The following is a 57,671-nucleotide window of genomic DNA, read 5'->3' as shown; positions in this document are numbered from 1 at the left end:
TAACAAAAACCCCCAGGAAATTGAAGACAGCCGCCATCACAATTGCTTTTCTAGGCTCCAATGATCGGGTGGACACGCAGGTGGCGATAGCATTTGGCGCATCAGTCCAACCATTTACCAAAATTACCCCAAGGGTTAAAACTACAATGATGAGCAAAGCTGGATTGCCGGCAATGCTGCTGATAAAATCCGATAAAGTGATTGTCATATTTTTAAGAATACCCCGTTTCTCTCTACACATTCAAAAGTCTTTTTTGAATGTCATACTCGACTGTTTTTTTGCCGTACTCATTCTACACCATAAGTTCCCAAAATAGAACGCTTTTAACATAAATTTAACAAATTTTTAATCTGACACTCCTTTACAGACGTTTTTTGTCCATATTTTAATGTCTGATCGTGAAATACAATCGAACTTTATGTGACAGTTTTATGATTCTTGCATTTTTTGAGTTTTTTTTATTGTAATTTATAGTAAATCATTGCAAAATTTATAATTAGGGTGTAAAATTTAAGTAACGAATTGTAACCGAATTAATTGGAATTATTGTAAATTAAGCCGATTATTTCTAAAACATACATTATCGATGCGAAATTTATATTAATACAGAGATATGGGAGGATACTGGAAATGAAGTTTTATCGTGGCGTCTTTATTTGTTTTGTTCTAATGATAGTTCTGGGTATTTACCCGGTTGCTGTGTTGGCAGAAGAAAGCAATAATAGCGGAACAGTGGTTACGACCATCGATGCCCAACCATTTGTTGAAACCCGGGAAATGCTCCCCGGTGATGTGGCTGCCGATCCCGGTTGGCCGGATGAAGCCTACCTGAATGATGGCATAAATAGTTCGTCGGTATTCTCACCTCGACTCAGTGCACCTGCTTCAGATAATGATTATTACTTTTCCAAAAATATATTTTATCTGGCTGGCTATGGGATGCCAAACTGTACCGCATACGCCTGGGGCCGGGCCTACGAAATTTTGGGCAGCAAACCGAATTTAAGCAATGGTAACGCCAATGAGTTTTGGGATTACAACCTCAGAAGCGGTGCCTACCCTTATGGCTCCACCCCTAAAGTCGGCGCCATTCTTTGCTGGGACGGCAGTTCCTGCGGTCATGTTGCGGTTGTCGAAAAAATTGAAGGAAATAAGGTGACTGTTTCAGAGTCGTCTTGGAGTGGTTCTTACTTTTATACTACCACTTTTACTGCTGGTACAGAAAATGCAGTTTCTGTTGGCGGCTTCCAGGGATATATTTATCTTGGTGACTTTGAACCTGAACCGGACCGTGATACCACCCCCCCGACAATTGCCAATGCCCAGATAACCGATCTCAACGATGAAGGCTTCACTATAACCTGTCAGGTTTCTGATGCGGATTCTGGTATTGCATCAGTCCTTTTCCCCACCTGGACTGATGCCAACGGACAGGATGACCTGGTCTGGCACCGGGCCAGCATTAGCGGCAACACCGCATCTTATCGGGTTTCATACAACCAGCACAATAACGAGCTGGGAACCTATTCCGTACACATTTATGCTTATGATGGTGCGGGAAACACTTCTGCCACAGCCTTAAGTGTTTCTGCACAAAAAAGTATTACCTGTTCCTACCAAACCCATGTCCAGGATTATGGCTGGCAACGCTGGAAAATGAATGGGCAAACCAGTGGTACTTCCGGAGAATCCAAACGCCTGGAAGCCATTGAAATTCAAGTAGATAACAAAGGCTATGATCTGGGCATTGAGTATCGCACCCACATCCAAAATATCGGCTGGCAGGATTGGAAACATGATGGTGAAATCAGTGGTACCTCTAATCAGGGCCTACGCCTGGAAGCCATTGAAGTCCGTTTAACTGGTTCTGATGCTTCCCGCTACGATGTTTATTACCGGGTTCATGCTGAAAATATCGGTTGGTTGGACTGGGCCAAAAATGGTGGTAGCTCCGGTACCGAAGGCTATGGCTATCGTCTGGAAGCAATCGAAGTGATGGTTGTTCCAGCTGGCTCCGCAGCCCCCGGATCAACTATCCGGGCATTTCAAAGTAATCGCTAATTAACTTAAAAGCACCTCAATACCGAGGTGCTTTTTCTTTTTATCCTAAACCTTATGCGACGTTTATTTTTTGAATTTTTCTTTTAAATCCTCAATGGCTTTTTCGGCAGCTTCCCTGGTCATTCCGTATTTTTCCTGAAGTTTATCAACCAACACTTTAGCATTGCCTTTTACCGCTTCCAGATCTTCAGTTGTCAGTTTCTCCCATTTTTCCTGTACATCCTCTTTGATCTGTTCCCATTTTTCTTCAAACGTGTCTTTATTCATTTTTTTCCTCCCAAGATAAAGTGTAATTATTTATTTGCTTATTTACCCGGATAAAAGCAATCTAAACAGCTAACTGGCCCAGTCGTTTTAAATCTTACTACTGAAAAAAACTTAAAAATCACCCTTGACTCTCCCCGTGGAGGAGCATTTATACTTCAACTTGTAGCAAGAAATGATTGGAGGAAGCAATGAAAAACTGTATTGAAGTGAAAAATTTAAACAAATCCTATGGCAATCGGGTTGTGGTAAAAAATTTAAACCTCACTGTCAAAAAAGGTGAGGTGTTTGGTCTTTTAGGGCCCAACGGCGCCGGAAAGTCGACCACCATCGACTGTATCCTGGGACTGAAGTTATTTGAAAACGGCTCGGTTCAGGTTCTGGGGATGGACCCGACAAAAGAACGCAAGCAACTTTTTGAGCGGGTCGGGGTGCAGCTGCAGTCCTCCAGCTATCAGGGCAATATCCGAGTGGGTGAAGTCTGTGAAGAAATCGCCGCCCTTTACCAGTCACCCGCTGATTACTATGACTTATTGGCGCAGTTTAAGCTCGATCACTACCTCAAGCAACCGGTGGCCAAACTCTCCGGCGGCGAAAAACAAAAACTGTCGATACTACTGGCCCTGATCCCCCAACCTGAGGTACTCTTTCTGGATGAGCTCACAACCGGGCTCGACACCGAGGCCCGGCGGGAGGTCTGGCAGGTTTTAACGGCGCTTAAAGAAAAAGGACTGACGTTGTTTCTCACCTCTCATTACATGGACGAGGTGGAGGTGCTCTGTGACCGGGTCTGCATCATTAACCGGGGCGAAACTCTGGTAACTGACACCGTACCCGAGCTGATTCGAAAAAGCCCCTATAAACGGCTGGAAGAAGCCTATCTCTGGTTCATGAAGGAGGAAATCGCCATATGAAAAAATTTTTTACCTTGCTAAAAGTCGAAGGCAAACTGTCGCTGCGCTGTATTGACAGCATCTTTTTCGGAGTCTGTATGCCGGTTGGCATAATGATCCTCATCGGTCTGATTGTCGGACAAAACCCCGCTCCCACTGATGCCGGATACACCCTGATTCAAAGCTCGTTCGGGGCTCTGATCACCGTAGGAATCTGTGCCACGGCTTTTATGGGCATACCCTTGACCATCGCCGATTATCGGGACAAGAAAATTCTCAAACATTTTTTTGTGACACCGGTGAGTCCAACTATGTTATTATGGGTTCATGCCGTTATCAACATGCTGCTATCACTTGTTTCGGCACTGCTGATTTACGCCGTCGCCCGAACCTTCTTCGGATATGAAATCATTGGCGGAAAGCTCGCATTTTTCGGGTCTTACCTGCTGGTGATGGTGTCGATGTACAGTCTTGGGCTGCTGATTGCCAGCCTGTGTCGCACCGTTAAAACCGCCAACGTAGTCTGCAGTATTGTCTACTTCCCGATGCTGTTTTTATCCGGAGCTACCATTCCCTTTGAGATTTTTCCCCAACCGCTCCAGAACGTGGCCAGTTTTCTGCCTCTGACTCAGGGTATTGCCCTGCTGAAATCAACCAGTCTGGGACTGGAAACCAACCTGTTTCTTCCCCTGATGGTGTTAGTTGGATCGCTGGTCATGGGCATTATTTTATCCATCCGATTCTTCCGTTGGGAATAAGAAAGGAAAACAAATGAACGAAACCTATCAATGTCAACGCGTTGAAACCGTCTATTATAAGATCGGACTGTTTTCTAAAATCAACCGGGTCACCATCAAAGCGCTGCGCTACTATGACGAAATCGGCCTACTGCCGCCAGCGTTTATCGAAGAAACGACAGGCTACCGCTATTATACCTCATCCCAACTCCCCCTGCTCCACCAGATTCTGGCCCTGCGGGATATGGGCTTTACCCTGGACGAAATCAAACAAGTCCAGGGCGGGATCCCGGAAAAAGAACTGCTTCAAAAAAAGCGGCTGGAGCTCATCAAAAAAATCGCCGCCGATACCCTGCGCCTGGCCCAGGTGGAATCCTATCTGGCAAAAAAAGATGCGGACACTTGCGACTACCACATCATCTTAAAAGACTTACCCGAGGTGATTGTGGCCTCGATGCGGACGGTGATCTCCAGCTACGATGCCCTGTTTGATGTGGTGCCGCCGATGGGGGCCGAAATGGAACGGCTGGGCTGTGTCTGTGCGGTTCCGGAATACTGTTTTAATATCTATCATGATGGCGAATACCGGGAAACCGATGTGGATGTGGAAATCTGCGAAGCCGTTACAGAAAAGAAGATTGATTCGGAAATGCTGACCTTCAAAGTCATCGACCGGGTCGAGCATGCTGCCTGCGTCCTTCACAAAGGTCCCTATGAAGGCTTCCCCAAAGCCTACAATGCGGTGCTGAAATGGGTTGAGAATAATGGCTATGAGATTATTGACAATCCCCGGGAGTCCTATATTGATGGACTCTGGAACAAGGATTCCGCCGAAGACTGGCTAACCGAAATCCAGTTTCCGGTCAGAAAAATCAGCTAACCTTTTTATTATATTAAGTGCTTGTTTAAGTTCTGATTAAAGAAAATTGATAGAATGATAGGATAAGATAGCGTTTATTAAATCAACTGATTGGAGTTTCAAAAATGAAAAAAGACCTGATCCTATCAAAACAACTGACCATGCTGGAAAAACACGAACAGAAGTTTTTGAATCAGACTGACAGTCCGTTTATGAAATCAAACTTTTCCCCGATGGTCAATAAAATTCAGGATAAAATACCAGCCAAGCTGAAGTCAACCCTGGACGCTGCCTTTTACATGGGCTTTCATCTGGTCTTTGAAAAAGGCAGTTCATTAATCGAAAAAATAGTCAATAAAGAAAAAATTGAAATCGAATATGATTTAAATAATTATGCGATTGAAAAATATATGAATCGAAAACATCTGACTAAGTTGGATAAATCGTCAAAGCACTCCAAAACCATCAATGAATCCATTGCTGCCATTGAAGGCGGTGTTCTGGGTTTGTTGGGGATTGGGCTTCCGGATATTCCCCTGTTTCTTGGCGTCATTGTTAAAACCATCAATGAAATCGCCCTGTCCTACGGTTTTCAGTACACCACGGCAGAAGAAAAAGCCTACCTGCTTTATCTGATCTGCGCCGCCATGACCAAAGAAGATCTGCGCAAAGCCTACGATCAGAAAGTCGAGGGCTTAGGTCAGGATATCGATACCCACGCCCACATAAGCATTGATCTGGATGCGGTGATGAAGGAGACCTCGGATCTTTTATCCAATACCCTGCTGACCGCCAAATTTATTCAAGGATTGCCCATTGTCGGCGTCATCGGTGGGGTGGTCAATCCCCTGATAATCAATAAAATCGGCAAATACGCCCGGATCAAGTATAAAAAACGGTATTTACTTGACAAAATAAAGACGACACCCCAAACGCAATACTGACTATTTAATAAAATTTTTTACCATTCGTTATTTTATCTGAACCAGCACATAAAAGTCAGCATTATATGTTGTCTCAGCTTCTGATTTTTCGATGGCTAAAAAAATCGCTATCATCGAAATTTTCGCCTTATCATTTTCCACTGTAAACATAGCTTCGTCGGCATTCATATAATCTTTACTAACCTGGTAACTGCCACCCTGGGATGTATCAAAATGATCAAACACTTCTTGCATATTGATCCGCATCAGTTCTTGACCATCTGTCTCTGTCAGCACCAACTCCCCAATCCTACCTGTTTTTTCACGAACCAACGTATAGCTTTTTCCATTTGACTCAAAACTACATATCGTTGGATCCATTTTATCATCCTGCATGTAGAAATTTGCCACTACAAAGGTCTGATACCCAGAAATATCAATCGGCGACTGTGGATTCAGATTGAGATAAATTGATTCGTATCGATGTGGGCCTTCCTCATAACGATAAAAACCGAAAGTATCATAAAAATCCTGATAAAGATCAAAATCCTTGCCAAGAAAAGAAATTTCGCTGGTGTATTCCATCATCGCCAGATAGTTGACTGAGTCAGAAATAATTTTTTTATCTGCTTCCGATATTGAAGCGTTCGGAAAAACGGTATCGTCTTGGATCATGCTATTTCCAACCAGCGTTTGGGTCAATCGCCCAACTTGATTGGAACGACTAATCGTAAAAGCATCCACCGGCGGAATAATCGAAAATACTGAGAAGCCGATCAATAGCGCAGCGATGATCCCATTTTTACGAACTGGCATAAAACACATCAGAATCCCGGAAATAGCTGCAAAGACACCAAAAATAATCACATAGTACCGACCATGAGTGATTCCGGTATCCTGAATCCGCAACGCCGAGGCGACAATCTGAAAGATAACGATGGGAACCAGGATTTTAGGAAAAATTTTGCGGTACCATTTTGCAATTATATTTTCCAGATTACTAGCTAAAATATAAATCAATATGACTGCAATGGCGAAACCCACCAGCATCGGTTCCAGGCGATTATCAGTCCAGAAGTCTCCGGTAATATTTCTGGCAATATAAATAACCAGTATCACCGTGTAAACCGTCAAAAGCGGGATTATGATATAAGAAATCAGCACCTCCAAAAATCTCGGACACTGACAGGATCGTGCCAGCTTTTCCCGGTTATACTCCAATTGCTCCGGTGACCGGTTTTTGTCCGAAACCCCTGGATAGATGGGGATCAACGACAGAAAATAAATAGGAGCAAACAGTATTCCAACGATGTTTAAGGTATGCAGATAGGCATTTTCCGAAACCCGAAACAACAGTAAATCGATGGCGGTGATAATCAGGGTAATCCCTGCAAACAGCACTCCTGAAAAAAGCAAGGCATTAAAGAAGGCTTTAAAGGTCGCCATAAAGCTTTGGTTAAAGCTGATCTCGCTTTTAATTGCCGGAACCCAGATATATGCCATCAACAAGGCAAAAAGTGCAACCGATGTGCGAATCCAGGTTTCCATACTGGTACTGGTATCCTGTCTGACGATCAGAAAATAACCCAGGGTCAATAGCAGACCTAAACCCATTGCGGCCAGCCGGTAACTTGTTTTATCAAAAAACCGCTCCCATACCGCCTGGAGGGTAAACCCCAGAAAGGCACCAACTAAACAGGTCAGTAAATACCGGGTATAATCGGCATCCTGCTCAATCGCCATGGTGTTAACCAGCGCCGCTGCCACCAAAAAAATAACCGTCACCGGATAGCGGGATAATGCCGCAACCAGACCACCTAATTTTTCGTTGATTTTATCAATCAGTTTCATCTCTGCTCCTAATCTAAACTCACCTGGAAAATCCAAAGGACCATTACGACAATGATATTTTTTATATACCCTTCCCGGACAGATATACTAAATAAATCTGGCACCTTTTCATAAATGCCTTTTAACATTTATTCTTATTGATTTTTTTGCTTAAAAAAAGTCCAATTGTTTGCTTCCAATTGAACTTCTCAGCTTGTTTATTCGTTTGTTTTAAATAATTCCGTCAAAGGCACCGGGCGCTTGAAATAATACCCCTGAAATTCTTTGGGTTCAAAGGTCTTGATAATTTCAAACTGTTCCCGGGTTTCCACCCCTTCCACGGTGACCTCAAAGGACAATTCATGAGCCATTTGGATCATTGTTTTTAGTAACTTCCGACTTTTTATATCTTCCAATCGCTTGGCATAACTTTGGTCGATCTTTAACCGGTCAATCGGCAGATTTTTGATGTAATCAATGGATGCATACCCGGTGCCGAAATCATCCAGGGTGACCAGGAATCCCAGTTCCCGTAGTTCGGACAAAATGGCAGCACCATACTCTTTGTTCGTAATTAATGCAGTCTCGGTTATCTCAATCTCCAGTAAGTGTGGAGGAATATGATAACGGTTGACCGCGTCCAGCAACTTATACAAAATATCCCGGCTGGCAAAATGCTGACCGGAAAAATTGATGGCCACCGGCATTTCTCTGTTGACCAGATTATACTCGACAATCGACTGACATACCCGCTCGATTACATAAAAACCGATGTTGATTATTTGACCAGACTGTTCGGCAATATCAATGAAATAGCCCGGCGATTTAAGTGAGCCATCCTTTTGCTGCCAACGGATCAATGCCTCCAGTCCCAACATCGTCGTACCATCATTGGCATATTTGGGTTGATAATAAAGCACAAATTCTCTGGCTTCCAGTGCCGTTTCAATTTCATTTTTAATGGCATTTTCATGAAGGATTTTATCCATAATTGATTGATCGTAGTGCGAAACATTAATCAGAACATTATTGATCACCGGGGTAATTGCCAGTCGGCTCATTTGTAGCAGTTCTGAGTAGGACTCGGTCTGTAACGGGTAGTAGGCGATGCCGATTTTGTATTTTATAATGACCGTAAACAGGTCTAACACCAGGGGCTTATCAAAGAAATTGATCATCTGGCAAATTAACTGTGATTCTTCTTTGTGAATACCTTCCGTAGCAATTAAAAAGTCATTATTACTGGACAAACCGATCAGATCCCGCTCTTTGGTAATGCCTTCCAGAAATTCAGCAATGCTTCTGAGAATAGCGGCGTAAATTTCCTTGCCGTGACTATATGTCAACTCATTGAGATTGGTAATGGTTAAATTGATAATGGTAATGTCCTGATCTTTTAAAAAATTTGTTTCCAGCAGCGTATTAAACCGGATTTCATTGAGAACACCGGTTAACTGGTTGTAATCCAGCAGATATGAAATTTTTTGATTGGCATTCATCAATAAACTGACATTCCGGGTCAACTCGTCCTGACTGATCTGCAGCTTCTCACTTTTTTGCTCCAGTTCCATTTTTCGGCGATATAATTCTCCATTGGCGTTTGCCAAAGCCAGGTGGGACTTTTTTCGAATAGTCATGATGATCAGCAGTGCAGAAATAATGACAGCCATCAGGATCATGATAAAGCTGATCAGAATCACCTGATTCAAGGTCAAAACGTAATTGCTCTGCGGTTTATTAATAATGATATTATTGGGTGGCAGACGCTCCTCGGGGAGATTAAACGCCTTCATGCCATAATAATTAAAAATTTTCTGTTGCACCGGTTCTTCAATAATCGGTATAGATTCTATGGAACGACCTGCCGATAATGCCAGGATATCTTCACCAATAATACGCCCGTGCTCATAGGGAGATACCACAAATCCACCAATCACCTGGTTGGTGATTGATGTTGAAACGCCACAGAAAGTTGGCAAGTTCGAATTTGCCGACAACATATTGGTGTACTGATCGTGATTCAACACCCCGAATGAACCTGCCGTATATAGGGCTGTGGATGCTTTGTCATAACCGGCTATTTCTTCCAATTGCTGGTCATAATCCTCTATTTTTATGAGATGTAAGTTGAAGCTACGCTGATCATCCGCCAGATTATCGTAAGCCGCCACCATTTGTTCATAGGTGCCCCGGGTCGTTGTGGTATCTGCTCCACAAATCAATAGATCCTTTATTTGCGGCATGGCAGTACCCAACCACACAAAAAACGCTTCATAGTCGACATTCTGAAGGATACCCTTAATGTCATTAAAGGGTAGCTCAAGCGGCAGCCCCCCGTTTACTCCAGCAAATAAAACTGGAACGTCAGGAAAATATTCATCCTTTAATGATAAGATCAATTCAAAGGCCGTATTATCGGTAACTACAATGGCGGCGATGTCTTTGGTTGCGTAATGTTTAATTTTTTCAATGGTGTTTTGATCCAGGGGAGTATCCCGATAGGCATCCAGATACTCCGTGTAGATAGTGTAATTGGTATCTGAAAGGTTCTCGGTAATGCCTTGATGAAGCGCATCAGTCCAGGAAAATCCCTGATTGTATGAATGGATAATCAAAATGTTCTCCCGGGAAGTCACATCATCACCACCTGTGGCGTAAACACCTGAAAGAATCACCCCCGAAAAAAAAACGAGAAGAATCATCATTGCTAACGCTCTTTTACAGACCAGCCAACCCCGCTGCGAATAGTGTCCCTGTTTCATTTATGCCCTCCGTTATTATCCACCACTGATAATAGAATTCTCGTATTAGTTTTTATACCCATTCTAATCTTCAATAAATGCAAACTTACCTGACAACGCATCTGAAACACGATAAATTTTTAGAGTTATTTCGTTTTGCGATCAGTAATACACCTTTTGTAGCAATAATAAAACCCGATTACAGCTTTTCTTCCCTGTAATCGGGTTTGTCTTCTTTCTGAGCCCAGCCTAAGCGGGCTCAAAAATTTTATTCGTCACTTTTCAATATAGGGGTTAACCGTTGAACCGGGTGCCGCACTGCCTTTAGGAACAATCTCAATCCGAATGCCCTCCAGTCGATAGCCAAAACCGGCGGTTCCGGCAGGTTGGCCATTACAGGCCCACCCCATCCATCCAACATTCTGGGCATGTACCTGGTAGTATACATCAAAAAGATCAGCATCATTACCGCTTAATTCGATGGCAATGGCTTCCAACCGCAACGATTGCCCTTCAGTTCCGCTTAAAGCGCCATCAGCCACAAAATTCTGCCAGCCAATGTTCTGGACATGGGTTTTATACTTTACCCCCAGATCATCGTTTTTTGTAATGGTATTGATCTCGATGGCTTCCAGCCGCAGTGACTTCCCTTCGGTTCCGCTGACGGCACCGTCAGCTACTACGCTCTGCCAACCGACATTTTGGACATGGGTGCGGTATTCAATGGTTGGTGCGGCCTTTTCTTTGATTACATAATTGACAATGGATTTTTTAACGGTATTACCCTTTTCGTCCAGCACCTGGACCGACAAGGTGTAGATTCCCGCAGTAGTTGGCGTAAAGACCGCCGTGGCAGTGCTACTATAATCCTGGATGGTAGTGGTTTGACCATTTAATTCATAATAAAATCCATATTGATAATTCCCTTCACCACCGCTGGCAGTCGCAGTTAACGTCAGCTGCGTTCCCAGTGTTTGTCCGGTTGGTTTATCGACCGTAAACGTATCAATCGTTAACGGATTGCTCGGAGTCACCCGAGCCAGGGCCGCATCCAACTGAATCATCCCATAACCATAGTAATCATCTCGACCTTTGGCCCCAAAATCCAGCGCCGTTTCCTTCAGCAGGGTTTCCACCTGTTGACTTGACATGGTGTGATCAGCGGCCATTAAAACCGCACAGGCACCGGCGGTGATGGGGCTGGCAAACGATGTTCCGGAGGATTCTTCATAAGTACCATCATGGGCGGTCGAATAAATCTTCTGGCCAGGGGCACACAAATCAACCAGGCTGTTGTGTTGAGAAAAGTAGGCAATGTTGTTGGTATTATCGGTAGCTCCCACCGAAATAACATTATTGTAGGATGCCGGAACTGCCAGCTCGCCGCTGTAATTGGCGTTACTGCCTTCATTTCCGGCCGCTGCAACCAGCACCTTTCCGGCGTTGGCGGCATTTTCCACGGCTGTCCGCAAAGCTGCTGAAACCATATAGCCGCCGAAGCTCATATTAATCACTTTTACATCCGTTCGGGCCGCCGCTTCATACAAGGCGGCGCAAATATAGCCGACATCCAGATTCTTGTCGCCATCCGACAAGCCGCCGACCCGATAGGGCGCTACTTTGATATTGGCTGTTCCGGTGATTCCGGCCATGCCGATACCATTATTTGCCACTGCCGCCACACAACCCGAAACCAGGGTGCCATGGCCCGATAAATCCACCATCTCAGTGGTTCCTTCGACATAATCATAACCCGTTACCACATTATCAGCAAGATCCGGATGCTGCGTATTTAAACCGGTATCAATAACCGCCACCACCACGGTTTCTGAATTATCGACCTTGTTCCAGGTTTCATCGGCACCAACCCTTTCGAACTGCCAGGCCTTCGACAAATCGGGATCATTCGGTAGTGCTGAAGTTTGGAGATACGAATTTTTTTCGGCTACCAGCACATTGGGGTTTTCTGATAATTGGGCGACCAGAGCATCGACATCCGCCGAGTCGGCCACTTCGATAAGATCCACCTGAGCATTTAAAGACTCACCACCCTTAATATCCTGAGTGGTCAGGCCAAGACTGCCAATGGTGGACTGGTTTTTATAAATAACAATAATTTGATCTGTGATGTCTGAACTGGCATCAAGATTTGCGACCTCATCCAAACTTTGAATAACCATGGTCTGACCTTCAGCAAGAACCCCCAGGGGACAGGAGCCACCGACTAAAACCAGAACCAGCAGCAAGACCAGCGCCTTTTTAAATCTCATCAACGTTACCTCAATTGCTTTCTCCATATTTTTTACCTGACTAACACGATTATAAGCGTTCCTGACAATTTTTTAATGTTTGCCGAAAAACCCTTTTCAGGAATTTTTATTGTTACTGGAATTATAACCGTAACGGGGGCTTTTATCAATCGATAGTTATGTTTATCCTTTATGCATGTTTGATATTTCTTAATAATTTCTGAATTCCAAGTTTCACTAAAGGTTTAAGGGGTATCATTCATTTAAGAGATAAACATCTCCCCTTTTTCTTTTCATTCCTAATATAAAAAAAGCAGCGCATCCATTCGGGATCACTGCTTTTTTTGTTGTGTTTTTCCGATTTATTCATTGATCAACCTGTCATTTGTTCTTTAAAATATGTTAAAATAAATTGATTATGACCAAAACCTCAGCGAGAAAAGGAGCAAAGAAAATGGCAATAGAAAAAGTACGAGACTATTTTAGTCAGTGGAATTTGGACGCTCGAATTCAGGAATTTGAGACGTCTTCGGCAACCGTGGAACTGGCCGCTCAAGCGTTAGGATGCGCTCCAGAGCGGATCGCCAAAACCTTATCCTTTAAATTGGAGGAGAAATGTGTGCTGGTCGTGACCGCAGGCGATGCGAAAATCGATAATGCTAAATTCAAAGCTCATTTTAAAACCAAGGCAAAAATGCTTACTCCGGACGAAGTTGATCGCTACATCGGTCACGGTATCGGCGGTGTTTGCCCCTTCGCCGTCAATGATGATGTGGACGTTTATCTCGATCATTCCCTAAAGCGATTCGAAACCGTCTTTCCCGCCTGTGGCAGTAGTAACAGTGCCATTGAATTGACCATTGATGAGTTGGAGAAATATTCAAATAGTGTAGCCTGGTCAGATGTTTGTAAAAACTGGCAGCTTCAGGCTTAGCCACGTTTAAGCTCAGCGTTTAAAAAGGCCCCCGATGATGTCCATCATCGGGGGCCTATGTTTTATAATCTGCTGTACCGCTTTGTATTAATCTAAGAGAATAAAAACATCACGGCAATACCGGCAATAACACTGCCAACAGCAATTGCCAACGCTACAAATTTTTCATTTTTAACGTCATCCAATAATTCTTCTTCTGATTTATAAGTTACGTGGGATGGTTTTTTTGTGGTCACCGATCGCCCCACATAAAGCCGGCTGCCCCGCTTATGAATTTCACCCAGGATATACATCGGCTGATTTTCTGGCAGTATCTCTTCAAAAAAGCGATAACCCAGAAAACGGGAGCCCCGGGGGTTTGAAAAGCTGAAATTAAAATTATCTCTGACCCAGTTGGAATCTGCCGATTCCATCCGGTTGCAGCCGGGCATTAAATCCACATCAGCGCCAAAACTGGCCATATCGATATAAACTTTTTCATCGGAGCTGCTGTCTGACAGATAAACTTCCACCGGACTCTTTTCGCTGGACAAAGAAGTTTCTACCTTATCGGTAATGGTTCGGGTATTGCCCTTATCATCCCGTTCGGTTCTGGTTTCTTCGTGAACAGAAAATACTTCATTCTCATAATACGCCACTGGCCGCTGGGAAAATGGAGCCTCCACATCACCTGATACACTGTGAAGATGCCCCTTGACCTCACTGTAATGCCGGTAATTCTCATCCAAACTGGATAAGTCCCCGACAATGTCCAAAACATCTTTGATGCAGGTCGTCTGTTGAAACTGGATTTCCTGAGCTTTTGTTTTGCTTTTTTTCAAAACAAAAACAGCATAGCAAATCCCTGCAATCATAATCAGTAATCCAATTATAAAAGCCATGGTTTTATTCGATTCCCAATTCAGCTTTTAGCTTGGCCAATTCGTCATCGACGGCAGCATTTTTTTCCAGGGCTTCGAATTCATCTTCCAGACTGGTGTTTTCGCCTGCCATTTCAGTAAATGCCTGGGCTTCTGCTTCTTTGGCATTAACCTTCTGTTCCATTTTATCGAGCTTGGTGAAGGCACTGGTGCTATCGGTGCTGTTTAAAGACGTGCTGACACTTTTCTGCGCATCGGCCATTTTTGAACGGGCGATCAGCATATTCTGTTTCATCCGGGCTTCTTCGAGCTTAGCTTTTAACTGACGCACCTGATCTTTTAACTGACCAACTTGCATGCTCATCGAGTCATAAGCTGCCTGAAATTGAACCAGATCCGCATCGACACTGGTTTTTTGAGCCAGCGCTTTTTTTGCCAGTTCTTCATTGCCAGCCTTCAATGCTGTTTTTGCTTTGTCGCTCCAGTCCGCTGAAGCTGCCTTAGCGGATTCCAATTGTTTTAAAGCCTGTTTTTCACTGCCCATCGCTGCACCCAAAGCCTGGGTGGCACTGTTAACCTGTGCTTCCATATCAATGATAATCTGCTTTACCATTTTTTCCGGATCTTCAGCCTTATCCAGCATGTCATTTACATTCGCCTTTAACAAGTCACTTAGACGTTCAAAAATTGCCATTTTTTCCTCCTGCTATCTGTTTTTTTGTTTGTGGCATTAAATGCCGTGGTAATTCAATTGCTTCCAGCCTTCGCCTGGCTCCAATTGCACCACCATTTTAGGTATGTTTATCTTAACAAATCGGGGAAAATAAGTCTATTGCTTTTTTGTATTAAGCGCAAATAAATACCACTTAATTTGCGAAAGCTCATTCATGATCGGCCTATCTTCTTTGGCTTGTTGATTCGACTATTAATTTGCGAATGTCCGCATCATTTCTGGGTATACTAACTATTAATCCGGTTGTTGTTTAAAAATTACAGAGCCTGGCCGAATTCACCATTGATCGACCTGATAAAAACGGTTACACTAGTAGTTAATTTCCTGTTTTATTAATCATCGGATTCGTGGTGATTACTGGAGCTAATTGTGATACTACAAAAATCAAACAAAACGTAAAAGCCTATCGCAATTATCTATGATTATTAATCTAAAAGGAGTGGTGTATATGAAAAGCATTCGAACAAAACTCATGGTTTATTTCTCCGGACTGATTCTGGTTGTCTGTGCCATCTTTACCTTTGTTTCGATAAACGCCTTAACGAACGCAGTGGTGTCCGAAGCTGAGAAATCGCTGGAGACCCAGGCGCAAAATTCAGCGGATATCATCAGCAGCCGCAACGAGCAGAATTATATTTATCTTGAAGGGATTGCTTCCCGGGATAAAATTTTTTCCCAAAGCGTCCCAATCAATGAAAAAATGGCGATCCTGAAAAATGATGTCAGTAGCTCCAATCGCTTCCTGCGGATTGGTGTTTCCGATCTCAATGGCAACCTCTACCTGTCTGATAGTTACGGTGATCGGGGGCAAATTGTCGATATCACCAAACGGGATTATTTTCATGCTTCCGCTGCCGGTGAACGGGGTACCATGAATCCGGTTATCAGCGTCAATCCCGATGACAATGGCGCCTTGATCATGGCCTACTCAGTGCCGATTTATGAAAACGGCGCCATCACCGGCGTCCTGGTGGCAGTAGCCAACGCCTGGTTTCTAAATGACATCACAGATACAATGAATTTTGGCGAAACCGGTTATACCTACATTGTGGATTCCACCGGTACGACAATCTCTCATCCCGATCGGGATAATGTGGTCAACCAGATGAATCCCATTACCTTGGCGGAAACCGATGCCAATTTAAAAGAATTAAGCACCGCCATTGGGGCGGCCCTGGAGCAGGATTCAACTGCATCAACTTATACCCTGAATAATCAGGAATATTATATGGCCTCGTCAAAAGTTGATGGTATGGATTGGACTGTTATCCAAACCATCGAGTCCGATGAAGTCCTGTCAGCCTTGCCAGGCGCTATTTTAAATAGTGTCCTGATTTCAATAATGGTTTTGGCAGTCAGTCTGATCTTCTGTTATTTAATTTCTAAACGGATTACCGACCAAATTAAAAAAGTCAACCACATGATTAAAGAAATGGGCCTCGGTCACTTGAGTACCCGCCTTAATATGGAATCCAAAGATGAAATTGGTGAGATGGCACTGGCCATGGATAATTTTGCTGATAATCTTCAGACCGATGTCATTGAGGTGATGAACCAGATCTCTGATGGCAACGTTTCAGCTGACATCGAAGTTCTCGATGCTCAGGATGAAATCAAACCGGCGCTTAAAAAGACCATTGAATCAATTCGGGGTCTGATTAATGAAGCGACTATGCTATCTCAGGCCGGTGTGGCTGGAGAACTGTCAACCCGAGGCGATACCGAAGCTTTCAAAGGCGGTTTTAAAGATATTGTTGTTGGTGTCAATAACACCCTCGATGCCGTTGTCGGCCCCCTTCATGTAGCAGCCGATTATGTGGAACGCATCGGCAAGGGACAGATCCCCGAAAAGATCACCGCCACCTATAATGGCGATTTTAATACCCTGAAAAATAGCATCAATGCCTGCATTGACGGCCTGGGAGCCCTTAAAGAAAGCAATCGGGTTCTTGGTAAAATGAGTCTCAATGATTATTCTGAAACCATGCCGACGAATTATCTGGGTATCTATTCCGAAATCGGTCATTCCATTAATGATGTCCACACCCGACTGACCCGAATCGTTGAAATCTCCACCAATATTGCTAATGGGAACATGTGTGATCTGGAAGTATTATCAAAAATCGGCAAACGTAGTGACAACGATACGCTGATTCCCGCCCTTGTGGCCATGATTCAGAACATTCTTAACCTGGTCAATGAAACTGAAAAAATGGCTGGCATTGCCATTGAAGGCAATTTAAGCAACCGCGGCGATGTCTCCGGCTTCCCGGGTGACTTTGGCAAAATTGTTTCCGGATTTAATCAGACGCTGGATGCTGTGATTGCACCCATTGAAGAAGCCTCAGCGACACTTACCCAATTGTCCCAAGGCAATCTCCATACCCAAATGAGCGGCGACTACCGGGGGGACCATGCCCAGATCAAAGAAGCATTAAACCGTACCATCAACTTCCTAAACCAATACGTTGGCGAAATAACCAGTACCCTGGAAGAAATGGGTCGAGGCAACCTGAGCCAGGAAATCACCAGTGATTATCTGGGCGACTTCCAGGCGATTAAAACGTCGCTTAATGATATTAATACCAACCTCAGCACAACCATGACCGACATCGATGTGGCTGCTGGTCAGGTTGAAGTGGGCGCCCGTCAGATTTCTGACGGTGGTCAGGCGCTGGCCCAGGGTACCACTGAACAAGCCAGCTCAATCCAGGAATTGACCGCCTCCATCGAAGAAGTCGCTGGAGAAACCAAGAAAAACGCCATTCGGGCTAACGAAGCCAACGAGCGGGCCATTGAGGTTCGCACCAATGCCGAAGTCGGCAACACCCAAATGACGAAAATGATTGCTGCCATGAGTGACATCAATATGTCATCCAATGATATTTCCAAGATCATCAAGGTGATCGACGACATCGCCTTCCAAACTAATATTCTGGCACTCAATGCCGCCGTTGAAGCGGCCCGAGCCGGTCAACACGGTAAAGGTTTTGCCGTTGTTGCTGAAGAAGTCCGAAGTCTGGCCGCCCGAAGCGCTGAAGCCGCCAAGGAAACCACCGGCCTGATCGAAGGCTCCATCGAAAAGGTCAATATGGGAACAAAAATTGCCGATGACACAGCCGTCAGTCTCAAGGAAATTCTAGATGAGATCGAAAAAGTAACCGGTCTGGTCGGTGATATCGCCCAGGCCTCCAACGAACAGGCTTCAGAAATCGCTCAAATTACCCAGGGTATTGAACAGGTTTCTCAAGTGGTCCAGACCAACTCAGCTACTGCCGAAGAGAGTGCCGCCGCCAGTGAAGAGCTGACTGGTCAGGCCGAAATGCTCAAAGAAATGGTGGGTGCCTTTAAACTTAAAACTGCCACCCAAACCACCTTTAAAGCTGCTGCGCCTTTAAAAGCAGAGTCCCCGGTCCCCGAACCTGCAGTGCAAATCCTGCTGGATGACATGGAAATGGACAAATACTGATGCCGGTTATCTGATCATCCCAGTAACGTTTTCTCACGCTAAACCGCAATCCAACTTTAATTAGGCGCTGACCCAAGCTAGGCCTCAGGTTGTCCGATCATGACAACCTGAGGTTTTTGTGCGATAAGCCTTTTTTAAACGCTTTTTTTATTCTCCCACGGCCTTTTAATTTAATTAATTATTTTATGCGCTTATGCTGTTACTGTTTAGCTGATTCGGGTAAATAAACCCCGAAAGAGGAATTATTTTATCCGAAATAAAGGGGGAATTAAAAATGCGATGGATTCTTAATCTAAAAATTGGTACAAAACTGATTGTAAGCTTTATGATTGTGGCCCTTATCACTGGGGTTGTTGGTCTCGTCGGTATTATGAATATGCAGACGCTCCAAAATTCCAACAAAATTCACTACGAAAAAATGACCTTGCCAATTGCCGAGGTTGGTCAAATTTCCACCTCCTACCAGCGAATGCGGGTGATCGTCCGGGATATGATCATCGAAAACAGCCCCGAGCTGATTCAGTCCAATGCGGACAAGGTTATCATCCGTAACGGCGAAATTGATGAGGCGGCAGCGGCTTTTGCAGAAACCATCGTCGACCCCGAAATGCAGGCCGTCTTTGACGAATTTGTGGAAGCCCGAAAAGTTTTGGCTCAGGAATTTGAAAAGGTCAAAGAACTGGCCATCCAGAATCGGGATGCTGAAGCCTTTGCCCTGCTTGCCGATACCGGTTCTTATGAAATTGCGGCAGCGGCTCAAATGGATTTAATTAACGAGCTGGTGCCGATGAAACTGGCAGAAGCCCAAAAAGGCGCTGAGTTAGATGCGGCCACTGCTAATGCAGCGATGACCACCATGATTATCGTCACCCTTGTGGCCTTTGCAGTCGCTATTGCTTTTGGTTTAATCCTCCGTTCGATGATCAGCAAGCCCCTGCAACAGGCTAATCAAATGATCAAAGAAATGAGTCTGGGACATTTCACGATGCGCCTTAACATGAAACGAAAAGATGAAATCGGCGAAATGGCCGAATCCATGGATACCTTTTCAGATGATATTCAAACCGTTGTCATTGGCACCATGAACCAGATTTCCAATGGTGATGTCAGTACGGATGTGGAACCAAAAGATGCCCAAGATGAACTTTCACCAGCACTTAAACTGACCATTGAAACCATCCGGAGACTAATCAGTGAAGCCACTATGTTATCAAATGCAGCTATCGCCGGACAATGGGAAACCCGTGGCGACGCCGATGCATTTAAGGGCGGTTTTAAAGAAATAGTGGAAGGTGTTAACGCCACTCTTGATACCGTTGTCGATAAAATGGTCTGGTATGAAGCTATTGTTGATGCCATTCCATTCCCGCTACATGTCACCGATAATGATATGAAATGGACCTTCATGAATAAGCCATTTGAAGAACTGATGATCGCCAATAATGTCATCACGGATCGTACATCTGCCTGTGGCATGGACTGCTACAATGCCAATGCCGATATTTGCCGTACCGAAGGCTGTGGAATCCGGCGACTGGTCGACCAGGGCTTAAATGACAGCTATTTCGAATGGGTCGGACGAAGCAATAAACAGGATACCGCCTATCTCAAAAACAAAAAAGGTGAAAATATTGGCTTCGTCGAAATCGTCACCGATCTAACCCCGATTATCCGGGTTAGCGACTATACCAAAACTGAAGTATCACGACTTGGCAACAATCTGATCCGTTTATCAGCAGGCGATCTGGACTTCGATATGAATGTTGGCGAGCCCGATGAATACACCACTGAAGTCAGTGCGCAGTTCCATGAAATTGGCAACACCCTTGGTGAAGTAAAAAATTCAGTGGATAACCTGATCAGTGATGCCACCATGCTGGCTGAGGCCGGTATTGCTGGCCGCTTGAATACCCGGGCTGATGCCAGCCGTCACCAGGGCGATTTTGCCCGGATCGTCGACGGTGTCAACGCTACCCTGGATGCCGTTGTGGAACCGGTTCAGGAAGCATCGGCGACCTTGAAAGAACTGGCCCAGGGAAACCTGAATACCGGAATGGTTGGCCACTATAATGGCGACTATACCTTAATCAAAGACAACATGAATCAAACTATTGCCTTCCTGAAACGGTATGTGGATGAAATTACGGTTACGCTGGAAGAAATTGGTCGCGGTAATCTGGATCACCAGATTACCACCGAGTATCTGGGTGATTTCCAGGCCATTAAAACAGCCCTGAATGAGATCACCAGTACGCTAAGCAACACCATGACCGAAATCAACGTGGCTGCCGGACAGGTTGACATGGGGGCCAAACAGATATCTGATGGTGGACAGGCCCTATCGCAAGGTACCACCGAACAGGCCAGCGCCATTCAACAACTGACGGCCTCCATTGAAGAGGTTGCCAGCGAAACCAAGCGAAATGCCATGAATGCCAATGAAGCCAACGAACTGGCTGTCAATGTTCGCGCCAATGCCGAAAAAGGCAATAGTCAGATGGCTACGATGATCGGGGCGATGGGTGACATCAATGATTCCTCGAATAATATTTCGAAGATTATCAAGGTAATTGATGACATTGCTTTCCAGACCAATATCCTGGCTTTGAATGCGGCCGTGGAAGCAGCCCGGGCTGGTCAGCATGGTAAAGGGTTTGCTGTTGTCGCTGAAGAAGTTAGAACCCTGGCTGCCCGAAGTGCTGAAGCTGCCAAAGAGACCACGGGCTTAATTGAAGGCTCGATTGATAAGGTTAGTGTCGGAACAAAAATTGCTGATGACACCGCCGAAAGCCTGAAAGAAATTCTCAATCAGATTGACAAAGTTGCTGGCTTGGTTGGCACCATTGCCCGGGCCTCCAATGATCAGGCTTCTGAAATCGCCCAGATTACCCAGGGTATTGAGCAGGTTTCACAGGTTGTTCAGACCAATTCCGCCACTGCCGAAGAAAGTGCCGCTGCCAGTGAAGAGCTCTCTGGTCAAGCTGAGATGCTAAAACATATGGTTGAAGCGTTTAAGCTAAAAACCACGAGTGCTTCCAGCAAAACTGCACGATCAACTTCCGCTTCCCCGGTAAAACCGGTTATCACCCCGGCACCAGAACCAAGCATCATTCTTGATGATCTGGATATGGATAAGTATTAAAAGTTTTGTCCTCACCATTTCGAGGCCTGGTTTTATCCAAACCAGGCCTCATTTTCATCCTTCAAAACTGTTCTTAATTCGATACCGGCGACTCTAATTTTTAGAACGTCCGATAAAAGCATGTGGTTGACAGTGCGTGCTTAGCTTGATTATAATAAAAATGACTCCCCTGATCATAACGCCACGTTTAAGGAGTTTGTATGAAAAAACTGATTGATAACCTTGTTCTGCTTTTTATTTTTACTGGTTTTTGGCTTATTTTAAATGAAAGTCTGGCTTTATCCCAGATTCTGGTGGGTCTGTTTTTTTCGTCAGTCGCCTTATTTTTCACCAACCGTTACTTGCTGGAAAATGACTATCAGAGTGCTTATGTTGTTAAATCAGAAGTGCTTTTTCGTTACGCTATCTATTTATTTTTTCAGATTTACCGCTCCGGCTTTTTCGCAATTTTAAAAATCCTTAAGTGTGAGGATACTGTCAAGATCATCGAGTACGAAACCTGTATCCATAGTGATCTGGGCATCTGTCTTTTGGCCAATGCCATTACCCTGACACCCGGCACTGTGACTCTTGGCAAGAATGGGCGACAGCTTAAAATTCTGGCTTTCGCCGATGAAAAGAGCTTTACTGATATCGCCGAAGGAAAAATCTGTTCTCCCTATGAAATGATATTAAGGAGTTTGGATCGATGACATTTTTAGAAACAACCTTATTGATTATTGCTATCTATATTGTTCTGGTGCTTATCCGGGTTATTCTGGGGCCAACGATTTGGGACCGCCTGCTGGGACTAAATACTATTTCAGCAAAAATTATCATGTCAATCGTTCTCCTGGCACTGATTACGGATCAGTCCTATTTAATGGATGTGGCCCTGGTTTATGCACTGCTGGGGTTTATCGGTACGGTGCTGATTGCCCGATTCATTGAAAAGAAAGGAGACCTGTCATGATCGACTTGCTGGCCTATCTGCTTGTCACCATTGCCCTTATTTTTATGGCACTGGGGGTAATTGGCCTGTTTCGCTTTAAAGATTTTTACTCCCGGATTCTTATTTCTGCCAAAATTGAAACGGTCGGTTTTTTAACCATCATGATCGGTCTCATTATTTTGTCGGGGTTTAGCTATGCTGCTATGAAAATCATGCTGATTACTCTACTGGTGATGATCACCAATCCTCTTTCCACCCATGCCATCGCCCGATCAGCTTTTTTAAGTGGCTATACCATCAATCAGGATACCCGACTATGACGACAAACATCCTTCTGATCACCCTGGTTGTTCTGGCCATCATCGCTCTGAACACCAAAAAATTACGGCGGGCGGTTGTCTATCTGGGAGTTTTCTCGCTGATCAGTTCCTTTCTTTATCTGCTTTACGGTGCCCCGGATGTGGCCATTGCTGAAGCGGTTATCGGTACGACCATCACGACCGTTTTATATCTGGTGGCACTCAAAAAATATCAGATCTTCACTATTTATTTTTGTAGTGATCCAAACGATCCGAATCGTCGCAATCTAACGAATAATTCCCCGTTCTTAAACAGTCTTGAATCGTTTCTGGTCAAACGGGAAATGGAACCTCAGATCATTTATTCTGAAAAACCCATAAAGACCATTCTGACTCAGGATAAATTTGATCTGGCCATCTGTCAAACTGACCAAAAATTCTGGATTTATGGCAGTGTCGATGACTATCAGCTGGATGCCCTTGAAGATCATTTGTTGACAAACCATGGCGACCTGAACATTCATTTGATTCGCTATACCGAAGGAGACGATAATGAAGCGTAGAATTATAACCCTGATTTTTGCCGCTACCCTTGCCGCTCTGGTTCTTTTTGTCAATTTTGATGCCCCACTGGTTGCCGCTCCAGAAATTGCCCGTTTTTATCTTGACCATTTCAACGCCGATACCCATACCCAAAATGCCGTCGCCGCAATTTATTTAAACTACCGGGTATTTGACAGTATCTTTGAAACCCTAATTCTGCTTGTCAGTGTATCCGCAGTTGTCAATTTATCCTGGAGGCGCAGTGATGACTGACAATTCTGAAATTATCACCCGGATGACCGGACTCTTGTATCCCTTTATTTTATTGTTTGGTTTTTACATTATTTTAAACGGTCATGCCAGCCCCGGTGGGGGATTCCAGGGCGGGGCTGTGCTGGCTGCTGTATTTATCACCCGGTATCTGGTCGATCCGAATCGGTGTATCCGGTTAAGAACACTAAAAACCGCTGAAAAAATTCTGTTTGTCTGTATTATCCTTTATCCGACCTTTTTTTTGTTTTCAGCCACCGCCAACCATACCGAACTAATGAATCTGATCTATCTGATCGCAATGAATTTTTTAATTGGTTTAAAAGTCTGCAGCGGTTTTACCATCATCTTTTTCAGATTTGCCTTTTATGAAGGAGGAATTTTATGATTGCACTTAATGGCGAAACCATCAGTATTGTACTTTTTTTTGTGGGCGTTTATGGACTGATCGCCCGCAGAAATATCATCAAATCAATCATGTCTATCAGTATCATGCAAGTGGCGATCATATTATACTTTGTTAGTACCAATGTAGCTCCTGGGAGCGTCCCACCGATTGGCGATGTAAACCAGATGTTACTGGCCGCCGACCCGCTTCCCCAGGCCTTGATGATTACCGATATTGTCATCGGCATCGGAGTGACAGCGGCGGGTTTAACGCTGTTTATTCATCTCTATCATCGCTTTGGATCAACCAACTGGCAAAAAGTCATGAAAAAAAGGAATCGCCATGATTAGTCTGCACTGGCTTATTTTATCCCCGCTCATTATTGGCACCACTGCAAAACTGATGCCCATTAAAGCCGCAAAAAAAATCATGGTTCTCTTTCAAACCGCCTTATTGGCTGCCGTTACCATGATCTTTGTTGAGGTACGTCAAAATGGTCCGCTACTGGAAAACATCGGAAGCTGGCCGGATACCATCGGCATCACTTTAAGGGCAGATTTACTGGCCACTGCCATGGTTTTTTTAAGCTGTTTTTTATTCCTGGCAATGGTCATTTTTGTTCACAACAAAAATTATGCCGACCACCTTTTCTTCTTTCTTTTTCTTGGTCTGGAAAGCCTAATTATTGGAATTTTTCTTTCCAATGACGTATTTAACATATTTGTTCTGATTGAAGCCGCCACCCTGATTATTACCATATTGATTATGTATAAACAGGCAAGTGTTTCTGTATACGATGCGATGATGTATTTTTTGATCAATGTGGTCGCCATGTCATTTTTCTTAATGGGTCTGGGGATGCTTTATAAAAAAATCGGCGTTCTTGATTTTTATGCTCTGGAAGCGGCACTCAGTCAGGTTAACAATCCCGCCAGCCTGATTCTGCCGTATTCCTTTATGATCACCGCTATTAGTTTAAAAGCTGCCTTGATGCCGCTTTTTAGTTGGCTGCCCAAAGCTCACGGGACCCCCAGCGCCCCGTCAGTTGTTTCGGTTATCCTGTCCGGCCTGTATGTTAAAACCGGCATTTACGTTTTCCTCCGGTTGCAGACCACCTTTGCGCCCCTGATTGATACCTCAGAACTGTTTGTGATCCTCGGTTTTATCACCGCTGTCGTCGGTTTTATGCTGGCTCTGGCTCAAACGGATATTAAACTGCTGTTGGCATATTCAACGGTATCACAGATTGGGGTTATTATGATCGGCATCAGTCTGAATAATCCTGCGGCTTACTGGGGTGGCCTTTATCATCTGATGAATCACGCTATTTTTAAATCAACACTATTTCTCACCGCCGGGATGATCATCTCCGAGTATAAAACCCGAAAGATCAGCGAGATCCATGGTGTTTATTCACACATGCCCGCCGTCGGCGTAGCAACGATCTTATCAATTTTAGGGATCATTGGGGCACCGCTGTTTAATGGCAGTATCTCCAAATTTTTGATCGCTACTGGCGCCAGCGGTAGTTGGATCGAATCGGGTCTGATTCTGATTAATCTGGGAACCATAATCGTTTTTATGAAATACGGTCAGCTTCTGTTCGGCCACTCCGACAAAAAAGAAGCAGCCAACTCCGATATTTTGGAGAAGGCCGTCGTATTAACCCTAAGCATGCTGTGTTTTCTCGGCGGAATTTTTGGCAGTGACTTGATCGCCATCCTTTTTAATATTAGTTTGACGATAAACCCGTTATCCTATGGTGAAAAAATGCTGCTTTTTGTGGGCTCAATTTTGCTGGGACTATTGATTTACCGCAGCTTATTCAAAAAAAGAAATCCTTTAGCCTTTATCCGTTCTTTTGAACTCGGTTTTAATGAAATCTGTCTTTCGATCACCTTATTTTTTGCCTTTATGGTCGTCTACTTAAAAATAACCCTTTAACGATATTTTGCAGTTTCAACCTGAATTTTAGCAACAATCTCATAACCCAGCGCCAGCTGACTCCCCAATAGCTCGATGGTCATGGGTCCCTGATGCTCGGTGGAAATGACTTTAAGCACCGCACCCCGAATCAGCCCCATGCTGTAAAGCCTTTTTGACAGTTCTTCATCCAGACTTAACGCTTTCACAATAACCGTACTACCTATTCGACACATGGATAATGGCATATCTCTCTCCTCTTTTTTAATCGCTCGGATGATTCTCTTTCTGTCGGCTTATTTCGTTTAATGAGATCATCTAACAAAAACACAATTCGTCCATCCAGTAGCTGGGGTGATTCGTTAATGATTTCCTGAAATGCCAATTCATAGCTCAACGCCTCCCGGTAATTGCGCTTACTGGTCATGGCATCAAATACATCAGCCACGCCGACAATCCGCTGATAGAGATGGATCTCATCCCCAATCAGATGCCTGGGATAGCCGCTCCCATCCAATCGCTCATGATGATTATGAACAATATCGATGCTCGCCTGGGGCAGCCATTTCTGTCCACTGAGTACCTGATAGCCAATTTCCGAATGGGTTTTAATTACTGCAAATTCCTGATCGCTGAGTTTGCATGGCTTATCCAGTATTTCCCGTGGTAGAAAAAGTTTGCCAATGTCATGAAGCAAAGCGCCCACCCCAATTTCGGTGATTTCCACTTCCCTCAATCCCAGCTCCTGCCCCAGACTCATGGCCAGTAAGGCGGTTCGGATTGAGTGACCCGGCAGACAATTACTGGCACATCGGGGATTTCGGTATTTTTCCAGATCTCTGAAAGATGTCACCTTTAGTTTGGCAATCAGCCGCTTGATATAACTTCTAAAATTTCCATTAAATATCTCCTGATTACCAGCTAAACGATAGCGCTGATCCACTTCAGTTAAATACCTGGAAAAAACATAAATGTCTTGGGATGCTTTTTTTTCAGTCATCTAACTCTCCTCTCCTTGGTTTGGCTCTCATTTGAATTGGGCGCTGGTAACCCGATTCTTGCCGTTTCTTTTTGAACAATATAAAGCTTCGTCGGCCTGATCCACCAGCATCGTCTGTTCTCCCCGGTTTAACGCCACCGTAGAATGACAAACCCCGGCAGAAAGGGTTATCCGCATCGTCTGATGGTCAAATTCGAAAGGGTATTTCGCAACCGTTTCACAAATGCGTTCGGCGATTCGCTGGCCCAAGGGTTGCCCCGTTCCCGGTAACAATATTGCAAACTCTTCCCCGCCATATCGTGCCCCAATATCTGAGCTGCGAAGCTGTTTTTTTATTATCTGAGAAACCTCCCGGATCACATAGTCTCCTGATAGATGGCCATAGACATCATTGACGGTCTTAAAATCATCAATATCCAAAAGAATCAGGGTAATTGGTGCATGTTTTTCGGCAATCACTTCCAATGACTGATAGAAAGCTTGATGATTGGACAAGTCGGTCAAAAAATCGGTCGTCGCCCGGTACTCCAGTAATTGGTTTTTATATTCGATTTCTTCCATTGCATAGTGGTTTCGCTTGTAAACATCACTGATTAACTGGTTCAATTCACCAACAAAAAAACTAAAACCCATCAGCAACACTCCCTGAATAAAAATGACACCTCCAGAAAAATAATTCGTTAAAATTCCCACCAACAGATAGCCAAACGTCGCAAGCAGCCCATGAACGATACTTTTCGTACGATCATTGGCTAGACTGGCCGTCAGGATAAATAGGCAAAGAATCGGCAGAACCAGGAAAAAAAAGCTGTTCAGATAGATACTACAGATGGAAATAAAAAGAACGTCCACAATACTTTGAAAATAACCACCTAACAAATTTTCCAGTTTCAGGATTTTCCCGATGGCAAGGAGGTAAAGCTCAAAACCAATATAGATTCCATAAGCAATCAGCATGATTGTCATCATTTCTGTCATCATCTGAGAAAAAAAATAATAAACCAGTACCACTAACACCAGTATGCAGTGGATCCCCATATATATTTCAGTAAAGATCTGATCCTTTTTTGTATTCACCATTCTTAACTCCCGCATTTTTCTTTATTAGATAAGACTAACTCAAAGCCCAAAACAATAAGTTAGCATTTTCTAACTTATTGTTTTTCAGTATATCACTGTGTTTTAATTTTATCAAGCGCTTTTATTGATTATTGTCCGTCAAACTGTTTAAACAATGATAATGTAGTTTCTATCAATCGCTCAGATTAAACGTATGATCGCCGCAAATCATAATTTTTATTCTCTGGCAAAAGTCTGCTTATCTTTAACCATAAATCCTAAAGTTATTATAAACTATGGCGATATTAATAGTAAGCACGAATCAATACGATTCAAACCATCTCAGATGAAAACCACATCGACCAACACGTCTCCCTTACAAAAAACTATTACCGGAAAACAGGAGGTTCATCAAATGAAGTGGATTCAAGACATTAAAGCAAGCACCCGGCCATGGTTGACATTTTTATCGGGCTTTGTGACCATCACTCCTGATGAACCCGATGAAACAGCAATTATTAATGATTACTTTGTGACCTACCTGCAAAACATTGCAGCGGATCAAATTAAACTGGTTTCCTGTGAAACAGAACAACTAAAACATGAAACCAATGAAGTGCCATCACAACACCCCGAAAAATCATTACGCACTTTGTCGTCAATAAAACAGATCGGATAAAAAATGTCCTTTCAGCCTTGTAATCTGAAAGGGCATTTTTTACCTGTGATATTTAAAATAAATGTTATTTTTGACCGAATTATGTCGATATAGTTTAGAGAAGCTCGTTACTATTATATTAAATAAGGAGGCTGTTATGAATACAAATGCAATTGATGCCAACAAGTCCTTGAATCAAGCGATTCAAACCAAAGGCGTTACTCAAAATGCTGACGTTAAAGTTGAACCCGAAGCTGCAGATAAGGTTCAGCCAGTCGTGCAAAAACTCGACTCCATTGAACTTGGCACAGCAACTTCACAAGACATCGGAACCTACACGGTCGACCGTAAAAAGATCAACGAAATCAAACAGGATTTTGCCCGTAACACGGAGTCGTTCAAAAAAATGGTTGAGACCATGATTGAAAAACAGGGCAAAAAAGTCAGTCAGGTTCTTAAAGATCTGGCAGAAGGAAAAGATGTTCAAATCACGGTCGATTCTGAAACCCAGGCAGCAGCTCAGGAAGCGATTTCTGAAGACGGCTATTTTGGCGTCAACAAAACATCCGAACGAATTATTGATTTTGCTAAAGCCCTCTCCGGCGGTGATAAAAGCAAGATCGAAACCCTGAGAAACGCTTTTAAAGAAGGTTTTGAAAGTGCCAAAAAAGCCTTTGGTGGCGAACTCCCTGAGATCTCCCAGCAAACCTATGATAAGGTTATGCAGGGTTTTGATGATTGGGCCAAAGAAGAATAATATCCTATCTGCCCCAAAAACACTTTTTATCTTGGAGCGATGCTCCTCTATCAATAAAAAGACAAGGAAAAATGCTTCCTTGTCTTTTTTTAGTCTTATCTTTTAAGTTTAAACCGTGATATCATTTCTTTTAGTAACTGGGATTGACCCGATAATTCTTCACTGGCAGCGGCTGACTGCTCGGCTGTAGCTGTATTTCCCTGGACAACCTGGGAGACCTGATCAACCCCCAGATTTATCTGGGTGATGTTGGTGGCTTGATCATTGGAGGCTTCCGCAATTTCCTGAACCAATTGCGCAGCCTTGGTAATTTCTTCGACAATTTCTTCCAATGCAATGGCTGTTTCATCAGCAATTGCAGTACCACCCTCCGTTTTTTTCACCGAACCTTCAATTAAAACCGTGGTTTCCTTGGCTGCTTCAGCACTTCGGGCGGCCAGGCTTCTAACCTCTTCTGCCACCACCGCAAAGCCCTTGCCATGTTGGCCAGCCCGGGCCGCTTCCACGGCCGCATTCAGTGACAGGATATTGGTCTGGAAAGCGATATCGTCAATAACCTTGATGATTTTTGAAATATTTCCCGAGGCCTGGTTGATTTCATCCATAGACGCCTGAAGTTGACGCATGCTATCATTCCCTTTTTGGGCTTTTTCCTGGGCTTTCGTTGAAAGCATGTTGGCTTCGCTGGCCCGTTTGGCGTTATCTTTGGTTTTATCAGCAATTTCATCAATGGAGGAGCTCAATTGCTGGATGGCAGCAGCCTGTTCAGTTGAACCCTGGGCCAGCATCTGACTGCCATCTGATACCTGTGAAGCACCAGCAGATACCTGATCGGCGGCTTCATTCATATCTTTTAAAATCCCATTAAAGGCTTCAATAATATGGTTAAGGGCGGTTTTAATCGGTTCAAAATCGCCTTTATAATCGCCGATGATGCTAACAGCCATATTTGAATTGGCCATCTGATCAAGAATCTCAGACACCTCATCAACAATTCCCTGTAAAAAGTCCAGGGTACTGTTTAACGAATCTTTAATTGCTGAATGCTCACCCTTATAGTCTCCGACCATCCGTAACTTCAAGCTGCCGTTGGCTACTTCTTCCAGTACCAGATTGGCTTCCTGTATTGGTGCCACGGTGGCTTCCAGGGTAGCATTGATGCCGGCAACAATCCGGGCATATTCACCGCTGTGTTTATTGGTGTCAGCCCGGGCATTCAGATCGCCCGCCACTGCCGAATCCACCAGACGATTGGTGTCTCCCACCAGCATTTTAATACTTTCAAAGGTACGGTTTACAGACTCTTTAATCCGGGCATATTCACCTTTATAGTTGCCTTCCATTCCCTGATCAAGATTACCCTGAGCCATCGCTTCAAGTACCACCGATGCCTCGTGAATCGGCTCTGCCATTGCATCCAACGTCGCATTGACCCCAGAAATAATTCTGGCATATTCGCCACGATGTTTGGTTGTATCAGCCCGGGTGTCCAGTTCTCCAGCGACGGCAGCGGCTACTAAATAATTCGTGTCACTTACCAGCATTTTAATGCTCTCAAAGGTCTTATTCACTGAAATTTTAATGACTGCATGCTCACCCCGATAATTCCCCTGCATATCCTGGTCAAGATTACCCTGGGCCATGGCTTCAAGTACCACCGAAGCTTCTTTGATTGGTTCAACAACAGCATCCAGAGTCGCATTGACCCCAGCGATCACCTTTTGGTAATCCCCATCGTATTTGGTTTCATCCGCCCGCTCATCCAATCGACCTTCCACGGCAGCGCTAACTAACATATTGGTATCGGTAATCAGGGTTTTGATGGCTTCCTGCGTGTCCTGCAATGCCGGGCCAACCTGATCATGATCTCCAACCATAATAATTTCATCATCCAGATTTCCCTGTGCGATATGTTCAAGTTTATCAATCAGATTGTCCTGAACATTCTGTTGCATAGTTGTAACGGCCTTTAGCATGGTTCCAATTTCATCCTGGCGATTAATATATTTGCCAGCATTGGAATGTTCGTCATAGCGAAAATCAAAACCTGCCAGCCGATTAAGCTCTTCTGTTGTCGCCACAATCGGTTTTGAAATGGTTCCACTGATGAGAAATACCGCAAATGCAGCGACGATAATTGCCAGTACAATTACTGTGATGATCGTATTGCGAACCTCTGCCACCTGGGCATCCAGTTCAATCTGATCCATCGCTACCGATAAAACCCAGGGCGTCCCTTCAACCGGTGCATAGCCAACTAAAAAGTCCTTTCCTTCCAGACTGTAATCTCCAAATCCCGGTTCCCGGGTTGTCATCTTACTACGCACCAATTCAGCTAATTGCGCATAATCCGGATTTTCTTCGTCTGCTTTGGCAAAATTAAACTGCTGCTTAACCAGCTCCAGATCGGCATTTCCGACTGCAATCCCGTCATTGTTGATCAATGAACCAAAACCCGTTTCACCATAGGTAACTTCGCCAACAATATTGCTGAGCGTCTTCCCTTCTTTTCTTCCATAAAGGACAGCGGCGATCGCTCCGTTTTGATAAACTGGTGTCGCAAAAAGTAATACCGGTTCACCGGTAACCCGACTGATGGTGATGTCCGAGACGGTCGGCACCCCGGCGGCAGCACCTTTAAAATAACTTCGATCAGCCACATTAACGGCATCGCCAGCAGCACTCTGGGTAACCCCATTGCCGCTTAAATCTGCTAGAACAAAGGCATCATAACCGACTCGAGCCGCTTCACCTTCAAAAAAAGCTACCCGTTGTTCTTTTGACACCGCCGGATCCAGAATCAGTGAATTTTGTGCCAAACCTTCCATATAGTTCAGCTGATTGTTTATTCTCGCTTCGATATAGCGGGCCTGAACCTCCGCCGTACTCTGTAATTGTTCATGAGCATCTTCCTCTAAAACGCTGGTGAACTGATTAACCACAATAACCCCCAGAATACCGGTAACCACCAGAATCAGTGCGGTAAACAACGTGATAAGACGTAATCGGATCGATTTCATCGTTTCCCCTTTCTTTTCCCTTTTATACTACTCAGCTGCGCTGAGATTTACCAACCAATGTTGATGGCATCTTTACAGACTGACTGTAATAATATACCACATTTTATCATTTGCAAACGTTTCTTTTCATAATTTTGCCATAATTATTATCGTTTTTTACAACGATTCGCTTATTATACGGTTTTAACCTGCAAAAAACAAGGGCATAAAAATAAAAAGACAGATAATAAATCCGCCTTTTTTGATCGTTTCGATATTCTTGCTGTTTTTCACTTGAAACGGTTATCGAATATTAATTATCACATGAATCGGTGTCATCTGAAAAAACATCACCATAGTCCGGGTTTTCACTGAGCACCTTTTCGGCATAGGAACAATAGGAGCTAATTTTAAGTTTATTTTCCCGGGCGAACGCCACTGCCTTAGCCACCAGCCTAACACCCAGTTCCTGACCTCGGAGTTCTCTGGTGACATAGACATGCTCAATAATCAAGTGTTGGCCTTCAAGGTGATAACTCAATAAACCGACAGGTTCATCTTCATTGACGCCCATATAGAACTTATTTTTCGCTTCATGAATGGTTTCCATTTAGTTCCTCCTTCTATCCTTAACTTTCAGCGACCACACGATTTCGCCCCTGACTCTTAGCCCGGTAGAGGGCCTGATCCGAGCGGATTAAGAGGGCATCAATCGTTTCGTTTTTACGCAATTGGGATACTCCAAAAGAGCAGGTCTTTTTTCCCACCTGCCTAAACACATGCGATTCAATCATTACCCGAAGTTTTTCGGCCAGAACCATGGCCCCAGACAGATCCGTGTCAGTAGAGATAATGATAAACTCTTCGCCGCCCCATCGACCTAAAACATCATTTCTCCGGATTCCTTTGGCCAGAATCTCGGTGATCTCTGTTAACACCTGATCACCAACCTGATGACCAAATTGATCGTTCACTTTTTTGAAGAAATCAATATCCACCATAATCACCGATAAATCCCGCACCATATCATCTGCCGCAGACTTTTGCTGCTTTAGCACCTCATCAATCTTGCGACGATTATAAAGACCGGTAAGTTGATCTTTAATGGCCAACTCTTTTAACTCTTCTTCCAACCGTTTACGCTCCGTTACGTCCCGTTCCATGTAAAGTACACCAATGGGATTGTTGTTATTATCCCGGAGAATATTAGCATTAACCTCGCAATAAAAATGACTGCCGTCTTTTCGTACCATCAAATATTCAGCAGCTCCAGTTAGATTTCCCTTGATCATTTCGGTGACATAGTAAATTGCTTTCTGTTGATGGCTTTCGTGAATAAATTCCAAAATATTTTTCCCAACACATTCTGCCATGGAGTCAAGGCCCCACATTGAATACGATTTTTCGGTTGCAAACTCTACCACCCCATCCATGGATGAAATTGCAATCCCATCCGGAGATGTCTCAATGATAGCCTTGAATTTTTCTTCGCTGGCTCTGAGGGCTTCTTCGATATATCGTCGTTCAATGATTTCATCCTGGAGCCGTCGATTTGTTTCGATTATTCGGGCGTGGGCTTCTTTTTCTTCTGAGATATCCCAATTCGTACCAATCATCCGGACAGCGTTTCCACCTTCGTCGTACTGTACCGTTGCTAAAGCACGAATGGTGTGAATGGAACCATCCTGCCAGACCACCCGGAACTCAAAATTGTATTCTTGTTTTTCCCGGATAGCCTGTTCTAACGCTGCGATTAGCTGTTCTAAATCGTCGGGGTGAATGACCTGTTTCCAGATTTGTTCCGGAACCCAATAGTTTTTTTCTGGTAGATCATAAAGCTCCAGCATTAAGTCATCAAAAAGCATTTGATTGGATAAAATGTCCCAATCCCAAATTCCGACCCGCCCAGCCCGAGTAGCCAGGGTAAGCCGGGTAGATGTTCGTTTTAATTCTTCTTCAGCCTGTTTTTGCTCTGAAATATCTAGAAGGACACCATTCCAAAGACAATCACCATTTTTCAACGGGGTTGGCTCGGATTCAAACCGAATCCAACGGATCGCTCCCCCAATCTGGCTACGCCCTTCCCAGCGAAAGCTCTGACCACGGCTGGCCGCCCCTTTTTTTGCCGCTCTCAGCGATTTCCGATCATCCGGAAAAATGGCCCGATCAACCGCCTCGGTATCGGCCAATACCTCAGCAACCGTTAAGCCCAGCATCTGGCAGAACTTTTCACTGCAGTATTCAAACCGGGTTTCGCCGGTACTTTTTCTGCGCATGGTATAGATCCCCACAGGAATCCGCTGTACCAGCTTATCATAGCGGGCGTTGCTTTGGGCTAAGGCCTGTTCCGCTTTTTTCGTCTCGGTAACCGTCCAGACACTTTCCATTAACAGGGTGATGTTCAATATGTCTCTTTCGACATAATCCGTCGCTTTATTGGCTAACCCCACCACCCCAACAATTTCCTGATTCTTAAAAACAGGAATGGTCAAAAAATTGTAAAGCGGGACATGTCCTTTGGGATAACCTCTTTTGAGCGGATTTTTTTGTTGATAATTGTTTATGACAATTGGCCGTCGTTGACGCACGGATTCCCCCCAGATCCCGGTTTTTTCCAAGTGATAGACGGTCTCCAGCTTTTCGACATGACACGCTTCCATGACCTCTTCAGACCAGGTATTTAAAATAAATTCTTCTCGGTCTTCATGGTAATGGTAGATATAACCGATCTGGCTACCAGTGAGTTCGATAGCCTGGGTGAGTGCATAATCCAGAAATTCCTGAATGGAATATGAAGGATGCTTAAGAATATCGACCAGTCGTCTTAACCGCTCTTCGCTGTCTTTATCTTCGCCGATGACAGTTGTGGCGCTTTGTGTTTTTTTCTTATTCATAGTATCTTCCAGTCCCTTTGCAAAAATTCAACCCGGAAATGACGCTCGTAAAATAAATAATAATCATTCTCTGCCTACGATCATTATAATCAGAACTGGCAGAAATTACCATCATTTTTATTCAACTTGCCCATTTGTTTTAGTCATATTTGTTTGAATAGTTAATTACCCAAATCGATGCCTGCTTATCAACTATTTAAAATTTAACGGTAAATAAATTGAACTGCAAAAAAAAGTCGGTAGTTTATTTATCCGACTTTTTTATGCTTGATTTTTAATAACTATTCCGCTGATTTTTCAAGTTCCATGGCCTTGATCTTTTTTTGGAGAGCCAGTGTCTGTTCAATCGTCTCTTCATCCAGGTCGTTAAAATCAATGTAGTCACCGGTAACGATATAAAAGACTGTTTCAAAAATATTGGTAGCGTGGTCACCAATCCGCTCCAGATAGGAACCGACGAAAATAAATACCGAACCCTGATGGATATTTTTTGAATTGTCCATCATATAGGCCAAACATTCATGATGAATCTGAATATTCAGAGCATCAATCTCGTCTTCCATATCCACCACTTCTCTTAAGCGACTAATGTCTTCATGAACAAAGGCCGCAATAGCCAGCTTTAACAACTTTTCGGCCAATTCACAGGCCCTCGGGATATCAACCAGTCGTTTCATATACACCACTTCCGACAGTTCCAGCACCCGCTTGGAAATATTCACCGCTAAATCAGCAATTCGCTCCAGATTGGTGATAATCTTATAGGTCGATGCCAGCCGCCGCAGATCCGTGGCTACTGGCCCCTGAGTCGCAATCACCTGACTGACTACCAGCTGCAGTTCAATTTCTTTGGCATCCACCAGATCATCCCGGTCGATGACCGATCGGGCCAGTTCGCAATCCTGCGATTTTAGCGCAGCTACCGAATCAGACAGCATTTTTTCAGTCATCGCAGACATCCGTAAGATTTCATCTTTGATCATTCGCAGTTCTTCATTATATTCAATTCGCATTTCATTCTCCTTATCAACCGAAACGTCCGGTGATATAATCCTCAGTCCGTTTATCATGGGGGTTTGTGAAGATGATCGGTGTTTCATTGAATTCGATCACCTCGCCCATCAGAAAGAAAGCAGTTTTATCTGAGATTCTCCCGGCCTGCTGCATCGAATGGGTAACGATAATAATGGTATAATCTTTCTTTAAACTGGACATCAGATCTTCAATCTTGGCCGTGGCAATGGGGTCGAGCGCCGAGGTCGGCTCATCCATTAAAATCACCTCCGGGTTCATGGCAATGGTCCGGGCAATACAAAGCCGTTGCTGTTGACCACCGGATAAACCCAGAGCCGATTTGTTGAGTCGATCCTTGACTTCATCCCAAAGGGCTGCCTTTGTCAGACTTTCTTTTACCAGGGCATCCAGTTGGTTTTTATCCTTCATTCCCTGGCATTTGGGACCATAGGCGATATTTTCATAAATACTCATCGGAAAGGGATTGGGTTTTTGAAACACCATTCCCACCCGGGTTCGCAGATTGATGACATCAATGGGCCCGTTAATATCTTTGCCGTCAAAGAGAATTTCGCCCTTTATTTTAACGCAGTCGATCAGATCATTCATCCGATTGAGACAGCGCAAAAAAGTCGACTTACCACAGCCGGAAGGGCCGATGAAGGCCGTCACTTCCTTTTCGCGGATTTCCATATTGATTGATTTAAGGGCTTGAAAATCGCCATAAAACAAATCCAGGTTTTTAGTATTAAACTTTATATTTGTGTCCATATTACTCCTCATTTTTTATTAAAGACGTCCAACTTGTCAGAAGTGATCCGAGACAAGATGTTCAGTACAATAACAATGACAATTATGACAATCCCAATCGCACAGGCGAGTTCGATGTTCCCTTCTTCTTTGGCCACATAATAGGCCTGTACCGTCAGGGTACTACCCGGTGAAAAGAGGGTTCCGGGTATTTGTGCTACGGTTCCAGCAGTTAATAATAAGGCCGCCGACTCACCAACTACCCGACCGATACTAAGCAGTACTGCAGTAGCAATTCCAGGAACCGCACAGGGCAACACCACCTTAAAGATGGTTTGCAGCTTGGTGGCACCAAGGGCCAGTGAACCTTCCCGAAAGGCCATCGGCACGGTTTTTAAGGCTTCTTCGGTACTCCGGATGATAACCGGCAGCAGGATAATGGCCACGGTCAGACTACCGGAGATCAGTGAGATCTGAAAATTCATTGCGACTACAAAGAAGGCCATCCCAAACAGACCAAAAATAATCGAGGGAATCCCCGCCAGACATTCAGCGGCGAAACGGATGGCATTGACCAGTCGTCCGGGCTTGGCATATTCGGTCAGATAAATCGCCCCGAATATCCCCAACGGTAAGGCCACAATCAGTGACAGCAAGACCATATACAACGTGGTGATGATATTCGACTTGATCCCACCGCCGGGTTGAACAACTTTTATTTTCAATTCGCCCGATTCTGCAGTGATCGTTTCTGCCACTTCTTCCAGCGTCATGTCGCCAAAATCAGTGCCGTTAATGCTCTGGAGAATATAATCGGTGCCAATGGTGATTGCTTTTCCGGTTGAATCAATGGCCCCGTTAAGCGGCGAGTCTTTTTCAATGTAACTAATCACAATCTGTTCCCGCTCGGTACTGTGATTTTTATAAGAAACACTGGCAATGGCAGCGCCGATGTTTTCCACATAGATGGGGCCTTCTTGCAGTGTTTCATAGCGTTGATCATAAGGTTGCTTGCTTTTCAGGCTTTCTTCGTCAATGCTCAGTGGCACCTCACCAGACTCCACAAAAGCGTAGACGACCTTTTCGTTATAATCCCGGGTCAAGAAATCCCAGTTTACCAGACCAATTCCCTTTACAAAAATAAACCCGACAATCGAGAGCAAGACACTTAAGGTGATGCCAGTGGCCAGATAAATAATCCCTTTGACTAAACTATCTTTTGCTGTTCTTCCCATTTAACTACCTACCTTTGCCTTAACCAGTTTATTGACAGCCAGATTGATGATCATAATAAAAATAAATAAGACCACCCCAGTTGAATACAGCAGCTCCTGGTGAACCCCGGAGGCGTAGCCCATTTCCAGGGCAATATTGGTCGTTAGCGGCCGGATCTGATCAAACAGACTGGTGGGAATCCCCGCAATGGGATTTCCACAAACCAGCATCACCGCCATGGTTTCGCCGATGGCCCGGCCAATCCCCAGAATCACCCCGGTCATGATTCCCGATCGGGCAGCTGGCAACACGACCTTAAAAATCGTCTGGATTTTTGATGCCCCCAGGGCATAAGAGCCTTCCCGATATTCTTTCGGGACAGCGCTGATGGACGTTTCTGAGATGCTGACCACGGTCGGTAAAATCATAATTGCCAGCACCAGGATCGTCGCCAGCAGCGATTCCCCCTGAGCCATGGGGGAAATTTTAAGCACATAGGGAACGATAATCCCCAAGCCAAAAACCCCATATAAAACCGATGGGATCCCTGCCAGTAGTTCTACCGCAAAACGGATCATCTTGCCCAGCCGGGAACCAGCCAGTTCCGAAATATAAACGGCGGTAAGAATTGCTACGGGTACACCAATTAGTATCGCTCCGAAGGTTGCATAAATGGATCCCACAATCATGTAAAAGATCCCGTACATATTTGAACCCGGGCGCCATTCAACGCCGGTTAAAAAATCCCATATGGGATAACTATTGGAAATAAATGGTTTAAGTCCGTTAAAAAACACGAAAACTGTAATCGCCAGTACACTGATTACAGCTACGAAAGCACAGATTAAAAAAAAGCCTTCGATGATTGTTTCTTTTCGTTTCTTACGTTTAATTGCCTGCAAAATAAACGCTCCTTTTCATACCCATGCTGGTCACCTGATGTCATGGGATTATTTTAATGAAGAGAGACTCCTTCTCAGGAGTCTCAGTTTTTTGGTATTAAACTGCGATACCACCGTGTTCTTCTACGATCGCCTGTCCTTCGGTACTCATCAGGAAGTCAAGGAATGCCAGGGTTGCATCGTCAACTTTTGACTCGTCATACATGGCCAAAAATGGTCGTGAAATGGGGTAGGTTTTGTTTTTAACATTATCAACGGTTGCTTTTACGCCGTCAACATCAATGGCTTTAACGGTTTTATCAACAAAGGTTAACGAAACATAGCCAATGGCATTGGTATTTCCAGCTACCGTAGTCTGAACATTTCCGTTACCTTCTTTGATGGTGGCATCAGCTTTCAATTTTTCTTTAAAGCCAACCAGTTCTTCGACTGCATCTCGGGTTCCCGATCCATCTTCCCGGGATACGACAACAATAGTTCCATCGGCTCCGCCAACTTCGCTCCAGTTGGTAATTTCGCCCATATAGATTTTAGCTACCTGATCTTTGGTCAGGTTGGTAACCGTATTAGCCGGGTTTAAGACGATGGCAATTCCATCATAAGCAAAGATTAGTTCCGTTAAATTACCCTTTTCTTCGGTTTTCAATTCCCGGGAAGCACAGCCAAAGGAATAGGTACCAGCGGTTGCGCCTTTAATCCCATCAGACGAACCCGTTCCGCTATAGGTGAACTTAGCATCAGGGTTTAAGGCTGTAAATTCTGAACCAGCTGCATCGATAATTTTCTGTACTGAAGTGGAACCGCCACCGTTGATTTCACCGGAAACCGCCTCTTTCGTTGTTGAGGTCGTTGTTGATCCAGATGAACCGCATCCTGCCAGGGTCAGTACGGTCGCACCAACTAACAGTGATACTAAAACTCTTTTTAATTTTTTTGACATTTTTTTCTCCTTCAAATTTCCTTGATTATCGTTGTTTGCATAGCTATCTTATCAAATAAAAAACCATAAAAGGTTTTGAGGAGGTAAAGAGATTGTTAACAGTCTGTTAAATAGATGGCGTTTAAATTTTTGTTTTCGATTACAGGATTAAAAAGCAAAAAAAGACAAAAACAGACTGGTGATTCAGCCTGCTTTTGTCTTTTTTATTACTTCGATTTAAGTGCTTATTCCAGCTGAGAAACCAATAGACCATCCGGCTTTAGATCAAGGTTCTTTATCTCGCCCTCACAATTATTTAGTACCGCTTCCAGATCAATGACCCGATCACAAATCCGTTTAATCAGTTTCTCTTCATGGCTGACAATGATCATCCCCATGTTCCGCTGCTTGACCAGATCCAGCACCACCTCCCAGATTTGGGCCTGGGTGATGGCATCAAGCATGGTTGTCATTTCATCGGCAATGATAAACTGTGTATTCGGGGACAGTGCTCTGGCGACACAAAACCGCTGTAACTCGCCGCCGGATAATTCATTGGGCCAGCGGTTCATCCAGGCTTCTTCAATTCCCAACCGGTGCAGCAATTCCCGATCAACTGGCCAGCCTTCGTTGACGGTATCACGGATGCGCCAGCGTGGATTGACTGATTTTTCAGGATGCTGAAAAATCATCTGAACCGGATTATAACCGGCAAAAGTATTCGCCTTGCCGTTTAATTCGACCCGTCCTTCTCTGGGCTTCTCGTAACCAGCTAAAACCTTGGCCAGCGTCGTTTTGCCGCAGCCGCTATTACCAGTCAAGGCCACAATTTCTCCGGATTCAACAGCTAAACTGATGTGTTTAAAAATCCAGCTGTTTTGATGATAACCAAAACCGATATTTTTTGCTTCAAGTCGCATGGATACACCTCACTTGTCCACCCCGAAGATCCTGCATCTCCGGTTTTTTACATTGACACTCCGCTGTTCTTAAGTGACAGCGGGGTTCAAACAGGCAACCCGGAGGCAAGTCTGTCGGTGTCGGTTGAAAACCGGGAATCGGTTTGAAGTCATTTTCCGGCAAGGCCATCCACAACGCTCTGGTATAGGGATGCCGCAGGGCTTCGCCCCCTTCTTTAAAATCTTCGATGGGGGCTACTTCGACGGTTGTGCCGGCATAAAACACTGCAATCCGGTCCGCAATTTTCATGGCTGCCTCAATATCATGGGTAATCATCATCACCCCACAACCCTGATTGGCCAATTCTTTAAGGTGCGCAAGGGTTTCTGCCACCACTTCCGGATGTAGTCCCGGGGTCGGTTCATCGGCAATAATCAATTTGGCTCCACCACTGACCGCTGTCGCCACCAAAACCCGCCGGGCCATCCCCCCGGATAATTGAAAGGGATAGAGCAGCCCAGCTTCTTTTGACAGATGATAGCGCTCAAATACCTGCTGCTGCAGCTGTTTTGCATCTTTTGTTCTGATGGTATTTTGCACCTGTTCACCAACCTTCATCAGTGGATCCAAGTAATTGACTGACTGGGGAATCAGGCTGATTTCCCGGCCCCGAAAGACTTTCTGGCGTTCTGTTGTCAGAGCTTGACCCTGATAGCGGATTGTCCCGGTAACCTTGGCATTGGTAGGGAGAATGCCTAAAATGGCATGTGCCAACAAACTTTTTCCTGATCCACTGGAACCAACAATAGCGACAATTTCTCCGCTGTTAACACTGACATTAAGGTCACAAATAACTTCCAGATTTAGCTGTTTCAAGCCCTTTGCATACTGAATAAAGGAAACCGACAGATTTTTTACCACCAGCAATTCCTCCGGATTAGCCAGACTTTCTGTGCTTCTATTCATTATACTCGCATTTGAGTGACTAAACTTACTCGTTTGCTTTGTATTCATTTAACCGCATCCCTCCTTCTATTCGTGGGCACTGTGAGGATCCATCAACAGACGCAGATTATCGCCGATGACATCAAAGGCCCGGACAATAACTAACAGCGAAAGACCCGGAAAAAACGCCAGCCACCACATCCCGGCCGCCAGATAACCCATCGATTCCGACAGAATCACACCGATGGCTGGCAGATGCGGTGATAATCCAAAACCCAGAAAGGTAATCGATGCCTCATGTAAAATGGCATGGGGAAAAATAAGAATCAGACCGACAAAAAACTGGGGCAGCAAATGCGGCAGAATATGTTTGCTGGCGATCCACCAGCGACCTTTGCCCATATGCCGTGAAACCAGCACATATTGCGAAGTACGCACCTGCATGACCTCTGCCCGGATCACCCGGGTCAGACTGGGCCAATGGGTTAGCGCCACCCCGATAATGACGCCTTTGGCGCCACCACCGAGAACCACCGCAATCAGAATCAGGGCCACCAGATGGGGAACCCCCATAAACAAATCGACCAGCCAGGAAATGGCGTCGTCAACCTTTTCACCCATGGTGGCAGCGGCCATCCCCAGCACCAGGGCAATAACCACACTAACGCTCGATGCCAGCAGACCAATTTGAATGCTGATGGCCAGCCCCTTAATGGTTCGGGTAAACATATCCCGACCCAGCCAGTCGGTTCCAAATGGATGGGACCAGGATGGCGCCAGGTTTTGTTGGGTAAAATTGGTCGCAATTCCCTCATTGCTCATTAACTGGGCAGCAATCATGACCCCAATCAGCAAAGCCGTACAGAATCCGGTGATAATCAGGATTTTTTGTCGACGGTTCAGTTTATAACTGCGAATCCCATTTCTTTGCGCACCCTCGAGTATGGTATTTTCTGGTTCAGTTAACACATTCATACGGATGCCCTTCCTTCCTTAATTCGGGGATCCACTATCGAGCAGATAATATCACCAATCAGATTCCCGGTGAATACAAATATCGCACTGATTAAGACAATCCCCAGTAATAGTGGAACGTCCCCCCGAAGTCCGGCCTGAACCGTTGCCTGACCTAAACCCGGGTAGGAAAAAACTTGTTCCGCCAGCACAGATCCCCCAAACAATTCACTGAAAGAAGCGAATTGCAACGTTACCGCTGGTAGCATAATATTCCTTACACCGTGCTTCCACACCAGACCCAGACCCGACTCGCCATTGGCTCTGGCAAACAAAATATAATCACTTTCCAATACATCCAGTAGTTTTTGCCGGGTGTGCAGGGCAATGTTGGCAACCCCGACGATACTTAAGGTCAGGGCTGGCAAAATCAGATGATAGATTTTTTCAGAAAGGGTCACGTTTTCAGATAGAACCCCTACCGGTACCCCCAGTCCGATGGGAAACCAACCCAGCCAGACCGAAAATATCATCAGTAGAATTAACCCCAACCAGAAGGTTGGGGTTGCCGCCAGGGTTAAGCAATACCATTTGATCGCCCGATCAATCAGTTTGCCCTTGTTCATTCCGGCAATGACCCCCATCAAAAATCCAAAAATTCCCGATAACAGCCAGGCTACCCCCATCAGCGCCAGTGAGGCCGTAAAGCGATTGCCAATCACCGTAAGAACCGGCACCCGATAGATCATTGAGGTACCAAAATCACCCTGTACAATGGCCCCAGCCCAGCTTATAAATTGCTCAACTGGAGGCTTATCAAGCCCCCAGTTTTCAGCAATCTGTTCCCGCTGTTCTTCCGAAACCCGCATCATATCGGCACCAATATAGGCCTGAACCGGATCGATGGGCGAGTTTTTTACCAGAATAAACGAAACGATACACAGCGCAATCAGCAAAGTAAGCATTCGCAGCGCTTTGCCCGCTACATATTTTGCCGAATTCATCTTTATTTTCGGTGCCATTCGGTAATATTCGCTGTTATTGGCCAACCGTGACCATGGGGCTCGGTGCGATTTTGGCCGATGTCCAGACTGTCATCCACCAGGTAAAGATGATCGATATTTACCAGCCAGGCCCAAGGAGCATCGCCCAAGGTACTGAAGCCCGTTTGGCCATCCCACTGGGCTTTTTTCCAGAGTTCGTTGGCAGCGGCTTCATCGGTCATAGCCAGGGCCTGATTCATATAGGCATCGACCTTATCATTTTTGTAGAAGGTGGGATCATTGGTCTCAATACCAGCGTTGCCGCTATAGTAAATATTGTACATCTCGATCGGGTCGTGACTTCCCCAGCCAAATAGAACTGCATTTGAAAACATCAGCTTGTAAATTTCATCCCAGCTTTTTCCCTCCACATTGACTTTGATACCAACTGGTGCAAGCATATCCACCACAGATACTGCCAATGATTGTCTGACCTTGTCGGATGATGAATAGATCAGGGTGAACTCGGCTTTGACGCCATCTTTTTCAACAATGCCATCACCGTCACTATCAACCCAGCCGCCATCGGCCAGCATCTTTTTAGCCCCTTCACTATCACCATCGGTAATTGCTGTCTCCGTATTGCCCCAGGGTAATCCATCACAGACTGAGTAGGCTTCAGAACCATAGCCAAGCAAAACCCCGTCGACCAGATTTTGTCGATCAATGGCATAATTAATCGCTTTACGAATGGCCAGGTCTGAGGTGACATCATTGCCGATGGGATAACCTTCGGCTGTGGCAGTACCCGATTTGACATAAGGCAGGGAAATCCCCCGATTGTCAACACTATCGACGGTCTTTAGGGTCATCCCATCCACTTTCTGGCTGGTCAGTGAGGGAACAATGGACGCCATATCCACTTCACCAGCTTTAGCAGCGGCAAAAGTCGCTTCTTCACTGAGATAGAGGAAGGTCACCTTCTTAAATTCAGGTTTAGTCCCATAATAATTGGCGTTGGCTTCAACGATCAGCTGTTGACCCTTGTCCCATTGTACAAATTTATAGGGACCGGAACCCACTGGTTTCTGGGCATAATCACTGCTATAGCTGGCTTTTGGCACAATCCCCAGGGCAGCGGTTGTATAAAGAAAGGTTGACTGGGGTTTATTCAGCTTGAATTCCACGGTATAATCATCAATCGCTTTGGCACTGGCCATCACGCTTAAATCCACCACTGATCCGCTTTTGGCGGTCGTTTCGTAGGTGAATACAACATCGGCGGCAGTTAATGGGGTGCCATCAGAAAACTTCACATCCTTGCGGATCTGATAGGTCCATGTCAACCCATCGTCGCTGATGATGTAACCGGTGGCCAAATCGTTCACGATATTCAGATCGTTGTCCCGGGTCAGCAGGGTACTCTGAAACAATGGCGAGCCATAGCGACCCCAACCGGTGGTGGGGTCAAAACCGTCATCCGGTTCCCCACCAATGGCCAATACCAACTCGTCAGCGGCCCGTGCTGTTTTTTTATCGGTTCCACCATTGCTGGCACAACCAGTTAGCATCATGGCAAACATCAGACAGACCAATCCTAAACATATAATTTTTTTCTTCATCTTTTCTCCTGTGTTTCTCATATTTTTATCACTGATTTGTATATAAAAAAACCATGAAAATTTCATCCCGCTGGGGAATTTAAAACCTTCATGGCTGCGTTTTTGTTGGTATTTTCACATTATCTGTGAATTTTTAGGGGCTGAAAAATTTTGCGTATTTTCTTGATTTGAGGGACGGTCATACCTGCTAATTACAGTTATTTTCCAATCGATTGACTAAAAAAATAATTGTACTATATTACCGATCATTAAACATTAGTTGCATTGCGCAAAAAAAGCCATAAATGTGCTCACACAACATTCATGACTTCCAGTGATTTCATATCACAGTTATACTTTTAATTGTTTAATTGGGTAACCTTGTACGTATTAATAAACTGTTTAGAATTATACTTGTATATAGTGGTTTTGTCAAGCCAGATAATTCCTTACACAATCCAAGGAATTAACACTCCGTACTTCTGCCTCTTCACGTTGTTTGTTTCTAACAGGATTTCTTCTTTTAGTCAAAGATCTCCTGTATCAGTGCTTTCAATTCAGCATACATTGCTAAGCCTTCCAGCGGTGCCAATGCATCCAGCACGCCCTGGTAATACCAGGCCTGCTTTTCCTTGCCTCTGACAAAAATATCCCAGACCTCTTCGCCGATTCTTTCGTAATCGGCTTTAACACTTCTTAAGTTAGCCAGCTTATCAGCACAGGCCAGCATCTGCATCTCCCGGGTTGCTTCATTTTTTAAAAAATCGATGGTATGCTGCTTGCGGGCTTCCCAGGGCAAGCTTTTATTTTCCGAGTCGGAGGCGACCAGATCAGCAACAGCATCGCCAAATTCCCGACGGATGGTCGTCAGACTGGTATCGGTATCTTCAACCGTATCGTGGAGCAGTCCAGCCATAATCAGGACTTCGTTTTCTTCCGGGTCGACGGCTTCGCTAAGAATTTTGGCGACCTCAAAGGGATGCGTGATATAGGGAACCTGGGAACCCTTGCGGAAATGACCTTCGTGGGCTTTGGCAGAAAATTCAATGGCTTTCGATATTGACATAGACCCTCCTTGATTTTTAACGCTCATCAAAATAATTCCAAACTAAATAGTAATGATCAGCGCTTATTTAAAATTTTATCATAAACCGCCTGCATATGGGGTTCACTGACATAGTTGGCCAGTTCGGGGATGGCAATCCATCGGACCCCGCTGTTTTCATCCGGTTTGATGGCCAGTGGTTCATCCTCAGAAGCCGAAAGTAAATAGGCCACTGATAAATGTAAATGGGCTGAAACCGGCTGATTGTTTTTAAGATGACCAAAAACCGGTAAAATATCCAATGAAATAATATTGTCAGACATGGCTGTCACCGTGCTTAATCCGGTTTCTTCTTTGGCTTCCCGGATTGCCACCTGCAGCAGATCTACTTCGCCATCGGCATGCCCTCCAGTCCAGGACCAGGACTGATAAATATTGTGGTAGATCATTAACAGTTTATCCCGTGCCGGATTAAAAATCAAGGCGGAACTGGTCAGATGGGCAATTTTATTGTCCCGGAGCAAAACATCCGGATTATTATGAATAAATCGGATAAAGGTCTGCTGATCGGCCTGTTCCTGAGCTGATCCGGGTTTAAATGCGGTAATGGCGGTTAAATAATCCATGGGATCCTCACGTAAAGCACTAAATTTAATTAATAAAATCGACGAATCGGTTTTTTTCGGGCCATGGTAACCGGCTTATCTTCAGCCAGAGTTACCTTTCTCGGCCGTCCCTTGATGTTTCGGGTTTGCAGTTCTTTTAGCACCTGGGGGCCTTTGTTATTGAGTATTTCCACAAAGGTGGAGACATCCAGGATCGTGATCACGCCGATATCCGCAGCGGTCATCCCCTCCAGATTACACAGCGTCCCAACAATATCCACCGGTCGCATTTTGGTCTTTTTACCGGCATTGATATGGATCTTGGTGATCTCCCTGGTCAGGTCATGAGCTTTATCCAGCTTTTCCTCTGGTTTTTCCTGCAGCTTTTCAATAAAGGCCGCTTTTAGCGAATGGACCGTGGATAAAGTCGGACACTCTTTTTCAATAATTTCTTTGTCGGTATAATTTTCAATCTCCCTAAACAAACGGCCTTCTTTTGCCGAAACCAGGGTAATCGCTTTACCAGTGGTGCCCCGACGACCGGTCCGGCCGATGCGATGGACATAGGTTTCCTTTTCCCAGGGGACATCAAAATTAATGACTAGCGAAATCTCATGAACATCAATCCCCCGAGCTGCCACATCGGTGGCGATCAGATAACGAAAGGCACCCTTTTTAAAGCGCTGCATAACCAGGGTACGGTCATCCTGTTCCATACCGCCGTGAATCTTTTCACAGGCCTTATTATCTTTGCCCAACAGATTATAAATGGTGTTGACCTGTTCCTGGGTGTTACAAAAAATAATGCAGCTGTCGGGATTTTCCACCACCAGCACATCCTTTAACACATCCAGTTTATCGTCATGGCCAGTTTGATAAACAAACTGTTCTATCGCATCGGTCCGTTTGGCCTCGGTTTCAATCTCGATGATCTGGGGATCGTTCATGTATTTTTTTGACAGCCGTTGAATCTCATTTTCCAGCGTCGCCGAAAACAACATCGTGACTCGATTTTTAGGCATTTCATTGATGATTTCCTCAACCTGATCGATAAAACCCATATTCAGCATCTCATCAGCTTCGTCGACGACCAGAAAACGGATCTCATCGGTAATAAAGGTTCCCCGTTCAATATGATCCATAACCCGGCCTGGGGTTCCCACCACCACATGGGTTTTCTGTTTCAGCTCTTTTTCCTGGCGGCGGATCGGTGATTTTCCATAAAGGGCTGACACCTTGACTCGCTTGAAGCGGCCAATGTTAAAAATATCTTCGTGGACCTGCAGCGCCAGTTCCCGGGTCGGGGTCAGCACCAGAGCCTGAGGTTTGTTCTCTTCCCAGTCCAGCAGTTCACAGATCGGAATCCCAAAGGCCGCCGTTTTGCCGCTGCCAGTTTGGGCTTTGCAAAGAATATCTTTTTTCTCCAAAGCAATCGGAATCACGGCTTCCTGAACCTTGGTCGGGTTTTCAAAATTTAGTTTTTCAATGGCTTTTAGGAGCTCATCGCTTAATTGGTACTGGTTAAATTTTTTACTTATCACTTTTTTCTGCTTTCTTTTTTATTATAAACTTATTTTAATCCATTTAAAAAGCTGTATCCACTGGGAATTCACAGAAGATACAGCTGGTTTATTACTTGACGTTTAATTATAAACTAAAATTAAACAATGTACAAGTTTTATTATTGTGTCATTTACTCTATTTTAGCAACGCTTAACTGCTTCATCATCTCATAGGTCAGCTGCAGATGTAAAAAGGTCTGATAATGATTCAACTTCACACCCATAACTTCTTCCATTTTCGTCAACCGATATTGCAGGGAGCTGCGATGCAGATGCAATTCTTTGGCGGTCTGGGCCTGGGAACGACCGTTTTTCATATAACAGTAAAGGGTTTCCAACAGATTGGCACCTTTTTTTTGATCATACCGCTGCAGTCTAGCAAGGGCGGGATGACCAAGCGCCTCACTGTTTTCCAGATTCGCCAGCACATCCATCAAATGGACAAAGCGGTAACGGTCATATAAAAAGATCACATCCTCCCGTTCCGATTTCAGTCCCAATTCGATTGCCGTCAGTGCTTCCTGATATGATTTTCGGATCTGTTTAATATCAGAGCCGTCATCACTGATTCCAAGAACTAGTTGTGTATCCTGGAGCCATTTTTCAATTTCGGACAAACCCTGTCCGCTAAACTGGCTGCTGCTTTCGTTGGCCAGCATGACAATATTATTCTGATGAATAATACAAATGGTGTTTTTGACCAGACTGATGATTTTTTTCCTTAAAAACGTCATCTCATAGCGGTTGCGCTTATCATGCCGGGATTTCAAAGCCACGATAAAAAACTTTTCCGGAAAGGCAATATCGACGTAATTGACGACTTTTCTCAGCTCATTTTCGGAATGATGATTACCGGTTAGAATTTCGGCAAACAGGTAGCCCAGTTTGACCCCTTCATTGCTGATTAAGGTCAGATTTTTCTGTATTTCCATGATCAGGAGGTCACTGAAAAATTCAATGGTTGCTTTTGTGCCGATTGAAAACGGGCGCTCGGTTTCAAAAACGGTCACCAGACCTATTTTTTTATTGCGGCTGGCTAAATTCATGGTGCAAAAGGAGTGCGGATAAAGCGCATTGCCAGAAAAGAAAACCGGTTCATGCTGATGCTCTGTTTTTTGTACCAGGTCTTTCATATAATAAAAATCATTGACTGAGCTGGAAATATAACCGTCCTCAATGCCATTTTCAACAATATGCCGCCACTGATCCGGCTGCTCCAGGACGCAGTCGGTTCGGGCCAACACCTTAAAATCTGCATCGGCCACATAAAGCGGATTGCCGAGAATCGGAGTCATCGCGTTGATGATTTCAGCCAACCCTCTGTTGTCGGTGATCCGCCTGATCATTTCAGTATAGATCTGGTGATATTCGCTGATGATGTCGGCGATTTTTTCCAATAATACCTCAATATCACAATCTGAATGGATCAGCGCCAGATCAATGTTATGAACCTTGTTATTTTCAAACTGAAGGGACGAATCGGCCAGGCAAATCAGTTGGGATGGCAGATGACGCGAATCAATCTGTTGCATTACGGCTGCTGATCCCAGATATAAGACCTCTTTCTTATACCCCTGTTCCGAGGATTTGAGCAACCGGACGCTGGAAAACCCCAGCTGATCGCCAGCGGCACCCTCAACGTACTCAAAGTTATCGTCATTTAATTGATCCAGAATCATGGGAATTTTGATTTTCATTTTTGTTCTTCCTTTGTATTTTCTTAAATCTTTAATCTATTTTATTTTATCATGTTTTTAATTTTTTAACATTTAAGTAATTGTCGAAATTCCGGCCCGCATTTTCAGCCATTGGTGTGATGCTGCGATGACGTTCTTGTTATAAAATTTAGTTATCTATAAAAATTGAAGGAGATTGTCATTATGCCAGAATTAAAGTATAAACATTTGTTTGAGCCCATCAAACTGGGTAAAACACTTCTCAAAAACCGGATCTTTTCTGCCCCCCAGGATTATCCCGGTTTAACCAGCGACCGGTTTTTAACCGAAGAAGCCGCCTATTTTTATGAGCGAAAAGCTCTGGGCGGATTTGCTTCGGTCTGTGTCGGCGACATGATCATCGACGGTGAATATGGCCGCAGCCACCCCTTTCAAATGCGGGGCAACGATATCCTTGGAAAGGTCAACATGACCCGAGTCAGTACTGCCATTACCCGCCATGGTGCCGTGGCCGGTATTGAACTTTGCCATGCCGGCCAAAATGCCAACCTGGGTTTAATGCCGGTCAATCCCGGCTTTATTTACGGCACGATTGACGGGATTCGCGAGGATGGGGTGGAAATCCGCGCCATGCAGGATGAGCAGATTGATGCGATGATTCAAAAATACTGCGACGCGGCTTCCTTTGCCCGTCAGTGCGGCTACAACATGATCACCCTCCACGGCGGTCACGGCTGGCAGATGCATCAGTTCCTCTCACCTCGGGACAACAAACGGACTGACAAGTGGGGCGGTTCAGTAGAAAACCGGATGCGTTTTCCACTGGCTGTTATCGAAGCCATTCGTAAGCGGGTCGGCCCGGATATGCCCATCGAATTTAGAATGAGTGCCACCGAATGTCTGCCAGATGGTTACGATCTGGATGAAGGAATTAAAATTGCTAAGCTATTAGATGGTAAAGTTGAAATGATTCATGTTTCAGTGGGTCATCATGAAATCGATTCGGCAGCTATGAAAACCCATCCCACCATGTTTTTGCCAGATGGCTGCAATACCTCCTATGCCGCTGAAATTAAAAAGCACGTCGAAACCCCGGTTGGCACGGTTGGTGCCCTGACTGATCCCGAAATGATGGAAGAGCTGATTGCCTCCGGCCAGGTGGACGTCGTCAATCTGGGCCGTCAAACCCTGGCTGATCCCGATCTGCCAATCAAGGCCCGACTGGGACGAGCCGATGAGATCAACCCCTGCCTGCGCTGTTTTTACTGCTTCTCCAACAGCACCATCGACGGCGTTTTCTACTGTGCCACTAATCCCGAAATTGGCCGGGAGCAAGCCAGTCTGACAGCCCCATTACCGGCTCATAAAAAGACGGTGTTGGTTGCCGGCGGCGGTGTCGGCGGGATGCAGGCAGCGCTGACGGCATCCAAACAGGGACACCGGGTGATTCTCTGCGAAAAAACCGATCGTCTGGGCGGGGCGCTGCTCTGTGAGGAAAAAATCCCTTTTAAATCAAATCTGGACACCTATCTTAAACGCCAGGCGTTAAAAGTATCCCGATCTGCCATTGAAGTCCATTTTAATACCGCCATCACCCCGGAACTGGCCGAATCCTTCCATCCCGACGTGATCATTGCCGCCATGGGCGCCCGGCCGCTGGTTCCCAATATCAAAGGCATCGACAGCCCCAAAGCCGTCGGCGCCGAAGAAGTGTATTATCATCCCGAACAAGTCGGCCAGCATGCCGTCATTATGGGTGGCGGACTGGTTGGTCTGGAGCTGGCAATCTTCCTGTCAAGCCTGGGCCGTGACATCACCATTGTCGAAATGGCACCCGGCACCATTGCCACTCCACCTCCGGTTGAAGGCACCTCCAACCGGATGGGCGGCTTAATGGAATTACCCGGCGGCTTCCCACTGGTTCACGGTGTGGCGCTGGGCGATGAACTGACCCGTCACCCCAATATCAAGCTTTGCGTTTCCACCAAAGCTCTGGAAATCACTGATACTGGACTGACTGTAGAAGATGCTGACGGCGTCCGCACTATCCCTGCCGATACGGTTATCTATGCTATCGGACAGAAACCGCTCCGGGAAGATGCTCTGGCTCTTTCGACATGTGCCCCAGAATTTTATCAGATTGGCGACTGCGTCACCCCGAAAAATATTTACGATGCCACCTCGGCCGCTCATCAGGTGGCCTGTGATATTGGCCGTTATTAAACCGATTAACCCCTGATTGCACATTCAATTTTTGACAATTTTATTAAGATGGCACAAACAATACTCCGGTATTGTTCGTGCCATTCATTAAGGAGATCAACACATGAAAAACAAAAACTATTCCTGGATCGTTCTGGCGATTGCCTGTCTGGCATTATTTTCACCAAGCTATACCCAATATCAGTTATCCCCCCTGGCACCGCAATTAATTGAACAATTCAATTTATCAATGAGCCAATTCAGCAGCTTATTTTCAGCCCCAATGATTCCAGCCATTTTATTCAGTCTGATTGCCGGTTTAATGGTTGATAAATTTGGCATCAAGAAAGTTATCGGCATCGCATTAGTTGTTACAGCTATTGGGACTTGTTTACGAGTCACTGCCACTGATTCAAACACGCTATTGATTTATATGATCTTAACTGGATTTGGTGCTGCTTTCTTAAATGCAAACGGCGCAAAAATCATCGGCAGCTATTTTCCTGCAGAAAAAATCAGCTCAATGATGAGTATCCTGCTGGCATCATCAACCTTGGCGATGACCCTGGGGATGGGAACAACCGCCTTTTTCCCAAGTATTACCAGTGCATTTATTTTTGCAGCAATCATTAGTGTTGTCGGAACGATTCTCTGGCTGCTAGTGGTTAAAAATCCCGAACAAACAGCATCCAGCGATTCAGCTTTTGAAACGGCGACTTTGGGAATGGCCGTTAAGGTGGTCGCAAAAAGTCGCCCGGTCTGGATTGTTGGATTTTGTCTCATGGGAATTGTCGCCTGTAATATTGCCATCAGTTCCTTTTTACCAACGGCGCTGGTTGGTCGCGGTATTGATGCCGTTGCCGCTGGCGGCTATGGTTCAATTATGCTGATTGGCAGTTTGGTTGGTTGTCTGATTTCACCCCTAATCGTCAGCAAAGTCGGTAAAATGAAACCCGTTTTATTGATCCTGGCCATGGTTTCTGCCCTCGGTGCAGCTCTGGCCTGGAGTGCCCCGGCTGGTTTTCTTTTGGGCATCAGCCTGTTTTTAACGGGTGCTGCTCTGGCTGGCCAGATTCCTTTGTTAATGACAATTCCTATTCAGCTTCCTGAAATCGGACCAGTATACGCCGGTACCGCCGGTGGTTTTACCGCAACCTTGCAATTAATGGGTGGCGTTTTAATCCCAACATTTATTATTACACCCATCGCCGGTTCTGATATGAAGCTTTTTTTTATCCTGGCTGGTGGCTGCATGGCAATCGTCGCAGTGCTCGTTTTCCTGCTGCCAGAACTTTGCTCAAAGAAATCTGAAATTATTTCAGAACCTGAGCTATCACCACAGGCATAAGTGAATAATCGCTAGTCTATAAACGTTAATTTTTAAAAACTCTATCTCGATTGAAATCAGATCATCCTGATTTTTTCGAGACAGAGTTTTTTTAAGTTTTAAAATTAGTTTAGCTTATTTAATGAAACGATCAAATGTAATACGATGTAATAATCGGCTTTAGATCATTACATCGTGCATGACCTGCCACATCAATTGTTACTATTGTTTTTATTTTTCTCTTAACAAAGATATTCCTGATTGATCACCTATGTATCAATCAGGAAATTTCTTTTAAACTTTTTTTTTAGATTTAAATTTAAATTTTTTAGGCTTTAACGAACTTGTTCAATTCATCCTGAACGGTATTCATCAGATAATCGGTACCCGGCAGTTCCGTAAACAGCCGACCATCGACATAGGGAGTTAGCGCCAAGCCTGGTTGCTCTGCTGCAAAATGCATTAACAGCTCCCCTGCTTCCACCTCCCGAAATGCCGGGTGATCTTTTTCAATGGCTTTTCTTATTTTTTTCGGGCAGGCCAAACCAAGATCTGCCGAAAGAATGTCGGCAATCGCCTGGGCCATCTCAATGTTGCTGAATTCCAAGGGATTCTCAACGGCTTTTTTAACTTTTAACAACCGTCCTTCGGTATTGACAAAGGTGCCATTGACTTCCGGGAAGGCCAGGGCCGGCAGTACCACATCGGCTTTTTCAGCAGCCTGGGTCAGGTGGGTATCCTGAACCATCAGGAGATCATATCGGCTTAAATCAGTACTGGGATCTTCGCCAAATAAGAGCAACGCTTTTGCTTCGCTTAAAACAGCGGCCGTGTTTTGCACCCCCAGATAATTGAGGCCCAGACTGTTGTTTTTAGTTGCCACCGGGAAAATCCCGCTGCGTTTGCCGTCGGCTTTACCCAGCAGCGCCAGCAGATTGCCGAGCATTGCCGCCGCTTCTTCGGTGACGTACTTGTCCCCGATAACCATCACCAGATTTTTGGCCTGGATTAGGCTTTCGCCGATTGCTCTGGCGTCCTCGCAGATATCAAAATCAAAAAGCGAGGTTTTCAGCAGCTCCAGATTTGCAAGATCTCTTTTGACTTTGCTGTTTTCCAGCACATGTTTGGTAATTTCTCCTAAAAATGACAACTGGTCACAACCAAGGATAAACTCCCGGCCCAGCTTACCATAGCCACTTTCGCGGTGATTGATCGCCATGATTGTTGCGCCATTTTTTGATGCCTGGATCAACTTATACTTGACAATCGGATTGTCCGCTGGCAGCATCCCCAGAACCAGAATGGTATCGGCGCTGACAATCGCCTCCATGTCCCGGATCTGAAAGTCGCCCTGGAGGACAGCTGTTCCGCCGTGACTGCGGTTGGAAAAGCTGAAGGTTTCCGCCCGGAGTACTTCGGCCAGCCGGGCAAAGGTATAAATTTCCTCATTGGTATACTTGGGTGAGATGCCCATCTTCACAGCTTCAGCACCATAGCGGGCGGCGATGCTTTGGGATTTTTTGGCAATGGTCACCAGGGCATCATACCAGGTGGCTTCTTCCAGTTCGCCGGCTTTGTTTCTGATCAGCGGGGTGGTGATGCGATCGCCCCACTGGACCAGGTTGGTGCCAAAGCGGCCGCGGCCGCACATCACGCCCTGGTTGAGGTCCTGATGGTTTGACCGGGGGATCGCTTTAATGATGGTATCACCCTTGGATTCGATAACGATCTGGCAGCCGGCGGAACAGTAGCCGCAGGTGGATTCGGTCTTTTTGGTATCGAGGGGAATCTGTTTTATCCCGGTGAGCCCTTCTCTTAAAGCACCGGTGGGACAGACCGAGATGCACATCCCGCAGCTGACGCAGCCGGTGTCTTTTAAGGGTTGGCGTAGGGCTGGTTCGACGATGGTTTCAAAACCGCGGTCGACCAGGCCGAGGGCCTCGGCGCCGACGATTTCGTCGCAGACCCGGACACAGAGGCCGCAGGTGATGCACTTGCTGTTGTCCCGGATCACAAAGGGATGGTCGTCCTGAATCTTGGCTTCCGGGTTCTTGCCCTTAAAGCGTTCGGGTTTAACCTCATACGCGTTGGCATAGGATACCAGCTTGCATTCAAAGTAATCCTGACAACCACATTCGAGACAGCGTTTGCCTTCTTCAACGGCCTGAAGGGGATTATAGCCTTCCACCACTTCCAGGAAGTTATCATTGCGGGCGTCTGGGGTTAAATGGGTCATTGCCGGGCGTTTGTTTTTCTTGATGCTTTCGAGATAGTCCTGATCGACCGCTTCTCTTATGACGTAATAGGGTTCGTGGTAGGCAATGCTTTCGCCGTTTAAATAGCCTTCGATAAAGGGCACGGCTTTTTTAGCATCACCAACGGCTTTAATGACAATGGAGGCACCACTGTTGATGCAGTCGCCGCCGGCAAACACGCCATCCAGATTCGTCCGAAATGTCTGTTCGTCGGCCAGCACGGTATTCCATTTGGTCAGCGCCAGACGGTTGTCATCACTGTTTTCTTCTGTTTTCGCTGTGCCGATGCCATCCGGGTTGATGCCCTGGCCAATGGCCAGAATCAGGGTATCGATATCAAGGATCTCTTCTTCGCCCTCGATGGGGACTGGACTTCTTCTGCCGCTGGCATCGGGTTCACCCAGGGCCATTTTCTGGAGCCGGATTTTGACAATCTGGCCGTCGTCACCCTTAATGACTTCGATGGGGTTGGTCAGGTTCTTGAAGATCACCCCTTCTTCTTCAGCTTCGCTGATTTCAATTTCCTCAGCCGGCATTTCGGCTTTGGTGCGGCGGTAGATGTTGTAGACTTCCTTGGCACCTAACCGGATAGCAGTCCGGCAGGCGTCCATGGCAGTGTTGCCGCCGCCGACAATGGCGATTTTTTCGCCGAGGGTAATCGGTTCGTTATTGGCCACCTGCTGCAGCAGCTCAATCCCGCCGATGACGCCCTTGGCATCGATGCCGTCACATCTCAGGCCGGAACTGGTCCAGGCACCCAGGGCCACATAGACGGCGTCATGGGTGTTGCGGATGGTCTCAAAAGGGAGATCGACGCCGATGCGGGTATTGTTTTTAAAGACGACCCCCATGTCTTCGATCAGTCCCACTTCTTCGTCAACGACCCCTTTGGGCAGGCGGTATTCGGGAATCCCGTAACGGAGCATCCCACCCATTTTGGGCATGGCGTCATAAATGGTGACGGCGTGACCGGATTGGATCAGATAATAGGCGGCGGTGAGTCCACCGGGACCGCCGCCGATGATGCCAATGGATTTACCGGTGGCGTTCTTGATTTCGGGCATGAACATGTTATGGGTCATATCAAAGTCGGCGGCGAAGCGTTTGAGCCAGGCAATGGCAATCGGTTGATCGACCTCGCCGCGACGGCAGGCATCTTCACAGGGATGGGGACAGACCCGGCCAATGGCCCCGGGCAGGGGCAGCTGTTCTTTGATCAGCTTCAAGGCTTCTTCGAATTCGCCATTGGCGATTAAACCGACATAGCCCTGGCAGTCGGTGGTGCCGGGACAGGCCCGCTTACAGGGGGCGACGCAGTCGCCGATATGTTTTGAAAGCAGCAGCTCCAGGTTGGTTTTGCGGGATTCAATGACCCGGGGGGTCCGGGTGCTCACCACCA

The 57,671-nt window shown here is 45.2% G+C and carries 48 protein-coding genes (1 of these 48 running past the window's edge); 20 read left to right on the top strand and 28 right to left on the bottom strand.

The window, feature by feature from the left end:
- Window positions 1-208, bottom strand: partial view of an inorganic phosphate transporter gene (locus ACWI_RS09895; RefSeq protein WP_070371283.1) — the beginning only. The gene continues 842 nt to the left of window position 1, outside the view; 208 of the gene's 1,050 nt are visible here — the first part of the coding sequence; its start codon is at window positions 206-208; its stop codon lies off the left edge, out of view.
- 423 nt (window positions 209-631) lie between these two features.
- Here ACWI_RS09895 and ACWI_RS09890 point away from each other — a divergent pair, with 423 nt between their 5' ends.
- Entirely contained in the window at window positions 632-2,062 is a 1,431-nt protein-coding gene (locus tag ACWI_RS09890) for a GBS Bsp-like repeat-containing protein (RefSeq protein WP_070371282.1), read from the top strand.
- Between the two features lie 63 nt (window positions 2,063-2,125).
- Here the strand turns inward: ACWI_RS09890 and ACWI_RS09885 are convergent, their stop codons facing one another.
- Window positions 2,126-2,329: a CsbD family protein gene (locus ACWI_RS09885; protein WP_070371281.1), complete on the bottom strand. Its 204-nt coding sequence runs from the start codon at window positions 2,327-2,329 to the stop codon at window positions 2,126-2,128.
- 188 nt (window positions 2,330-2,517) lie between these two features.
- On the opposite strand from ACWI_RS09885, the gene ACWI_RS09880 reads away from it, so the two are divergent.
- The 4 genes from ACWI_RS09880 (at window position 2,518) to ACWI_RS09865 (ending at window position 5,759) form a co-directional block, all read left to right on the top strand.
- Window positions 2,518-3,240, top strand: a complete 723-nt coding sequence (locus ACWI_RS09880; protein WP_070371280.1) for an ABC transporter ATP-binding protein — start codon at window positions 2,518-2,520, stop codon at window positions 3,238-3,240.
- Window positions 3,237-3,977, top strand: coding sequence for an ABC transporter permease (locus tag ACWI_RS09875; RefSeq protein WP_070371279.1), 741 nt, complete (start codon window positions 3,237-3,239; stop codon window positions 3,975-3,977). Before ACWI_RS09880 ends, ACWI_RS09875 begins: the two co-directional genes overlap by 4 nt.
- 13 nt (window positions 3,978-3,990) lie before the next feature.
- Window positions 3,991-4,836 carry a MerR family transcriptional regulator gene (locus tag ACWI_RS09870; protein WP_070371278.1) on the top strand — a complete coding sequence of 282 codons (846 nt, stop codon included), beginning with the start codon at window positions 3,991-3,993 and terminating at the stop codon, window positions 4,834-4,836.
- Window positions 4,837-4,940: 104 nt separating this feature from the next.
- Window positions 4,941-5,759, top strand: coding sequence for an EcsC family protein (locus ACWI_RS09865; protein WP_070371277.1), 819 nt, complete (start codon window positions 4,941-4,943; stop codon window positions 5,757-5,759).
- 27 nt (window positions 5,760-5,786) lie between these two features.
- Here the strand turns inward: ACWI_RS09865 and ACWI_RS09860 are convergent, their stop codons facing one another.
- The 3 genes from ACWI_RS09860 to ACWI_RS09850 all read right to left on the bottom strand — a co-directional run bounded on the left by ACWI_RS09860 (window position 5,787) and on the right by ACWI_RS09850 (window position 12,579).
- Window positions 5,787-7,589, bottom strand: a complete 1,803-nt coding sequence (locus tag ACWI_RS09860; RefSeq protein ID WP_070371276.1) for a DUF4153 domain-containing protein — start codon at window positions 7,587-7,589, stop codon at window positions 5,787-5,789.
- A 197-nt stretch (window positions 7,590-7,786) separates the two neighbouring features.
- Entirely contained in the window at window positions 7,787-10,330 is a 2,544-nt protein-coding gene (locus ACWI_RS09855) for a bifunctional diguanylate cyclase/phosphodiesterase (protein WP_070371275.1), read from the bottom strand.
- A 254-nt stretch (window positions 10,331-10,584) separates the two neighbouring features.
- Window positions 10,585-12,579, bottom strand: coding sequence for a S8 family serine peptidase (locus ACWI_RS09850; protein ID WP_070371274.1), 1,995 nt, complete (start codon window positions 12,577-12,579; stop codon window positions 10,585-10,587).
- A gap of 433 nt (window positions 12,580-13,012) precedes the next feature.
- Here ACWI_RS09850 and ACWI_RS09845 point away from each other — a divergent pair, with 433 nt between their 5' ends.
- Window positions 13,013-13,492 carry a YbaK/EbsC family protein gene (locus tag ACWI_RS09845; RefSeq protein WP_070371273.1) on the top strand — a complete coding sequence of 160 codons (480 nt, stop codon included), beginning with the start codon at window positions 13,013-13,015 and terminating at the stop codon, window positions 13,490-13,492.
- A 92-nt stretch (window positions 13,493-13,584) separates the two neighbouring features.
- On the opposite strand, the gene ACWI_RS09840 is transcribed toward ACWI_RS09845, so the two are convergent.
- Window positions 13,585-14,373 carry a GIDE domain-containing protein gene (locus tag ACWI_RS09840; protein ID WP_070371272.1) on the bottom strand — a complete coding sequence of 263 codons (789 nt, stop codon included), beginning with the start codon at window positions 14,371-14,373 and terminating at the stop codon, window positions 13,585-13,587.
- Between the two features lie 4 nt (window positions 14,374-14,377).
- Window positions 14,378-15,046 carry a PspA/IM30 family protein gene (locus ACWI_RS09835; protein ID WP_070371271.1) on the bottom strand — a complete coding sequence of 223 codons (669 nt, stop codon included), beginning with the start codon at window positions 15,044-15,046 and terminating at the stop codon, window positions 14,378-14,380.
- 487 nt (window positions 15,047-15,533) lie between these two features.
- Here ACWI_RS09835 and ACWI_RS09830 point away from each other — a divergent pair, with 487 nt between their 5' ends.
- The 10 genes from ACWI_RS09830 (at window position 15,534) to ACWI_RS09785 (ending at window position 26,071) form a co-directional block, all read left to right on the top strand.
- A complete protein-coding gene (locus tag ACWI_RS09830; RefSeq protein WP_070371270.1) occupies window positions 15,534-18,554 on the top strand; it encodes a methyl-accepting chemotaxis protein in 3,021 nt (1,006 codons plus the stop codon).
- Window positions 18,555-18,828: 274 nt separating this feature from the next.
- Window positions 18,829-21,696: a methyl-accepting chemotaxis protein gene (locus ACWI_RS09825; protein ID WP_070371269.1), complete on the top strand. Its 2,868-nt coding sequence runs from the start codon at window positions 18,829-18,831 to the stop codon at window positions 21,694-21,696.
- Between the two features lie 200 nt (window positions 21,697-21,896).
- Window positions 21,897-22,388 (top strand): Na+/H+ antiporter subunit E, encoded by a 492-nt coding sequence (locus tag ACWI_RS09820; protein ID WP_070371268.1) that lies wholly within the window; start codon window positions 21,897-21,899, stop codon window positions 22,386-22,388.
- On the top strand, window positions 22,385-22,648 hold the full coding sequence (locus ACWI_RS09815; RefSeq protein WP_070371267.1) for an MrpF/PhaF family protein: 264 nt from the start codon (window positions 22,385-22,387) through the stop codon (window positions 22,646-22,648). Before ACWI_RS09820 ends, ACWI_RS09815 begins: the two co-directional genes overlap by 4 nt.
- On the top strand, window positions 22,645-22,947 hold the full coding sequence (gene mnhG, locus ACWI_RS09810) for a monovalent cation/H(+) antiporter subunit G (protein WP_070371266.1): 303 nt from the start codon (window positions 22,645-22,647) through the stop codon (window positions 22,945-22,947). The genes ACWI_RS09815 and mnhG overlap by 4 nt, the downstream gene beginning before the upstream one ends.
- A complete protein-coding gene (locus ACWI_RS09805) occupies window positions 22,944-23,489 on the top strand; it encodes a Na(+)/H(+) antiporter subunit B (RefSeq protein WP_070371265.1) in 546 nt (181 codons plus the stop codon). The genes mnhG and ACWI_RS09805 overlap by 4 nt, the downstream gene beginning before the upstream one ends.
- On the top strand, window positions 23,479-23,742 hold the full coding sequence (locus ACWI_RS09800) for a Na(+)/H(+) antiporter subunit B (RefSeq protein WP_070371264.1): 264 nt from the start codon (window positions 23,479-23,481) through the stop codon (window positions 23,740-23,742). The genes ACWI_RS09805 and ACWI_RS09800 overlap by 11 nt, the downstream gene beginning before the upstream one ends.
- Window positions 23,735-24,127, top strand: a complete 393-nt coding sequence (locus tag ACWI_RS09795) for an MnhB domain-containing protein (protein ID WP_070371263.1) — start codon at window positions 23,735-23,737, stop codon at window positions 24,125-24,127. The genes ACWI_RS09800 and ACWI_RS09795 overlap by 8 nt, the downstream gene beginning before the upstream one ends.
- Window positions 24,124-24,477, top strand: coding sequence for a sodium:proton antiporter (locus ACWI_RS09790; RefSeq protein ID WP_070371262.1), 354 nt, complete (start codon window positions 24,124-24,126; stop codon window positions 24,475-24,477). Before ACWI_RS09795 ends, ACWI_RS09790 begins: the two co-directional genes overlap by 4 nt.
- Complete coding sequence (locus ACWI_RS09785; RefSeq protein ID WP_070371261.1) at window positions 24,470-26,071, top strand: complex I subunit 5 family protein; 1,602 nt, start codon at window positions 24,470-24,472, stop codon at window positions 26,069-26,071. Before ACWI_RS09790 ends, ACWI_RS09785 begins: the two co-directional genes overlap by 8 nt.
- On the opposite strand, the gene ACWI_RS09780 is transcribed toward ACWI_RS09785, so the two are convergent.
- Genes ACWI_RS09780 through ACWI_RS09770 form a run of 3 tightly spaced genes read right to left on the bottom strand, consistent with a single transcriptional unit; the run spans window position 26,068 to window position 28,130 of the window.
- Entirely contained in the window at window positions 26,068-26,298 is a 231-nt protein-coding gene (locus tag ACWI_RS09780) for a FeoA family protein (protein WP_070371260.1), read from the bottom strand. The two genes, ACWI_RS09785 and ACWI_RS09780, sit on opposite strands and share 4 nt — an antisense overlap.
- Window positions 26,274-27,050, bottom strand: a complete 777-nt coding sequence (locus ACWI_RS09775) for an HD-GYP domain-containing protein (protein ID WP_070371259.1) — start codon at window positions 27,048-27,050, stop codon at window positions 26,274-26,276. Before ACWI_RS09775 ends, ACWI_RS09780 begins: the two co-directional genes overlap by 25 nt.
- Window positions 27,051-27,077: 27 nt before the next feature.
- The gene (locus ACWI_RS09770; protein WP_070371258.1) at window positions 27,078-28,130 is read right to left on the bottom strand and encodes a GGDEF domain-containing protein; all 1,053 of its coding nucleotides are present in this window, start codon (window positions 28,128-28,130) and stop codon (window positions 27,078-27,080) included.
- Window positions 28,131-28,524: 394 nt separating this feature from the next.
- Between ACWI_RS09770 and ACWI_RS09765 the strand changes: the two genes are divergently transcribed.
- Window positions 28,525-28,788 carry a hypothetical protein gene (locus tag ACWI_RS09765; protein WP_070371257.1) on the top strand — a complete coding sequence of 88 codons (264 nt, stop codon included), beginning with the start codon at window positions 28,525-28,527 and terminating at the stop codon, window positions 28,786-28,788.
- Between the two features lie 136 nt (window positions 28,789-28,924).
- A complete protein-coding gene (locus ACWI_RS09760; protein WP_070371256.1) occupies window positions 28,925-29,524 on the top strand; it encodes a hypothetical protein in 600 nt (199 codons plus the stop codon).
- A gap of 95 nt (window positions 29,525-29,619) precedes the next feature.
- Here ACWI_RS09760 and ACWI_RS09755 read toward each other — a convergent pair whose 3' ends face one another.
- From ACWI_RS09755 to ACWI_RS09675, 17 genes are all read right to left on the bottom strand, one after another.
- Window positions 29,620-32,544 carry a methyl-accepting chemotaxis protein gene (locus tag ACWI_RS09755; RefSeq protein ID WP_070371255.1) on the bottom strand — a complete coding sequence of 975 codons (2,925 nt, stop codon included), beginning with the start codon at window positions 32,542-32,544 and terminating at the stop codon, window positions 29,620-29,622.
- 292 nt (window positions 32,545-32,836) lie between these two features.
- On the bottom strand, window positions 32,837-33,133 hold the full coding sequence (locus ACWI_RS09750; RefSeq protein ID WP_070371254.1) for a GNAT family N-acetyltransferase: 297 nt from the start codon (window positions 33,131-33,133) through the stop codon (window positions 32,837-32,839).
- Window positions 33,134-33,152: 19 nt separating this feature from the next.
- A complete protein-coding gene (locus ACWI_RS09745) occupies window positions 33,153-35,417 on the bottom strand; it encodes a diguanylate cyclase (RefSeq protein WP_070371253.1) in 2,265 nt (754 codons plus the stop codon).
- 281 nt (window positions 35,418-35,698) lie between these two features.
- The gene (phoU, locus tag ACWI_RS09740) at window positions 35,699-36,430 is read right to left on the bottom strand and encodes a phosphate signaling complex protein PhoU (protein WP_070371252.1); all 732 of its coding nucleotides are present in this window, start codon (window positions 36,428-36,430) and stop codon (window positions 35,699-35,701) included.
- Between the two features lie 13 nt (window positions 36,431-36,443).
- On the bottom strand, window positions 36,444-37,202 hold the full coding sequence (gene pstB, locus ACWI_RS09735) for a phosphate ABC transporter ATP-binding protein PstB (protein WP_070371251.1): 759 nt from the start codon (window positions 37,200-37,202) through the stop codon (window positions 36,444-36,446).
- A gap of 8 nt (window positions 37,203-37,210) precedes the next feature.
- The gene (gene pstA / locus ACWI_RS19530) at window positions 37,211-38,416 is read right to left on the bottom strand and encodes a phosphate ABC transporter permease PstA (RefSeq protein ID WP_070371250.1); all 1,206 of its coding nucleotides are present in this window, start codon (window positions 38,414-38,416) and stop codon (window positions 37,211-37,213) included.
- A complete protein-coding gene (gene pstC / locus ACWI_RS09725; protein WP_070371249.1) occupies window positions 38,417-39,298 on the bottom strand; it encodes a phosphate ABC transporter permease subunit PstC in 882 nt (293 codons plus the stop codon).
- Window positions 39,299-39,395: 97 nt separating this feature from the next.
- Window positions 39,396-40,238 carry a phosphate ABC transporter substrate-binding protein gene (locus ACWI_RS09720; protein WP_070371248.1) on the bottom strand — a complete coding sequence of 281 codons (843 nt, stop codon included), beginning with the start codon at window positions 40,236-40,238 and terminating at the stop codon, window positions 39,396-39,398.
- A 224-nt stretch (window positions 40,239-40,462) separates the two neighbouring features.
- Window positions 40,463-41,137: an ABC transporter ATP-binding protein gene (locus ACWI_RS09715; RefSeq protein WP_070371247.1), complete on the bottom strand. Its 675-nt coding sequence runs from the start codon at window positions 41,135-41,137 to the stop codon at window positions 40,463-40,465.
- Window positions 41,127-42,083, bottom strand: coding sequence for an ABC transporter ATP-binding protein (locus tag ACWI_RS09710; RefSeq protein ID WP_070371358.1), 957 nt, complete (start codon window positions 42,081-42,083; stop codon window positions 41,127-41,129). Before ACWI_RS09710 ends, ACWI_RS09715 begins: the two co-directional genes overlap by 11 nt.
- Window positions 42,084-42,149: 66 nt before the next feature.
- Window positions 42,150-42,965, bottom strand: coding sequence for an ABC transporter permease (locus tag ACWI_RS09705; protein ID WP_242871611.1), 816 nt, complete (start codon window positions 42,963-42,965; stop codon window positions 42,150-42,152).
- A gap of 68 nt (window positions 42,966-43,033) precedes the next feature.
- Window positions 43,034-44,038, bottom strand: a complete 1,005-nt coding sequence (locus ACWI_RS09700) for an ABC transporter permease (RefSeq protein ID WP_242871606.1) — start codon at window positions 44,036-44,038, stop codon at window positions 43,034-43,036.
- Window positions 44,023-45,621, bottom strand: coding sequence for an ABC transporter substrate-binding protein (locus ACWI_RS09695; protein WP_070371245.1), 1,599 nt, complete (start codon window positions 45,619-45,621; stop codon window positions 44,023-44,025). The genes ACWI_RS09700 and ACWI_RS09695 overlap by 16 nt, the downstream gene beginning before the upstream one ends.
- Window positions 45,622-46,123: 502 nt before the next feature.
- A complete protein-coding gene (locus ACWI_RS09690) occupies window positions 46,124-46,666 on the bottom strand; it encodes an HD domain-containing protein (RefSeq protein WP_070371244.1) in 543 nt (180 codons plus the stop codon).
- 56 nt (window positions 46,667-46,722) lie between these two features.
- The gene (locus ACWI_RS09685) at window positions 46,723-47,271 is read right to left on the bottom strand and encodes an NUDIX hydrolase (RefSeq protein ID WP_070371243.1); all 549 of its coding nucleotides are present in this window, start codon (window positions 47,269-47,271) and stop codon (window positions 46,723-46,725) included.
- Window positions 47,272-47,300: 29 nt separating this feature from the next.
- Window positions 47,301-48,791: a DEAD/DEAH box helicase gene (locus tag ACWI_RS09680; RefSeq protein ID WP_070371242.1), complete on the bottom strand. Its 1,491-nt coding sequence runs from the start codon at window positions 48,789-48,791 to the stop codon at window positions 47,301-47,303.
- Between the two features lie 152 nt (window positions 48,792-48,943).
- A complete protein-coding gene (locus ACWI_RS09675; RefSeq protein ID WP_070371241.1) occupies window positions 48,944-50,509 on the bottom strand; it encodes a PucR family transcriptional regulator in 1,566 nt (521 codons plus the stop codon).
- A 183-nt stretch (window positions 50,510-50,692) separates the two neighbouring features.
- Between ACWI_RS09675 and ACWI_RS09670 the strand changes: the two genes are divergently transcribed.
- Together ACWI_RS09670 and ACWI_RS09665 are read left to right on the top strand one after the other, a co-directional pair.
- Window positions 50,693-52,711, top strand: a complete 2,019-nt coding sequence (locus ACWI_RS09670) for an oxidoreductase (RefSeq protein ID WP_070371240.1) — start codon at window positions 50,693-50,695, stop codon at window positions 52,709-52,711.
- Window positions 52,712-52,814: 103 nt separating this feature from the next.
- Complete coding sequence (locus tag ACWI_RS09665) at window positions 52,815-54,038, top strand: MFS transporter (protein ID WP_070371239.1); 1,224 nt, start codon at window positions 52,815-52,817, stop codon at window positions 54,036-54,038.
- A 307-nt stretch (window positions 54,039-54,345) separates the two neighbouring features.
- On the opposite strand, the gene ACWI_RS09660 is transcribed toward ACWI_RS09665, so the two are convergent.
- A partial coding sequence (locus ACWI_RS09660) for a molybdopterin-dependent oxidoreductase (protein WP_070371238.1) occupies window positions 54,346-57,671 on the bottom strand: 3,326 nt, incomplete at its 5' end.

This window comes from Acetobacterium wieringae, from assembly GCF_001766835.1.
Lineage (GTDB): Bacteria > Bacillota > Clostridia > Eubacteriales > Eubacteriaceae > Acetobacterium > Acetobacterium wieringae.
This window is presented reverse-complemented; position numbering and strand designations above follow the sequence as displayed.

Bases quoted from the DNA above. Each gene is read 5' to 3' on its own strand.
- ACWI_RS09795 (WP_070371263.1), top strand. From the start codon at position 23,735: ATGACTGACAATTCTGAAATTATCACCCGGATGACCGGACTCTTGTAT.
- ACWI_RS09675 (WP_070371241.1), bottom strand. From the start codon at position 50,509: ATGAAAATCAAAATTCCCATGATTCTGGATCAATTAAATGACGATAAC.
- ACWI_RS09875 (WP_070371279.1), top strand. From the start codon at position 3,237: ATGAAAAAATTTTTTACCTTGCTAAAAGTCGAAGGCAAACTGTCGCTG.
- ACWI_RS09855 (WP_070371275.1), bottom strand. From the start codon at position 10,330: ATGAAACAGGGACACTATTCGCAGCGGGGTTGGCTGGTCTGTAAAAGA.
- ACWI_RS09845 (WP_070371273.1), top strand. From the start codon at position 13,013: ATGGCAATAGAAAAAGTACGAGACTATTTTAGTCAGTGGAATTTGGAC.
- ACWI_RS09665 (WP_070371239.1), top strand. From the start codon at position 52,815: ATGAAAAACAAAAACTATTCCTGGATCGTTCTGGCGATTGCCTGTCTG.
- ACWI_RS09820 (WP_070371268.1), top strand. From the start codon at position 21,897: ATGAAAAAACTGATTGATAACCTTGTTCTGCTTTTTATTTTTACTGGT.
- ACWI_RS09800 (WP_070371264.1), top strand. From the start codon at position 23,479: ATGAAGCGTAGAATTATAACCCTGATTTTTGCCGCTACCCTTGCCGCT.
- ACWI_RS09870 (WP_070371278.1), top strand. From the start codon at position 3,991: ATGAACGAAACCTATCAATGTCAACGCGTTGAAACCGTCTATTATAAG.
- ACWI_RS09750 (WP_070371254.1), bottom strand. From the start codon at position 33,133: ATGGAAACCATTCATGAAGCGAAAAATAAGTTCTATATGGGCGTCAAT.
- ACWI_RS09695 (WP_070371245.1), bottom strand. From the start codon at position 45,621: ATGAAGAAAAAAATTATATGTTTAGGATTGGTCTGTCTGATGTTTGCC.
- ACWI_RS09790 (WP_070371262.1), top strand. From the start codon at position 24,124: ATGATTGCACTTAATGGCGAAACCATCAGTATTGTACTTTTTTTTGTG.
- ACWI_RS09890 (WP_070371282.1), top strand. From the start codon at position 632: ATGAAGTTTTATCGTGGCGTCTTTATTTGTTTTGTTCTAATGATAGTT.
- ACWI_RS09755 (WP_070371255.1), bottom strand. From the start codon at position 32,544: ATGAAATCGATCCGATTACGTCTTATCACGTTGTTTACCGCACTGATT.
- ACWI_RS09745 (WP_070371253.1), bottom strand. From the start codon at position 35,417: ATGAATAAGAAAAAAACACAAAGCGCCACAACTGTCATCGGCGAAGAT.
- ACWI_RS09805 (WP_070371265.1), top strand. From the start codon at position 22,944: ATGACGACAAACATCCTTCTGATCACCCTGGTTGTTCTGGCCATCATC.
- ACWI_RS09785 (WP_070371261.1), top strand. From the start codon at position 24,470: ATGATTAGTCTGCACTGGCTTATTTTATCCCCGCTCATTATTGGCACC.
- ACWI_RS09760 (WP_070371256.1), top strand. From the start codon at position 28,925: ATGAATACAAATGCAATTGATGCCAACAAGTCCTTGAATCAAGCGATT.
- ACWI_RS09715 (WP_070371247.1), bottom strand. From the start codon at position 41,137: ATGCGACTTGAAGCAAAAAATATCGGTTTTGGTTATCATCAAAACAGC.
- pstA (WP_070371250.1), bottom strand. From the start codon at position 38,416: ATGGGAAGAACAGCAAAAGATAGTTTAGTCAAAGGGATTATTTATCTG.
- ACWI_RS09765 (WP_070371257.1), top strand. From the start codon at position 28,525: ATGAAGTGGATTCAAGACATTAAAGCAAGCACCCGGCCATGGTTGACA.
- ACWI_RS09850 (WP_070371274.1), bottom strand. From the start codon at position 12,579: ATGAGATTTAAAAAGGCGCTGGTCTTGCTGCTGGTTCTGGTTTTAGTC.
- ACWI_RS09865 (WP_070371277.1), top strand. From the start codon at position 4,941: ATGAAAAAAGACCTGATCCTATCAAAACAACTGACCATGCTGGAAAAA.
- ACWI_RS09830 (WP_070371270.1), top strand. From the start codon at position 15,534: ATGAAAAGCATTCGAACAAAACTCATGGTTTATTTCTCCGGACTGATT.
- ACWI_RS09780 (WP_070371260.1), bottom strand. From the start codon at position 26,298: ATGCCATTATCCATGTGTCGAATAGGTAGTACGGTTATTGTGAAAGCG.
- ACWI_RS09825 (WP_070371269.1), top strand. From the start codon at position 18,829: ATGCGATGGATTCTTAATCTAAAAATTGGTACAAAACTGATTGTAAGC.
- ACWI_RS09880 (WP_070371280.1), top strand. From the start codon at position 2,518: ATGAAAAACTGTATTGAAGTGAAAAATTTAAACAAATCCTATGGCAAT.
- ACWI_RS09720 (WP_070371248.1), bottom strand. From the start codon at position 40,238: ATGTCAAAAAAATTAAAAAGAGTTTTAGTATCACTGTTAGTTGGTGCG.
- ACWI_RS09710 (WP_070371358.1), bottom strand. From the start codon at position 42,083: ATGAATAGAAGCACAGAAAGTCTGGCTAATCCGGAGGAATTGCTGGTG.
- ACWI_RS09835 (WP_070371271.1), bottom strand. From the start codon at position 15,046: ATGGCAATTTTTGAACGTCTAAGTGACTTGTTAAAGGCGAATGTAAAT.
- phoU (WP_070371252.1), bottom strand. From the start codon at position 36,430: ATGCGAATTGAATATAATGAAGAACTGCGAATGATCAAAGATGAAATC.
- ACWI_RS09885 (WP_070371281.1), bottom strand. From the start codon at position 2,329: ATGAATAAAGACACGTTTGAAGAAAAATGGGAACAGATCAAAGAGGAT.
- ACWI_RS09685 (WP_070371243.1), bottom strand. From the start codon at position 47,271: ATGGATTATTTAACCGCCATTACCGCATTTAAACCCGGATCAGCTCAG.
- ACWI_RS09840 (WP_070371272.1), bottom strand. From the start codon at position 14,373: ATGGCTTTTATAATTGGATTACTGATTATGATTGCAGGGATTTGCTAT.
- mnhG (WP_070371266.1), top strand. From the start codon at position 22,645: ATGATCGACTTGCTGGCCTATCTGCTTGTCACCATTGCCCTTATTTTT.
- ACWI_RS09690 (WP_070371244.1), bottom strand. From the start codon at position 46,666: ATGTCAATATCGAAAGCCATTGAATTTTCTGCCAAAGCCCACGAAGGT.
- ACWI_RS09670 (WP_070371240.1), top strand. From the start codon at position 50,693: ATGCCAGAATTAAAGTATAAACATTTGTTTGAGCCCATCAAACTGGGT.
- ACWI_RS09815 (WP_070371267.1), top strand. From the start codon at position 22,385: ATGACATTTTTAGAAACAACCTTATTGATTATTGCTATCTATATTGTT.
- ACWI_RS09860 (WP_070371276.1), bottom strand. From the start codon at position 7,589: ATGAAACTGATTGATAAAATCAACGAAAAATTAGGTGGTCTGGTTGCG.
- ACWI_RS09770 (WP_070371258.1), bottom strand. From the start codon at position 28,130: ATGGTGAATACAAAAAAGGATCAGATCTTTACTGAAATATATATGGGG.
- pstB (WP_070371251.1), bottom strand. From the start codon at position 37,202: ATGGACACAAATATAAAGTTTAATACTAAAAACCTGGATTTGTTTTAT.
- ACWI_RS09700 (WP_242871606.1), bottom strand. From the start codon at position 44,038: ATGGCACCGAAAATAAAGATGAATTCGGCAAAATATGTAGCGGGCAAA.
- ACWI_RS09775 (WP_070371259.1), bottom strand. From the start codon at position 27,050: ATGACTGAAAAAAAAGCATCCCAAGACATTTATGTTTTTTCCAGGTAT.